Source organism: Streptomyces sp. NPDC045022 (assembly GCF_056432605.1).
In genome coordinates this window covers 72,291-128,714 of sequence record NZ_JBWKIR010000022.1, presented here as the reverse complement: position 1 = coordinate 128,714, position 56,424 = coordinate 72,291, and the positions used below count along the sequence as shown (strand labels likewise).

Genomic DNA, 56,424 nt, shown 5'->3' with positions numbered 1-56,424 from the left:
CCAGAAGGACCTCGGCATCGAGGTGCCCGACGAGGCGATCACCGACTACGAGCGTGTCCTCGACACCGTCGACCTGGCCTCGATCGCCGAGCGCGAGAAGGTCACCCGGCACGATGTGAAGGCGCGGATCGAGGAGTTCAACGACCTCGCCGGGCACGAGCACGTGCACAAGGGCATGACCTCCCGTGACCTCACCGAGAACGTCGAGCAGCTGCAGATCCGGCTCTCGCTGGAGCTGATGCGCGACCGCACGGTGGCCGTGCTGGCGCGCCTCGGCAAGCTGGCCGGTGAGTACGCCGAGCTGGTCATGGCCGGCCGCTCCCACAATGTCGCCGCCCAGGCCACCACCCTCGGCAAGCGCTTCGCGACCGCCGCCGACGAGCTGCTCGTCGCGTACGGCCGAGTCGAGGAGCTGCTGCACCGCTACCCGCTGCGTGGCATCAAGGGCCCGGTCGGCACCGCGCAGGACATGCTGGACCTGCTCGGCGGTGACGCGGCGAACCTCGCCGAGCTGGAGAACCGGATCGCGCGGCACCTGGGCTTCTCGCAGGCGTTCACCTCGGTCGGCCAGGTCTACCCGCGCTCGCTGGACTACGAGGTCGTCACCGCGCTGGTGCAGCTGGCGGCGGCGCCGTCCTCGCTGGCCAAGACGATCCGGCTGATGGCCGGGCACGAGCTGGTCACCGAGGGCTTCAAGCCGGGTCAGGTCGGCTCCTCGGCGATGCCGCACAAGATGAACACCCGCTCCTGCGAGCGGGTCAACGGCCTCATGGTCATCCTGCGCGGCTATGCCTCGATGACCGGTGAGCTGGCGGGCGACCAGTGGAACGAGGGCGACGTGTCCTGCTCGGTGGTGCGCCGGGTCGCGCTGCCGGACGCGTTCTTCGCACTGGACGGTCTGCTGGAGACGTTCCTGACGGTCCTCGACGAGTTCGGCGCCTTCCCGGCCGTCGTCGCCCGTGAGCTGGACCGGTACCTGCCGTTCCTGGCCACCACCAAGGTGCTGATGGGCGCGGTGCGGGCCGGGGTCGGCCGCGAGGTCGCGCACGAGGCGATCAAGGAGAACGCCGTGGCCACCGCGCTCGCCATGCGCGAGCAGGGCGCCGAGCGCAACGATCTGCTCGACAAGCTCGCCGCCGACGAGCGGTTGCCGCTCGACCGCGAGCAGCTGGCGGCGCTGATGGCCGACAAGCTGTCCTTCACCGGTGCGGCGGCGGACCAGGTCGGTGTGGTCGTCGGCCGGATCGAGGAGATCGTCAAGCGGCATCCGGAGGCCGCCGGATACACCCCCGGGGCGATCCTCTGACCCGCTGTCCCCGCTTCACGAAGGCGGAGCTGGAGGCCGCCCGCGACCGTCTCGTCCCGGACGTGGTCGCGGGCGGCCTCCATGTGCTGTTCTGTGGCATCAACCCGGGACTGATGACGGCGGCGACGGGCCACCACTTCGCCCGCCCGGGCAACCGGTTCTGGCCGGTGCTGCACCTGTCCGGGTTCACGCCGAGGCTGCTGAAGCCGGCCGAGCAGCGGGAACTGCTCGCGTACGGGCTGGGCATCACGAACGTGGTGGCGCGGGCGACCGCGCGTGCGGACGAGCTGACCGCCGAGGAGTACGTCGAGGGCGGGCGGCTGCTGACCGCCAAGGTGACGCGGCTCGGGCCGAGGTGGCTGGCCGTGGTCGGCGTGACCGCGTACCGGGCCGCGTTCGGTGACCGCACCGCCGGGGTCGGGCCGCAGGAGCGGACCATCGGGGACACCCGGGTGTGGGTGCTGCCCAATCCCAGCGGCCTGAACGCGCACTGGACGGCGGCGACGATGGCGGAGGAGTTCGCCCGCCTGCGCACGGCGGCGGAAGCCTGAACGCCTGGCTGCGGGGGCTGAGCGCCCGGCTGCTCACGGTGGCGGGCGCAGTCCCGGTCCGGCCGGTCGAGGCACGCCCCGGCCGGTCGAGTGCCCGCTCCGGCCGGTCAGGGAGGGTCCGTTTCCGTGATAACCGCCAGCAGCTGGAACGGCAGTTCATCGCCCCACCGGGACACCCCGAGGGCGATCCAGCGGTCCGCCTCCGGCACCCGCCACAGGTGGACGTCCGGCACATGACCGCTCAGCCCGGCCCACGGCTCCGCCCCGTCCTCGCCCACGATCGTCCGCTCCAGGACGCTGTACAGGCTGAAGTTCTGCGGTGGCCCCCAGCGCTCGGTGAGCCGCTCCGCCAGCGCGTCCCGGTCGGCCTCGTACTGCGCCTCGGCCTCCTCCCGCTCGGTGCCGTCGTCGTCCGAGAAGTCGGCGCTGCTCTGTAACTCGGCTATCAGGTACCCCGGGCCGCCCGTGCCGACGTCCGTCCTGCCGCGCTCGGCCGGGAAGTCCCGGGCGCACAGCCGGTCGATCACAGCAAGGTGGTTCGCGATGTCCATGCGATCCAGTAAAGCGGGACCCACTGACAATTGGCGGCCCGTCAGGCGTCCCTGCGGTCGAGGGTCCATGCGCCCGCGAGCAGGGCCGCCGCCGTCCACAGCGCGGTGACCGCGAGCCCGCTCCACGGGCCGAGGGGGCCGTCCCAGGTGCTGTGCAGGGCCACTTGGCCGGCCCGGTCGGGCAGGAAGTCGGCCACTCCACCGGACAGGTCGCCCACGACGAAGGACACGATCAGCAGGAACGGGATCAAGAGGGAGAGGGTCACCACCCCACTGCGCAGCACGGCCGCGAGTCCGGCGGCGAACAGGGCCATCAGCGTCAGATGCAGCCCGCAGCCGACGGCACCGCGCAGCCCCTCTTCCCAAGTCGGCCGGGAGTCCGCGAGGAGGGTCCTGCCGACCAGCAGCGTCAGCACGCCGGTGAGCAGGCCGACCGCCAGCACGGACAGGGCGATCGCCGCCGCCTTCGCGGCGAACCAGCGCCGCCGGTCGGGCACCGCCGCCAGCGTCAGCCCCAGTGCACCGGCCCTGAACTCGGACGCGACGGCCGCCGTTCCGAAGGCGATCGCGGCGACCTGCCCGAAGCCGATACCGAAGAACACCGAGAACAGCGGGTCGGAATCGCCCCCGTCGGCCTCGGCCGGCGCGAGCGCGGCGAACGCGGCGGTGACGACCAGCATCGCCGCCAGACCGCCGAGCAGCGAGCGCAGGGTCCGGATCTTGATCCACTCGGAGTGGAGCAGGGGTGCGAAAGGCATGGTCAGGCCTCCTGGTGCTGCGCGGTGAACTCGGCCTCGGCCGCGGTCAGGTCGAGGTAGGCCTGCTCCAAGGTGGCCTGCTCGGCGGCCAGTTCCAGAGCGGGGATGCCCGCCTCGGCCATCAGACGGCCGAGGTCCTCCACGCGCGCGTGCCGCACGGTCCACGTCCCGTCCTCCCCGCGGGAGGCTTCGTGGCCGTGCCGGGCCAGGAGGTCGCCGAGGGCGCCGGGTTCGGTGGTGCGGATCCTGACGTGGGGCCGTACACGCGCGTGGATGAAGTCCTGGACCGGTGTGTCGGCGAGCAGGCGCCCGCGGCCGAGGACGACCAGGTGGTCGGCGAAGACGGCGGTCTCGTTCATCAGGTGGCTGGAGACCAGGACGGTACGGCCCTGCGCGGCGAGTCGGCGCAGCAGGGTCCGGACCCAGACGATGCCTTCGGGGTCGAGGCCGTTGGCGGGCTCGTCGAGCAGGATCACCTCGGGGTCGCCGAGCAGGGCGGCGGCGATGCCGAGTCGCTGGCGCATGCCGAGGGAGTAGGTCTTCACCCGGCGCCGTGCCACCGCGGCGAGTCCGGTCTCCTCCAGGACCGTGTCGATCCGGCGGGCGGGGATGCGGTTGCTCGCCGCCAGGGCGCGCAGATGGTCGTGCGCGGTGCGCGAGCCGTGTGCGGCCCCCGCGTCCAGCAGGGCGCCCACCCGGCGCAGGGGTTCGCGGAGTTCGGCGTAGGCGCGGCCGCCGATCACGGCGGTGCCGGAGGTCGGCCGGCCGAGGCCGAGGACGAGCCGCATGGTGGTGGACTTGCCGGCGCCGTTGGGGCCGAGGAAGCCGGTGACACGGCCGGGGCGGACGCTGAAGGTGAGGCGGTCCACGGCCCGCCGTCCGCCGTACTCCTTGGTGAGGTCGCGTACGTCGATGCTGGTCATGACCACCAGCGTGGCCGGGCGGGCGCGTCGGCACCTCCCCCGCCGGTGGGGATCGTCTCCCCCGTGCGGGGGAGGCCCGTTGTCGGTGCCGGCTGCGACGATGGCCGCATGAACCACTTCCTGCGCCCGCTGCTGCGCGGGACGACGTACACACGCCTGCTGCATCTGTGGGTGCCCATGCTGATCGTCAGCGTGTGGCTCTTCATCGACAAGTCGACTCCTTGGGTGCCGGCACTCCTCATCGTCCCGTTCGGTCTCGTGCCCGCCGTGCGGATGGGCGAGGGCGTGCAGGCACGGCTGCTGCTGACGCCGGGCCCGGCGGAGCCGGGCATCTCCGTGACTCCTTCGGCGAGTTGGCGGGACCGGCTGCGCACGATGCTGTGGCTGGAGCTGCGGATGGCGCTCGGCTGGCTGACCGCGATGGCCACGGTGTGGCCGCTGATGGTCGCCTACGAGCTGGGGAGGTGCGGCTGGGGACAGGCGCCCTCCGGTGTTCCGCTGCTGGACCGGCTGCCGCCGAACCGGGCGTACGCCCTGCTGGTCCCCCTGCCGCTGCTCGCCCTGTACGGGTCCGTCGTCGGACTCGGCCTGCTCGTCACGGCCTGCGCGCGCGGCCTTCTCGGGCCGTCGGCCGCCGAGCGGCTGGCCGCCCTGGCGGAACGCACCGACCAGTTGCTCGAACGCACCCGAATCGCACGGGAGTTGCACGACTCCATCGGGCACGCCCTGACGGTGGCGGTGGTGCAGGCGGGTGCGGCGCGGGCGGCGGGCGATACGGCGTTCACCGACCGGGCGCTGGATGCCATCGAGGAGACCGGACGCGCCGCTCTGGCGGACCTGGAACGGGTGCTCGGGGTGCTGCGCGAGTCGGAACGGCCGGTGAGCGCCCGGCCCACGCTGGCCGACGCCGACCGGCTCCTGGAGTCGGCCCGCGCCTCCGGTGCCGAGGTCGACGCCGAGGTGGCCGGCCCCGTGGCGGCGGTGCCCGGGCCGGTCTCGCACGAGGGATATCGCATCCTCCAGGAGGCGCTCACCAATGTGCTGCGGCACGCGGGTGCCGTGCCCGTGCGGGTCCGGGTGGCCGTCGCCGGCGGCACGCTCGCCCTGGAGGTCCGTAATCCACTGCCGGCTGCCCCGCCCGGGTCCGGGCGGGGCAGCGGGCTGCGCGGCATACGGGAGCGCGCCGCTCTGCTCGGAGGCAGCGCCCGTACCGGGCCGGACGAGGGTGACTGGCAGGTGCGCGCGGAACTGCCGCTCGGCTGATCTACGCTGACCGGATGCCGGTCACCGTTCTCCTCGTCGACGACGAACCCCTGGTCCGCGCGGGACTGCGCGCCGTGCTGGAGGCGCAGCCCGACATCGCGGTGGTGGGCGAGGCGGCCGACGGGGCGGCGGTCATCCCGCTGGTCCGCCAACTGCGCCCGGACGTGGTCGCGATGGACGTCCGCATGCCGCTGATGGACGGGATCGAGGCCACCCGTGCGGTGCTGCGCACCGTCGACGCGCCGCCCAGGATCCTCGTGGTGACCACCTTCGAGGACGACGAGTTCGTGTACGAGGCGCTGCGCGCGGGTGCCGACGGTTTCCTGCTGAAGCGGGCCCGGCCGGCCGAGATCGTGCACGCGGTGCGTCTGGTGGCGGAGGGCGAGTCGTTGCTGTTCCCCGCCTCCGTGCGACGACTCGCCGCCCGGTACGGCGACGGCGGCCGCCCGGCCCGTGCAGTGCTGGAGCGGGCCCGGCTGACGGAACGGGAGGCGGAGGTGCTGCGGCTCATGGCGCGGGGGCTGTCGAACGCGGAGATCGCCGAGCGGCTGGTGGTGGGAACCGAGACGGTGAAGTCGCATGTGAGCGGCGTACTGGCCAAGCTCGGCGCGCGCGACCGCACGCAGGCGGTGATCGCGGCGTACGAGTCGGGATTCGTGGCGCCACGCTGACGAAGAGCGCTCGGCGACCCGGCTGTCGCGGCGCTGTTCGACGGCGGCCTGCGCGTTCGGGTCTTCGGGGCTTTGGGATGACGGTGCTCTACGGCACTGCCGGTGCTCTACGGAGCCCGCGCGTCCGGGTCTGCCGCACTGCCGACGCTCCACGACCGACCACGCGTCCGGGTCTGCCGCACTGCCGGTGCTCCATGGCCGCCCGCGCGTTCGGCTCTGCCGCACTGCCGGTGCTCCATGGCCGCCCGCGCGTTCGGCTCTGCCGCGCTGCCGGTGTTCCACGGCGGCCCACGCGCCTGGGTCTGCCGCACTGCCGGTGCGTCCCGGAACTGCCGGTGCTCCACGGCCCCGCCCGTCCGACTCTGCCGCACTGCCGGTGTTCCACGGCGGCCGGCCCACGCGTCGGGCTCGTCGTGCCGCGCCGGGTTCAGGGTGGTCCGCTGGGCCTGGCGAAGCCCGGCACTCGCCGGGGTGGGCCGGGCCGAGTACGATCCGGCCAACACGCCCGGCGAGCTGGAAGGACGGACGGTGGGGCAGCTGACCGGTGGCGATCCCTCGCTGCTGCGAAGGATCAATTCCGCGGTGGTGCTGCACGCGCTGCGTGCCACGGAGTGCGCGACGCTCACCGAGGTCACCCGGGTCACCGGACTGTCCCGGCCGACCGTCGAGGGCGTCGTCGAAGGGCTCATCGAGGCCGGGCTGGTCGTGGAGACGGCGGCCGACGACAGCACCGCGCGCCGTCAGGGGCGGCCCGCCCGCCGGTTCCGGTTCCGCGCGGAGGCGGGGCATCTGCTGGGCCTGGAGATCGGGCCGCACCGGGTCGCCGCGCTCCTGTCCGACCTGGACGGGCGGGTACTGGGCGCGCAGGCCAAGGAGGTGGACGAGACCGCCCCGGCGGACGAGCGGCTCGACCGGCTGCGCGGCGCGGTCGCCGAGCTCCTGCGCCGGGCCGGGATCGCGCGCAGCTCACTGCGGGCGGTGGGCGTGGGCACGCCGGGCATCGTCGAGGCCGACGGCACCGTACGGCTGAGCACGGCCCTGCCACAGTGGACGGGCCTCAAGCTCGGTGACCGGCTCAGCCGATCCTTCAAGTGTCCGGTGCTGGTGGAGAACGACGCCAACGCGGCAGCCGTAGCCGAGCACTGGAAGGGGGCGGCGACCGAGACCGACGACGTGGTGTTCGTGCTGGCCGGGCTGAGTCCCGGGGCGGGCGCGCTGATCGGTGGGCGGCTGCACCGCGGTTACGGCGGGGCGGCCGGGGAGATCGGGGCGCTGCATCTGCTGGGCCGGGAGGCGACGCCGGAGACGCTGCTGTCCACCACTGACCAGCCGCTGCATCCGCTGGACGAGCAGGCGGTCGCCGAGGTGTTCGCGCTGGCCCGCGGGGGCGACCAGCGGGCGCGGGCGGCCGTGGCGCGGTTCATCCAGCGGCTCGTGCACGACGTGGCCGCGCTGGTGCTTGCCCTCGATCCGGAACTGGTCGTGATCGGTGGCTGGGCGGCCGGTCTCGACGGCGTCCTGGAACCGCTGCGCCGGGAACTGGCCCGCTACTGCCTGCGGCCACCCCAGGTGACGCTGTCCCTGCTGGGCGAGGCGGCCGTGTCCACGGGCGCGCTGCGGCTCGCCCTGGACCACGTCGAGGAGCAGCTGTTCGCGGTCGACGGCACGGTGACGGCACGGCGCTGACCCGGTCGGGTAGCGATGACACGCGGCTACGGACATCGGTGTGCCGGCCGGCTCCGGACCTCGCCGACAGCCGGCTCAGGTCATCGGTGATTCCCACCTCTGATGCGTCCGGCTCCCGTCCCCGGTGCGTCCGGCTCCACTCTTGGTGCGGGTCGCTCCCGGCCCCGGCGCGTCTGATTCCCCGTCTGGCTCCCCTCTTCGGACATCGATGCGACCGGCGCTGGTCACGTGTGACTCGCGGCCCAGTCACCTGTGACGCCCCGCTCCACGGTGCTGTGGCGCCGGGCCGGTGGGCGTCGGGCGAGGCCGCGACAGCGGCCCGCGCCCGGCGCTCGCCGCCCGCGCCAGCGGCCCGTCACCGGTGAAACGCCGCGCGCCCCGGTGGAGTTCCGGGGCGCGGTCGGTGCGATGCGGGGCGCTCCGGCGGGCGGGTTCAGGGCGTCCGCCGGAGGCCGGCCGACGGCTGGGCGAACACCGCGCGGCGTGCGGCAAGCAGGCTCAAGGCGCCCGCTCCCTGCCGATCAGCCGCTGCGCGAGCGCCGAGCCGCGTGCGGCGGACGCGGTCAGGACGCCCGCTGCACGTTCGCCAGGGCGCTCACCTACCGCCAGGCGGAGGTTCGCGCGGGGCTCAGGACGCCTGCCGCTCGGGGTCGTGGTCTATCTCCACGCCGGCCGAGTCGCCGAAGGTCAGCCGGCAGGTGTCCGCGCGGTACGTCGCCACGGACAGGGCCGCGGTACGGCCCTGGGCGAAGAAGCGGGTGGTGACGACGAGGACGGGCGAGCCGGGGAGCCGGTCGAGTTCCTTGGCGTCGTCCGCGCGCGCGGAGCCCAGCTCGACGGCGCGGTCCTGACCCTCCAGCTCGAGGTGCTGCAACTCGCGCAGCACCGCACGCGCGCGTGCGGTGCCGGACGGGGCGTCGATGGCGGTGAGGTCGGGCACCGAGGCCGCGGGGATGTAGAGCAGTTCGGTGGCGACACGCTGGCCGTGGGACGTGCGGGAGCGGCTGACCGTGTGGACGGGCTCGTCCGAGCCGGTCTCCAGCGCCGCGGCGACGGCCGTCGGCGGGACCGCCAGGGCACTGTCGACGGGCTGCCAGTCGTCTGAGGGGGCCCCCGGCCAGGTGTGCTGCTCGGTGCCGACGGCCACGCCCACGCGCGGGGGCGCGACGGTGGTGCCGACGCCGCGTCGGCGCTGCAGCCGACCCTCCAGCTCCAGCTGTTCGAGGGCTTGGCGGAGCGTGGCACGGGCCACGCCGAAGCGGGCGGCGAGTTCGCGCTCGTTGGGCAGGATCTCACCGACCGAGAACTCGGAGTCGAGTGCCTCACTGAGCACGGTCTTGAGATGCCAGTACTTCGGTTCCGGCACCGATTCCAGCTGCGTGGTCCCCACCCTGTCCTCCGCAAGAGCCGTGGTCCGGCGGTTTTTAGCGCCCTTGTTTATTAAAGGTTGTTGCACTTATCTGCGACCATAGGGCCGCCGACACCCTTGGTCAAGACCAATCCTCGTCGCCTTGGGCGACGCACGGACGGCGCGCCGCTGAGCGTTCACGAGGCGTTCGTACGGGACGGTGCGTGTGACATCGCGGCAAAGCCCCCGTCGTACGACGGGGGCTCACGGCGCGCGGCTCAGCGGTCGACGAGGTGCCGCAGCTTGTCGGGGTTGCGGACGATGTACACGGTGGCGACGCGGCCGGCGACGACGTCCACCTGGAACAGACTGTCGGGCTTGTCGCCGGACAGCGCCAGCACGGCGGGCCCGCCGTTGACTTCCAGGAAGCGGAAGGACAGCGCCCCGGCGGTGCGGGCGACCCCGACGAGGAAACGGGCGACCTTGTCGGCGAGGTGCAGCGTCCGCACCGGTGCCTTGGCCTTGCCGCCGCTGTCGCCGACCAGGCGGACGTCCGGGGCGAGCAGGGACATCAGCCCCTCCAGATCGCCGTCGCCCGCGGCGGCGAGGAATCGTTCGGTCAGGTCCCGCCGCTGGGCCGGGTCGACCTCGTAGCGCGGTCGCCGCTCGGCCACGTGCCGGCGAGCCCGCCCGGCGAGTTGCCGTACCGCCGCCTCGCCGCGGTCGAGGAGGGTGGCGATCTCGGCGTACGGGTAGCCGAAGGCCTCCCGGAGCACGAAGACGGCCCGCTCCAGAGGCGACAGGGACTCCAGGACGACGAGAACGGCGAGGGAGACCGTGTCGGCGAGCACGACGCGGTCGGCGGTGTCGGGGGCGGTGTCGCCGAACTCGGTGAGGTACGGCTCGGGCAGCCAGGGCCCTGGATACGCCTCGCCGCGCGCCTGCACCTGGCGCAGCCGGTCGATGGCCAGGCGGGTGGTGATGCGCACCAGGTAGGCGCGGGGTTCGCGGACCTCCGCGCGGTCCGCGCCGGACCAGCGCAGCCAGGCGTCCTGGACCACGTCCTCGGCGTCGGCGACCCGGCCCAGCATGCGGTAGGCAACCCCCGTGAGCAGGGGCCGGTGTTCTTCGAAGACATCGGTCGTGAGGTCGGCGTTCACCTCCCCATCCCATCCGACACGCCCAGTGGGTGTCCACCCGGAATGGGCGTGTCCGAGGCCGCTCCGGACCACAATGACCGCGGACCGCCGGTGGCCGGCGGCCGGCGACCTGGAGGGTCCGATGCGGTACGCGGTGCTGGGCACGGGCGAGGTGGGCCGCACGCTGGGCGGCAGGCTGGTGGAGCTGGGGCACGAGGTGACGCTCGGATCTCGCTCCAAGGACAACCCGCTGGCGCGGGAGTGGGCCACGGTCGCGGCGGGCCGGGCCCACGCGGGGACGTTCGCGGAGGCCGCCGCGGCGGCCGAGGTGGTCATCAACGCGGTGGGCGGCCGGGTGGCGCTCGACGCCCTGGGGGCCGCGGGCGCGGAGCACCTCGACGGCAAGATCGTGGTGGACGTCTCCAATCCCCTGGCGTTCGAGGACGGGGAGCCGCGCCTGGATCCGGTGGAGTCGGACAGCGTGGGCGAGCAGATCCAGCGGGCCTTTCCGCACGCGCGCGTGGTGAAGACGCTGAACACCGTCAACTGCCAGGTGATGGTGGAGCCGGGGCGGGTGCCGGGTGAGCACAACGTCTTCGTATGCGGTGAGGATGCCGGTGCCAAGGAGCAGGTGACGGCGCTGCTGGCGGAGTTCGGGTGGCCGGCGGAGCGCGTGCTGGATCTGGGCGGTATCCGGTCGGCACGCGCGGTGGAGATGTATCTGCCGCTGTGGCTCACCCTGTTCGGCGGGTTCGGGAACGCCGACTTCAACATCGAGGTGCGCCGGGCGCGTTGAGGGCCGGTACGCCGGTGTGGTGCAAGCACCCTGGGGCTACCCGTCGGTAGCAATTGCTGACAAGCTGTCTACGGCGTCCGTCAGCACCCAGACGAGGAGCACCCCATGTCCGCCACCGTCTCCTTCAAGGTCCCCACCCCGCACGGCCCGAAGGACGTGACCGTGTCCTACGAGCGCGTGGGACACGGCGAACCGCTGGTCCTCCTGCACGGCATCGGCCATCACCGGCAGGCCTGGGACCCGGTCGTGGACATCCTCGCCACCGAGCGCGAGGTGATCGCCGTCGACCTCCCGGGCTTCGGCGCCTCCCCCGCCCTGCCCGGCGACCTCCCCTACGACCTGCCCACGACCAACTCGGTGCTCGGCTCGCTGTTCGAGACACTGGACCTGGACCGCCCGCACATAGCGGGCAACTCGCTGGGTGGCCTGCTCGCCCTGGAACTGGGCCGCGAGAAGCGCGTACGGTCCGTCACGGCCCTGTCCCCGGCCGGTTTCTGGACGGAGGCCGAGCGCCGGTACGCCTTCGCGGTGCTGCTCGCGATGCGCGGCATCGCCCAGCGTCTCCCGCTGCCGCTGGTGGAACGGCTGAGCCGCACCGCGGCCGGCCGTACCGCGCTGACGAGCACCATCTACGGACGCCCGGCCCGCCGGGCGCCGGAAGCCGTGGTCGCCGAGACGCTCGCCCTCGTCGGAGCCACCGGCTTCGACGCGACCCTGCGGGCGGGCGCCGCCGTCCGGTTCACCGACGACCTGCCGGGCCTGCCGGTCACCGTGGCCTGGGGCACCCGCGACCGGCTCCTCCTCCGCCGGCAGGGCATCCGCGCCAAGCAGCTGATCCCGCACGCCCGGCTGGTGCGGCTGCCCGGTTGCGGCCACTGCCCGATGAACGACGACCCGGCGCTGGTCGCGCGGGTGATCCTGGACGGCAGCCGCTGAGCGGTCGGTGGGCAAACGGCAGGCGCGCGCCTGCCGGCCGACGTCGCGGAAAGGTCGGCGAACAGGCGGGCACACCACGCACCCGCTGCCCGGTTTCGTGAAGGGGATGGTGAACAGGCCAGTCTCACGCACCGGTTGCCCGGCCCGGCAAAGAGGACGGCGGACGAGCCGGCATCACGCACCCCGCTGTCCGACCCCACGAAGAGGACGGCGCGCACGGTGGCCGGTGTCCGGGGGGAACGGCCCTCCGCCTGTGTCGACGCTGTCGCACGCGCGCGTACCGGCGGTTTCGCGGAGCGGCCGGTCCCGGAGGCCCCCGGGCGTCCGGCCGACGGGCCATCGGCCACAGCGCCCGCCCCCGACCGGAACCCCCGGCCCCCAACGGCCCGTTGTTCACTTCGGGTTTCCGTGCGCGCCGCAGCGCCCCAGTAGGTGTGGCTCTGCACACTGGCCGGATCCCGTCCCTGGAGGCGCAGCCATGTCACACCGTCCGTTCCCCGGCCGCCGCAGCGTTCTGCGCGGCTCCCTCGCCGCGTCGGCGGCCCTCACCCTGCCCGTGGGCCTCGGCGCGGCCCCGGCGTTCGCCCGCTCCGGGCGCCCCCAGGCGGGCTGGGGCGTGCAGACGGGCGACGTGAGCGCCGATTCCGGTCTGGTGTGGGTGCGGTCGGACCGGCCGGCCCGGATGATCGCGGAGACCTCGGCCACCGAGTCGTTCCGGAACCCGCGCAGATGGCACGGCCCGCTGCTGGGCGCAGACACGGACTTCACCGGCACCACCCGGCTGCACGGACTGCCGTCGGGCGAGCAGATCCACTACCGCGTGCTGCTCGCCGACCCGGACGACCCGCGCCGCACCGGCGAGCCGGTGACAGGGACCTTCCGTACCGTCTCCCGGCACCGGCGCGACGGCATGCGGTTCCTGTGGTCGGGCGACCTGGCCGGCCAGGGCTGGGGCATCAACCCCGACCGCGGCGGCTACCGCATCTACGACGCGATGGCCAAGCTCGACCCCGACTTCTTCCTGTGCAGCGGCGACAACATCTACGCCGACGGCCCCATCACCGCCACGCAGGCCCTGCCCGACGGCAGCACCTGGCGGAACATCACCACCGAGGAGAAGTCGAAGGTCGCCGAGACCTTGGCCGAGTACCGGGGCAACTTCCGCTACAACCTGCTCGACGCGAACCTGCGCCGGTTCAACGCCCAGGTGCCCTCCGTCATCCAGTGGGACGACCACGAGGTGCGCAACAACTGGTACCCCGGCGAGGTGATCGCCGCCACCGACACCCGGTACACCGAGAAGAGCATCGACGTCCTCGCCGCCCGCGCCCGGCGGGCGTTCAGCGAGTACTTCCCTGTTTCCTCGCTGCGGCCTGGCGCGCGGGAGGGGCGCGTCTACCGGGTGCTGCGCCAGGGCCCGCTGCTGGACGTGTTCGTGCTGGACATGCGGACCTACCGCAACGCCAACTCCACCGATGGCCAGGCCGTCGACCCGCAGGGCATCCTGGGCCGTGAGCAGCTGGAGTGGCTCAAGCGGGAGCTGGCCCGCTCCCGTGCGGTGTGGAAGGTGATCGCCGCCGACATGCCGATCGGGCTGGTGGTGCCCGACGCGACCGAGAACCGGCCGAACTTCGAGGCGGTGGCCCAGGGCGACCCGGGCGTGCCGCTCGGCCGCGAGCTGCAGATCGCCGAGCTGCTGCGGTTCATCAAGCACCGGCGGATCACCGGCACCCTGTGGCTCACGGCGGACGTGCACCACACCTCCGCCCAGCACTACCAGCCGTCGCGGGCCGCGTTCACCGACTTCGAACCGTTCTGGGAGTTCGTCTCCGGGCCGCTCAACGCCGGTGCGTTCCCGGCGAGCGCGCTGGACGACACCTTCGGCCCGGAGCGGGTGTTCGTGAAGGCGCCGACCGCGTCGAACGTCTCGCCCGCGGGCGGGTACCAGTTCTTCGGCGAGGTCGACATCGACGGCGGCAGCGGCGAGCTCACGGTACGGCTGCGGGAGCAGGACGGCACCGTGCTGTTCACGCAGACGCTCCAGCCGGGCCGGGTCGGCCAGTAGGCACCGGCGGGGCCGCCGGGTCCCGTACCCTTCACTTCGTGCCGCGCACCGGCGTCATCCCCCGGAGCGCGGCACCGCAACTCCCCCAGCGCATCGGCGTTTTCGCAGCTCAGGCCGATTGTCAGTGGTCGCCTCTACGGTTTTTCCATGACACGATCACTGCAGGCCGTGGCCTGTCGCCGACCCTCCGCGCCGAAGTCCGTCGCGGACGGGCGCCGACTCGGGCTGGAAACGTCGGCTTTTCAGACCTCGCCTCAGGTGACGGCCGCGAAGCTGCTCGCGGTGTACGACGAGGTGGTGCCGCCCGCCCCCGAGCCGGTGCGGCTCCCGCCGGCGCCGGAGACGGCGGTGGAACCGGCCGAGGAGGCCGGGGCGCTGCCGGCGTCCGCCCGTGACGGCGTCGCGGCGTTCGAGCGGACGCTGGACGGTCTGGTGCGCCATGCCTACCGGGCCCCGGACGCGCTGCGCGAGGCGCTCGCACCGGTCGTCGCGCATCGCTGGCGGGCGACCGGGGACGACTCCCACTGGCCGCGTCTCGATGCCCGCTTCGCAGCACCCGTTACGGCACGCCCGACGCCCGCGAGAGCCTCGACCTGCTCCTCGTGACCCTGCACGACAAGGTGCGCACGGCCATACCTGTGCGTGGCGTACGGGCTCGGCGCATGGCACGCGGAGGCCCGGCTCCTCCGCCGTGGACGCCCTGCCGACGCTCGCCGCGCGAGGCCGGCCCGATACGGCCGGGTCGGGCGCGCACCCGGGCCAGGCGGTGCGGCGTGGTGCGGTGAAAGCGCAGCGGCCGGCCGACTCGGCGCGGACGGCGGCCCCCATCACGCAGGTCCCGAAGTAGAAAATGCAGCAAATGGGGCGGAGCATGCTTTACCCATAGGTCACAAACAGTTCGCGATCACGCAACACCCTTCCTTCACAGTGGTTGCATGACTCCAGAGATGTCTGATGTGACCCGGACGAAGCACGGACGGCCCGTGCACCACTGGCGGCGGGATGTCGTCGAACTCGCCGCGCTCTTCACGGCCGTGGCCGTGGCGGACGCGGTGGCCAACATGATCGGCCACGGGCCCGACGGCCCGGCGCTGCTGGTGATCTCGGCGATCGTGCTGGCGGCGACGGCGGGCTTCCACGTCTGGTGGGCAAGGCGCCATGGACACGCACCGCCGGTCAGCGATACCGGTGCCCGGCCGACCGCCGAGACGCGGTCGGCCGGGCCCGCCGGGCAGCCCGTCACCGAGCAGCCCGGCGCCACCACGGAGGACATGACCGGCACCGGCGCGCTGTGGCGGATGCGGACGACGGTGAAGGACAAGCCGGGTTCACTGGCCGCGCTGTGCACGGCGCTGGGTGAGCGGCGCGTCGACATCCTCAGCCTGCAGACGCACCCGCTGGCGGACGGCACGGTGGACGAGTTCCTGCTGCGGGCGCCGGGTGCGCTGCCGGCGGCCGAGATCACCCGGGTGGTCTCGCTGGCCGGGGGCACGTCCACCTGGATCGAGCGGGCCGACGCCCACGACCTGGTCGACGCCCCCACCCGGGTGCTCGGCCTGGCGGCCCGTACCGCGCTGGACGCCGCCGAACTCCCGCTGGCGCTACGCCAGTTGCTGGGCCGGTGCACGATCCGTTCGCTGCCCGCGACGCCGGTCGGCGGGGGCCGCGGTCCCGAGCCCGTGCCGGTCGAGGGCGTGCTGGAGGACACGGTCATGCGGCTGCGGGCGCCGGAGGGCGGCGTGCTCACCGTGGAGCGGCCGTATCTGCCGTTCACTCCGACCGAGTTCGCGCGGGCCCGGGCCCTGGTGGAGCTGGACAGCCGGCTCGGACCGCGGATTCCGCGCGGCGAGGACGTGCTGACGCTGCCCGAGGGCAACGACATCACCGTGCGCCGGGTCGACACCGGAGATGTGGCGGCGGCGAAGGCGATGCACGAGCGGTGCTCGGCGCGCACCCTCGGCATGCGCTACCACGGCCCGGTCGGTGACGCGGACCGCTATCTGAACCACCTGCTCAGTCCTCGCTTCGGGCGGACGCTGGCCGCGCAGACCACCTCGGGCCGGATCGTCGGCCTCGGGCATCTGCTGTGGGACGGTGACGAGACGGAGGTGGCGCTGCTGATCGAGGACGACTGGCAGCGGCGCGGCGTCGGCGCCGAACTGCTCGGCCGGCTGGTGGCGATGGCGGTGGAGGCCGGCTGCGCGAGCGTGTACGCCGTGACGCAGGCCTCCAACACGGGCATGGTCGCCGCGATGCGCGGGCTCGGGCTGCCCCTGGACTACCAGATCGAGGAGGGCACCCTGGTCATCACGGCCCGGCTGGACGCCTTGCCGGTCGCGTCCCACCCGCCGTACGGCACCACGCGGGAACGGCTCGGCGACCCGGCCCGGCGCGACTGACCCGACGACATCCGCAACGGCCCAGCATCTCTGCCGGGCCGTCCGCATGCGTGGTCGGCTGGGTCGCTCCGGTCGGCGGGGGTGGATGGTCGGCGGCAGGGCTGGTTGGGCTGCCGGGCTGTTTGCGACGGCCGGGCTGGTCGGACGCCGGGTTGGCAGGGGCGGCGGGGCTGGTGGGACAGCCGGGTTGGATGGGGGAGGCCAGGCCGTTTGCGACGGCCGGTCCGGTCGGACGCCGGGTCGGCGGGGGCCGCGGGGCTGGTGGGACAGCCGGGTTGGATGGGGGAGGCCGGGCTGTTTGCGACGGCCGGGCGTGGGTCGGCCCTGTTGGATGGGCGCGGCCAGGCTGTTTGCGACGGCCGGGCGGTGGGTCGGCCGGGCCTGGACGCGGGAGCCGTGCTCACCGACCCAGCCGACCGGAACCAGCCGAGCCGACCCCGAACGAACCCAGTCCACCGGAACCAACCCAGCCGCCCCGATCAGCCCAGCGGGCCATCTCGCATCAGCCGATGAGCGAATCCGCCATAACCACGCTCAGCCACGGCGGCGGTGTCCGGTGATGCCGACCCCCCGCAAGCCATCGCCGGCCACGCCCGGTGGCCGGTCCGTCAGCGCACCGCCTCGCGCAGCGGCACCGGCTCCCGGGTCCGCTCCCCCAGGGCCTGTTCCAGATCGGCCCACAGGTCGTCCACGTCCTCCAGGCCCACGGACAACCGCAGCAACCGGTCGCTCACCCCCGCCCCCCGCCGGTCGTCGGCGTCGACGATGCGGTGGCTGATCGACGCGGGATGCTGGATGAGGGTGTCGACGCTGCCCAGGCTCACCGCCGGGGTGATGAGCCGGACCCGGGAGATGACCTCGTGCGGGTCGCCGTGCACCTCGAAGGCGATCATCGCGCCGCCGAGCCGCGGATAGTGGACCCGGGCCACGCGCGGGTCGGCGCCGAGCCGACGGACCAGTTCGGCGGCGTTCGCGGAGGCGGCCCGGACCCGTACCGGCAGAGTGGACAGCCCGCGCAGCAGCAGATAGCCCGCCAGCGGATGCAGTACCCCGCCGGTGGCGAACCGTATCTGCCGCAGCCGGCCGGCGAACTCCTCGTCGCACGCGACGACTCCGGCGAGCACGTCGCCATGGCCGCCGAGGTACTTGGTGGCGCTGTGCAGCACCAGCCGGGCGCCCTGCTCGGCCGGGCGTTGCAGGACGGGCGTGGCGAAGGTGTTGTCGGCGAGCAGCGGGACGGAGCCGCAGGCGTGGGCGATGGCCCGCAGGTCGAGTTCGGCCAGGGTCGGGTTGGCCGGGGACTCGACCATCACCAGGCCGGTGTCCGCCCGGAGCGCGTCGGTGATGCCGGCCGGGTCGGTCCAGGTGACCTCCGTACCGAGCAGCCCGGCGGTCAGCAGATGATCACTGCAGCCGTACAGGGGGCGTACGGCGACCACGTGCCGCAGACCCATGGCGGACCGGGCGAGCAGGACCGCGCTGAGGGCGGCCATGCCGCTGGCGAAGGCGACCGCGGACTCCGTGCCCTCCAGGCGGGCCAGCGCGGTCTCGAAACGGGCGACGGTCGGGTTGCCGAGGCGGCCGTAGACGGGCGGTCCGACCGGGTCGGCGCCGTCGGTGGCGAAGGCGTCGATGCGGGCGGCCTCGGCGCGGCTGTCGTAGGAGGGGTAGGTGGTGGACAGGTCGATCGGCGGGGCGTGCAGGCCCTGGCGGGCGAGATCGTCGCGGCCGGCATGCACGGCCTCGGTGGCCAGGGCTCTCGATGCGGTGCGTACGTCGTCGTAGGCACGGGTGCTCGCGGTGTCCATGGGCGGAAGGGTGAACATCGAACGGTTCACGGGAGTCGAACACCGTGCTACGTTCGGCCAATGGCCGAATCTGTCGTACTGGATCCGGTGGACCTGCATCTGCTGCGGCTGCTGCAGAACGACGCCCGGACCACCTACCGTGATCTCGCCGCCCAGGTGGGCGTGGCACCCTCGACCTGTCTGGACCGGGTGACCCGGCTGCGCCGCTCGGGCGTGATCCTCGGGCACCGGCTGCGGCTCGATCCGGCCAGACTCGGGCGTGGCCTCCAGGCCCTGCTGTCGGTGCAGGTACGGCCGCACCGACGCGAGCTGGTGGGACCGTTCGTCGAGCGGATCCGAGAGCTGCCGGAGGCACGGACGGTGTTCCATCTGACCGGCCCGGACGACTACCTGGTGCATGTGGCCGTCGCGGACATGGCCGATCTGCAGCGGCTGGTGCTCGACGAGTTCACGGCGCGGCGTGAGGTGGCCCGGGTGGAGACCCGGTTGATCTTCCAGCAGTGGGAGTGCGGACCGCTGCTGCCTCCCGGCCACGCCGAGAGCTGAATACCCGCACTGGTGGGTGACGCGATGATCCTCCTCGTACGAGGATGGGCCGCATGTCTGAGACCCAGAGCCCGCTGCCCCGTCAGGTCGCCGACGCGTATGTGGACGACCTCATCGCCCTCGACCCGGTCACCGGTACCTACCTCGGTGTGAAGGAGAGTTCGAGCAGGCTGCCCGACTACTCGCCGGCGGGCCAGGAGGCTCTCGCGGAGCTGGCCCGGGCCACGCTCGCGAAGCTGGACGAGGCGGAGCGGCGGCCCGGTGCGGACAGCGATCAGGAGCGGCGCTGCGGGCGGCTGCTGCGGGAGCGGCTGACCGCCGAACTCGCCGTCCAAGAGGCGGACGAGCACCTGCGCGCGGTCGGCAACATGCACACGCCGGGACACTCGGTGCGGGACATCTTCACGGTCACTCCGTCCCAGACGGACGAGGACTGGGTGGCGATCGCCGAGCGGCTGCGCGCGGTCCCGGGCGCGCTCGCGGGCTACCGCGAGTCCCTCGGACTCGGCCTGGAGCGGAAGCTGTTCGCGGCGCCCCGGCCGACCGCTACCTTCATCGGGCAGCTCACCGAGTGGGTGGACACCGACGGCTCGGGCCGCGGCTGGTTCGAGGACTTCGCCGCCGCCGGGCCGCAGGCGCTGCGCACGGAGCTGGACGAGGCGGCCCGGGCGGCGACCGGCGCCCTGGTGGAGCTGCGGGACTGGTTGCGGGACGTGTACGCGCCGGCCGCCGAGGGCGCCCCGAACACGGTGGGGCGCGAGCGGTACGCGCGCTGGTCCCGTTACTTCAACGGCACGGACCTCGACCTGGACGAGGCGTACGCGTACGGCTGGTCGGAGTTCCACCGGATCCTCGGCGAGATGAAGCAGGAGGCGGAGAAGGTCCTGCCCGGCGCCGAGACGCCGTGGGTGGCCCTCGCGCACCTCGATGAGCACGGCCGGCACATCGAGGGCGTGGAAGAGGTCCGCGCGTGGTTGCAGGGGCTGATGGACAAGGCCATCGAGGACCTGGACGGCACACACTTCGAACTCGCCGAGCGGGTGCGGAGGGTGGAGTCCCGCATCGCCCCGCCCGGTGGCGCGGCGGCGCCCTACTACACGGGTCCGTCGGAGGACTTCTCCCGGCCGGGCCGCACGTGGCTGCCGACGATGGGGCAGACCCGGTTCCCGGTCTACGACCTGGTGTCGACCTGGTACCACGAGGGCGTGCCCGGGCATCACCTGCAGCTCGCGCAGTGGGCGCACGTGGCCGAGAACCTCTCCCGCTACCAGGCGACGGTCGGCGGGGTCAGCGCCAACGCGGAGGGCTGGGCCCTGTACGCGGAGCGGCTGATGGACGAGCTGGGCTACCTGGCGGACCCGGAGGAGCGGCTCGGTTACCTGGACGCGCAGATGATGCGGGCGGCCCGGGTGATCGTGGACATCGGCATGCACCTGGAGCTGGAGATTCCGGCGGACTCGCCGTTCCACCCCGGTGAGCGGTGGACGCCGGAGCTGGCGCAGGAGTTCTTCGGCGCGCACAGCAGTAGGCCGGCGGACTTCGTGGAGAGCGAGCTGACCCGGTATCTGACGATTCCGGGCCAGGCGATCGGCTACAAGCTCGGTGAGCGGGCCTGGCTGCTGGGCCGGGAGAAGGCGCGGGAGCGGCACGGCGACGCCTTCGACCTGAAGGCCTGGCACATGGCGGCGCTGTCGCAGGGCTCGCTGGGCCTGGACGACCTGGTGGACGAGCTGTCCCGGCTCTGACCATCGCGGGCGCGGCCTCCGAAGCTGCCCCCGAGCCGATGCGCCGGCTCAACGCCGGAAACCGCCTTCGGAGTTGATGACCTCCCCGGTGATCCAGCCCGCCTCGTCGGTGGCCAGCCATGCGATGAGGCGGGCCGGGTCGTCGGGAACACCCCAGCGTCCGGCCGGGAACGGCGCGGCGACGGCCACGCGGGCCTCGCCGGTGGCGTAACCGGTGTCCACGGGGCCCGGGTTGACGGTGTTCACGGTGATCGACTGCTCGGCGAGCGTGGTGGACAACGAGCGGGTGAGAGAGGCGAGGGCGCCCTTCTGCAGGGCATAGGCGATCTCGCCCGGCATGCCACCCGCGATGTCCTGCCCGGAGGTCATCAGCACCACCCGCCCGCCGGGAACGCCTTGCGGCAGCCCGGCGCGCGAGCGGGCGTACGCCTGGACCAGCAGCAGCACGGAGCGGGTGTCCACGACCCAGTGGGCGTCGAGCATCGCGGCGTCGGCACCGATGCGGGACCACGTGCCCCCGGCACCGGGGCGAGACCGCACGCCCCAGGCACGGAGGCGGGACGCGAGGGCGCGGCGCGGGTGCCGGGGCCACCTGGGGAGCACGGGAACCACGCGCCGCGAGCGGGACCGGAACGCCCGCCCGCCCCGCTCGGCCGTACGGCCGCCTCCCGGTGGCGCGCGTCGCGGGAAGATCGCTAGCTGGAGCCGGGGACGATGTGGAGGAGGCGGGCCGGGCATGCAGCAGAAGGGGTCGGGGCAGCAGGCGCTGGAGACGCCGCGGGCCGCCGGGCTGGCCGGCGTGGTCTTCGCGCTGTTGCTGGCGGCGGCGATCGTCCTGGTGCGCCTCGGGATGCCCGAGGGGGCCGACGCGGTCACCGCTCAGGCGTTCACGGACTCCGGGCGGCGCGACGCGGTGCGGACGGCCCTCGCGCTCGTGCCGTTCGCCGGCATCTTCTTCCTGTGGTTCGTCGGCGCGGTACGCGCACACGTCGGGGACGCCGAGGACAAGTTCCTCGCCACCGTCTTCCTCGGCAGCGGGCTGGTCTTCACCGCCATGATGTTCGGCGCAGCGGCGGCGGCGAGTGCCGTGCTCACGGTCGGGCACTCCACCGGCGCGGTGCCCGGCCTCCCCACCTGGGACTTCGGCCGCCATTTCGCGTACACGCTGCTGACGGGGTACGCCATGCGGATGGCGGCGGTCTTCGTGTGCTCCATGTCGGTGATCGGCCACCGTCTCGGCGTCCTGCCGCGCTGGCTCTCCCTCCTGGGCTTTCTCACCGCATTGGCGCTGCTGTTCCTCTCGTCGAACGTCCCCTGGGCGGAGCTGGTCTTCCCCGCCTGGTCGCTGGTGCTCAGCGTCCACATTCTCGCTGCGAGCCGCCGCGCGGAACCCCGTACGGCCGCATCCGCGTGATCTGGCCGGGCGGTACCGCCGCTCACCCGAACGGCTCGCCCCGCGCGCGGGGTCCCCGGCCCGGCTCCCATGCTGGCCTACGGGACATGACCGCCGTCCGGAGTCGACCGCACGCCACGGGGGTTGCGCACCGGACCTGGCCACCGGAAGGGCGGAGCGTCGATGCGGCTCGTCGTCGATCTCAACAAGTGTCAGGGATACGCGCAGTGCGCGTTCCTCGCACCCGACATCTTCACCATGCACGGCGAGGAGTCGCTGGTGTACAACCCGCGCGCGGAGGAGGATCAGCGAGAGCGGGTGGCGCGCGCGGTCGCCGCGTGCCCGGTGCAGGCGATCACGGCCGACGGTCTGGACGATGCGGACAGGCCGTCGGCCGGATCCACGCGGGGGGCGTCCGATGGTCGCTGACTACGTGGACTGGCTCAGGCGCGAGGGCCGGATCGTCATCGTCGGCGCCTCGCTGGCCGGTCTGCGGGCCGCCGAGACGCTGCGCGCCGAGGGCTTCACCGGTTCGCTCACCATGATCGGTGACGAGCCGTACGAGCCGTACGACCGGCCGCCGCTGTCGAAGGCGGTGCTGCTGGGCAAGGCGTCCCCGCTCCACACCGAGCTGCCGCACCGCCGGGAGATCGACGCCAAGTGGCGGCTGGGTGTCGCGGCGACCGGTCTGGACCTGGGGGCCAAGCGGGTGCGGCTGGCCGACGGCGACGAGGTGGAGTACGACCGGTTGCTCATCGCGACCGGTGTCCGCGCCCGGCCGTGGCCGAAGGAGGAGGAAGCCCGGCTGGACGGCGTCTGCCTGCTGCGCACCCGTGACGACGCGGCCGGGCTCTACCAGCGGCTGAAGGCGGGGCCGCGCAGGGTGTTCGTCATCGGCGCCGGGTTCGCCGGTTCGGAGGTCGCCTCGGCCTGCCGGGAGATGGGTGTCGCCGTCACCGTGGCGGAGCGCGCCGGTGCCCCGCTGGCGGGTGCGCTCGGCGGCGTGGTCGGCGCGGTCGGCGCCGACCTGCAGATCGACAACGGCGTGGATCTGCGCACCCGGGTCACGGTGACCTCGCTGGAGGGCGACTCGGCGGGCAGGGTGCGGGCCGTCCATCTGTCCGACGAGAGCACCGTCGAGGCGGACGTCGTGGTCGTCTCGCTGGGTTCGATGCGCAACACCGAGTGGCTGACCGGGTCGGGGCTCGGCGCCGGGCCCCGGGGTATCGCCTGCGACGCGGGCTGCCGGGCCTTCGACTTCCGGGGCATCGTCACCGACGACGTCTTCGTCGCGGGTGACGTCGCGCGGTCCCCGCACGCGCTGTTCGGCTACCAGTTCCTCTCGCTCGAGCACTGGGGCAACGCCGTGGCGCAGGCGGAGACCGCCGCGCACAACATGATCGCCCCGGGCGCCGACCGGCGGCCGCACCTGTGGATGCCCGCTTTCTGGTCCTCGCAGTTCGGGGTGAACATCAAGTCGGTCGGTGTGCCGCCCATGGGCGAGCAGCTCATGATCACGCAGGGCTCGGTGGCCGAGAGCCGGTTCGTCGGCGTCTACGGCTACAAGGGCCGGATGGTGGCCGCCGTGAGCTTCGACAACACCCGGTGGCTGGAGTTCTACCAGCGGGAGATCGAGCGGGGCGCGCCGTTCCCGGTGGAGTTTCCGACGGTGGACCGGCGTCCCGAGGGGCGCCGGCCGGTGGATGCCGACTTCCCGGACCCGTCCCTGCCGACCCACGGCCCCACGGTGACCCTCAGCGGTTACTCGCCGGCCGACCAGCAGTTGGTCTTCCACCCCGCCCGCCACTGACCGCCGCCCGGCCCCGACGCTCCAAGGACCCGCCATGCCGCAAGCCTCGCTTCTGCGCCAGATCACCGACTTCGCGAACCGTGCCAACCCGTACCCGGTGTACGAGGAACTCCGCAGGACGCCGGTGCTCCACGAGGAGGAGGACGGCCCGTACCTCATCAGCTCGTACTACGACATCGAGGCCCTGCTCCACGACCCGCGGATCAGCTCCGACGCCACCAACCTGGCCGCGGCCGGAGACGACGAGCTGTCCCAGGCGGAGAACACGGGGCTGCCGCCGTCCTTCCTGCGGCTCGACCCGCCGGAGCACGACCGGCTGCGGCGCATCGCCAACAGCGCCTTCGGGCCGCCGCACCAGCCGCGCCGGATCGAGAACATGCGGGGGGAACTGGGCGACATCGTCACCGAGCTGATCGACGGTTTCGGGGACGCCCGGCAGATCGACCTGGTCGACCAGTTCGCCTACCCGTTCCCGGTGACGGTGATCTGCCGGCTGCTCGGCGTGCCCCGGGAGGACGAACCGCGTTTCCGGGCCTGGGTCGACCCGCTGGTCGCGAGCCTCGACCCCAACACCCGCCAGAGCGCGGACGCCGACCTCCAGCGGACGGCGCAGGAGGCACGCATGCAGCTCGGCATGTACCTGGCCGGCCTGGTCCAGCAGCGCGCCAAGGAACCGCAGGACGACGTGCTGTCCGACCTGGTCGACAGCCGGGGCCCGAACGGCTCCATGACGACGATGGAAGTGCTGAGCACCGCGGTGCTGCTGCTGATCGCCGGTCACGAGACGACGGTCAACCTGATCACCAACGGCATGCTGACCCTGTTGCGCCATCCGGAGATCCTGCGGCGGCTGCGGGAGGACCCGGGCCTGTCGGTCAAGATCGTGGAGGAGCTGCTGCGGTACGAGCCACCGGTGCAGCTCGTGCCGCAGCGGACCTGCATCGCCGACATCGAGGTGCGCGGGGTCACCATCCCCAAGGGTTCCCGCATCTGGCTCGTCCTGGCGGCCGGCAACCGTGATCCCGAGCGGTTCAAGGACCCCGAGCGCTTCGATCCGGACCGCCAGGACATTCAGCACCTGGGCTTCGGCAGCGGTATCCACAGCTGTTTCGGCGCTCCGCTGGCCCGGCTGGAGACCCAGATCGCGCTGTCCGAACTGGCCCGGCGGCTGGACGGTCCCCGCCTGGTCGAGGACCCGCCGCCGTACCGGCCGAACGCGGTGCTGCGCGGCCCGCGCCACCTGAACATCACCTTCGACGCGGTGCGTTGAGGGTTTGACGGGGGCCACGGACCGCGTCGGTGCGCGAGCCGCCTGAGCCGTACCGGGCCGATCGGGGTCTCGGGTCGTGACGCGGCCCGGGCGGCGCGCAACGCGTAGGGACCGGTCCCGAGCGGGACGCGGGGTCTTCGGCGAGGGCGACCTCGCCGCCCGGCCCGGCGGAGTCGAAGAGGACGACCGGGCCGGGGACGGTCCAGCGGATCTCCGCCTCCCGTTCGGCCTCCGCGGGTGCGGCCGGAGCGGCGGTGCGCAGTGCGTCGTCGGAGTCCGCGGCGCACCAGCGCACGAAGGTGCCGTGCTCGGGTGGGCAGGACCTGGTGGCCGGTGCGGCGCCGAGTACGAGGGCCGCGCCGTCGCCGACCGGAAGCAGTCCGGCATAGCCGGTGACCCCGCCCGCCCGGTCGCGGTCCGTGTCGAGTTCCTCGGCGTCGGTGCCCGCCCAGGACGGCAGCGCCACCTCCGGCACGTCTGTCGGCGGGCCGTCGCCCGGCTCCGCCCGCTCCGGCACCGCCGGGGTCCGCGTGTCGGGCCAGGGGCGGAGAACCCGCCGAGGTGGGTGTCAGCAGCCGCACTCGCCTTCCACGGGTGCCGTCAGCGGATCGGCGTCCCGGCGTGCCGGGCCCTGCCACGTCTCGTAGGCGAAGCCCTCACGGGCCCAGTACTCGAAGCCGCCGAGCATCTCCTTGACCCGGTAGCCGAGTTCGGCGAGGGCGAGGGCGGCGCGGGTGGCGCCGTTGCAGCCGGGCCCCCAGCAGTACGTCACCACGGGCACGGACCGGTCGAGGAGTTGTCCGGCCTGTTCGGGTACGAGCGCGGTCGGCAGGTGGATCGCGCCGGGGATGTGGCCCTGGTCCCAGGACTCGGTGGAGCGGGTGTCGACGACGACGAAGCCGGGGTCACCGCCGGCCGCGAGGGCGGTGGCCACGTCGGAGACGTCGGCGTGGAAGGCGAGACTCGCCCGGAAGTAGGCGGCGGCCTCGGCGGGGGCGGCGGGGGTTACGCGCAGGACGGAGTTCTCGGACGTCGTAGTGATCATGACTGAGAATCTATGGCCCGCAACCCGCTCGCTGAAGCGGGGATCCACGGGGTTCCCCTTGCCCCGCCGGGGATCTCCCTGCTATCCATCCGGGATGACCGTGTATTCCCCGGACGCCACCGACTGGCGCATCCTCGAGGTCCTCCAGCGCGTGGGACGGGCCAGCTACGCCGAGTTGGCCCGCGAAGTCTCCATGTCACCGAGCGCCGTCACCGAACGGGTCCGCCGGCTGGAGGAGGCGGGCGTGATCCAGGGGTACGCGGCGGTCGTCGACCCCGAGCGGCTGGGCCTGCCGATCCTGGCGTTCGTGCGGCTCAGGTACCCGAACGGCAACTACAAGCCCTTCCACGACCTGGTCGCCGCGACCCCGGAGATCCTGGAGGCGCACCATGTCACGGGCGACGACTGCTTCGTCATCAAGGTCGCCGCGCGTTCCATGTCGCATCTGGAAGAGGTCTCGGGGAAGATCGGCACGCTGGGTTCGGTGACCACCAGCGTCGTCTACTCGTCGCCGCTGCCTCGTCGGCCTCTGGGCCGCTAGGCGGTTTCCGGCACCTGTGTGGCTGTCGGGTGGGCCGGCGGCAGGGCGCCGGCCCACCGGGTGATCGCTAAGAACCGGCCGGCTTCATGAACCTGAAGCGGGCCGTGTTCCCCTCAGTGGTCCATCGCTGGAAGCCGGCCTTCTCCAGTACGCGAACGGAAGCCGGGTTCGACAACTCCACGGTGGCGACCACGGTATCGACACCGGGCGCGGTGAGTGCGAACGCGGCGAGCGCCCCGGTGGCCTCGGGGGCGTAGCCCCGGCCGCGGCGGGAGGCCACGATGCCGTATCCGATCTCGAGGATTCCCTCACCGGGGGGCCAGAACAGGCCGATCGACCCCACCACGAGGCCGCTGTCACGCTCGACGACCAGACGGTGGCCGTGTTCGCCGAGCCAGGCGGGGTGCTGGTCGAAGAGGCCCGCGATGACGCGGTCGCCTTCGGCGGGGAAGTCGTCGGCCCAGTGGGCCGACCTGGTGCCGTCGCGGACCGCGGTGGCCTCGGCCGTGGTCCACGGCCGCAGGACGAGGCGGTCGGTGTTCAGCTCGCGGGTTCGCGAGGTGGCGAAACGCATGTGTGACTCCTGGTCGTCGGAACGACCCGGACCGCGCTCTGCAGACGCGCGGGCCGGACAAGGGCATGCTGAAGAGGGCCGTCGGCGGCCATATTCATCAACCTCCCCTGTTCGGTGATCACGCGCGTCCGCGCGGCATGACGGTAGCGACCCGACTCCCCCCGGGACAAAGGGTTTTCGGCGGGACGGCCGGCTGCCGGACACCCGTCGGCGCCCAGGGGGTGTCTCGTCGTTCAGGCCGGAGCGGAGATCAGCGCCCGGGAGTGTGGCCGTATCAGTCCCTGGTCCTCGTAGTAGCGCAACAGCCGCTGGCTCACCCCGGTCCTTCGCGCCGCCTCGCTGATTCTCAGGGGGTTCCGCTTCCGTGCTTGACCTTCACACCGGTGTGAGACCTTAGCCTGGCCCCGAGTCGCTGACGGGTGATGAGGAGGCAGTGATGCCGGGAGTCGTGGTGATCGGAGCGGGTCCGGGAATCGGGCAGGCGGTCGCCCGCCGGTTCGCGCGCGAGGGACTGCCCGTGGGGGTCATCGCCCGCACCGGGGCCACGGCGGCGGCCGCGGCCGAGGCGGTCGGACAGGTCGGCCCGCGCGCCGTGGCCCGGACCGCCGACAGCACCGACGAGACGGTTCTGCGAGCCGCCCTCGACGCGGTCGCCGAAGAGCTGGGGCCGCCCGACGTCGTGGTGTACAACGCGGCGCTCATCCGGCCGGACGCCCCTGGCGAGTTGTCCGCGCGGGCCCAACTGGACGCCTATGCGGTCAACGTGGTGGGGGCGCTCACCGCCGCGGCCCACGTCGTACCGGCGATGGCCGATCGCGGGCGCGGCACCTTCATCATCACCGGCGGCATGCCCGAGCCCAAGCCGGAGTACGTCAGCCTCTCCCTCGGCAAGGCGGGTGTACGCACGCTGGTCACGCTCCTGGACCAGCGGTACGGCCCCGCGGGCGTGCACGTGGCCACCGTGACCGTGGCCGGCCCGGTCGCCCCGGGAACGGCGTTCGATCCTCGAGACATCGCCGAGCACTACTGGCGCCTGCACACCCAGCCCCGTCATGCCTGGCAACGGGAGGTCGTCCACGGCGGCAACGCCCCGGGACAGCACACCTAGGGCCTCTCGTTTGGATCATGCCGGGCTCGCGGGGCCTGGCACCGCACCCTGATCCGGCATGATCCAATCGAAAGACCCTAGCCCACTCCGCGCTGCCGCAGCGTCGACCCCGATCTGTCCTTCACGACCTCCAGTTGGGCGTGGACGCGGCGGCGCAGATCGGCGACGTGGCTGACGATGCCGACGCTGCGGTCCCGCTCGCGCAGCGAGTCGAGGACGTCCAGGACCTCGTCCAGCGTCTGGTCGTCGAGGCTGCCGAATCCCTCGTCGATGAAGAGGGTGTCCAGGCGGACGCCTCCCGCCTCGTCGGTGACGACGTCGGCGAGGCCGAGGGCGAGGGCGAGGGAGGCGAAGAAGGTCTCGCCGCCGGACAGGGTCGCGGTGTCCCGTTCCCGGCCCGTCCAGGCGTCGACCACGTGCAGCCCGAGCCCGCTGCGGCCGCGTCCGGTGCGGTCGGCGGAGTGGACGAGGGTGTACCGGCCGGAAGACATGCGCTGCAGGCGCACGGTCGCGGCGGCGGCCACCTGCTCCAGGCGGGCCGCGAGCACGTACGACTCCAGGCGCATCTTGCGTTCGTTGTCGGCGGAGGTGCCGGCGGTGAGGGCGGCGAGCCGGGCGACCCGGTCGTACTCGTCGCGCAGCGGTGCGAGGCGGCGTACGGCCTCGGCGGCCCGCGCGGAGAGGCGGTCCAGCTCTGTGCGGCAGCGGGCGGCGGCGTCGCGCGCGGAGGCGGCCTCCCGCAGCCGGCGTTCCGCCGCGACCGCCGCCCGTTCGGCCAGGGCCGGATCGGCGGGCGGCTGCTGGGCGGCCGCGGCGGCGTCGGCCTCCGCCAGCACGGCGCGTACGGCGGCCTCGTCGGCCTGCCAGGCGTCCAGGTGGTGTTGCAGCTCGCGGTGGGCGGCGGCGTCCAGGAGGGCGGCGGCCGCGGCCTGGGGGGTGTCGAAGCCGGCCCGGTAGGCGGCGTCGGCGAGGCGGGCGTCGGCGTCCTTCAGACGCTGGGCGGTGTCCTCGGCGGCGCGCACGGCGTCGGCGGCCCGGGTGAGCATCGTGGCCTGCCGCTCCAGCTGCGCGGCGCGCGCGGCCACACTGTCGGCCGTGCCGCGCGCCTGCGCCAGCTCTCTTTCCAGCAGCGCCTGTTCACGTTCCAGGCTGTCCCGCCGGGTGAGCCGGGAGGCGGCGCGTACGGCGGCCTGCTGACGGTCGGCGAGGCGCTGCTCACGCTCGTGCTCGGCGCGCCGCAGCTCCTCGTGGGCGGTGTGCAGGGCGGAGGCGTCGCGGCGGGCGCGGGCGTACTGCTGCTCGAGTTCGTCGGCCTCGGTGGCGAGCCGGGCGGTGGGCGTGTCACCGGCCTCGGCGGTGGCGGCGGCCAGGGCCTCGCGGACGGCGCCGAGGCGCCGCTCGTCCTCGGTGTGCTGTTCCTCGGCGCGCTGGTAGGCGGCGAGGGCGCGGTCCTCGGTCTCGCGGTCGACGTGCCCGGCGACCTTGCGGGCCGGTGCGGGGTGTTCGGTGGCTCCGCAGACGGCGCAGGGTTCGCCGTCGGTGAGGTGAGCGGCCAATTCGGCGGCGATGCCATTCAGGCGCTGTTCCTTGAGGTCGAGCCAGTGGGCGCGTGCGTCGAGGGTGCGCTGCTCGGAGGCGAGTGCCCGGCGCTGGGCCTCGCGCAGGTCCGCGGCCAGCTCGTCCCGGGCGCGGGCGGCGGTGAGGCGCGCCCGCATCGGTTCCCGCTGGACGGCGAGCTGTTCGGCGCGGGTGGCGGCCTCCTGTGCGGAGTCGATGCGGGTCTGCAGCGCCGCGCGCGTCGTGTCCCAGTCGGCGAGCCAGGCGTCGGCCTCGTGCAGGACGTCCTCGTCGGCGCGCTCCTGCCGGTCGAGCCCGGTCCGCTCCTGGACGAGTTCGGCGAGCCGCCGCTCGGCGCGCCGGGCGGCGTCCAGACCGCCCAGTTCCTCGGCGGCCCGGCGGGCGGCGGAGGCGAGTCCGCCCGCACCGGCGTCGGCGTGGGAGTCGGGCAGCATCGCCCGCGCGCGTGACTCCGCCTGGGCGGCCCTGCGGTGCTCCTCCTCGGCGGCCTCGCGCAGCTCCAGCGCGGGCTCGACCGCCTCCGCCTTGCGGGCCCGCTCCATGCGTTGCTGCGCCTCGCGGTGGGCGCCGGCCCGCTCCTGGAGGCGCTCGGCGCGCTGCCGTGCCCCGGCGAACCTGCTCTGCAGCCGGGCGACCTCACGTACGTCCTCCAGGGCCCGCTGCGCTGCGGCGTGGGCGGATTCGGCGGCGTCGAGGCGGCAGTGGGCGACGGTGAGGCGTTCACGGGCGGTGCTGCGGGCGACCGCGGCGGCGCCGAGGACGGCCTCGGCCAGACCTGGGTCACCGGGGGCCAGCTCGGGCAGCTCCATGGCATCGCCGGCCTCCTGCTGCATGCGGTGGGCGTCGGCGAGCAGGGCCGTGTCGCCTTCCCGCACGCGTGCCTCGGCGGCGCGGCGGCGTTCGGCGAGGCGCTTCTCGACCTCGGCGAACCGCTGGGTGTCGAAGAGGCGGCCGAGCAGGCGGCCGCGGGCCTCGGCGTCGGCGCGCAGGAAACGGGCGAAGTCGCCCTGCGGCAGCAGGACGACCTGGCAGAACTGTTCACGGCTCATGCCCAGCAGCTGGGTGATCTCCTCGCCGATCTCCTGGTGGGAGCGGCTGCGGTCCTTCCAGACGCCGTCCGCGCCGGCGTACTCGCGCAGCCAGGTCTGGGCCTTGTCGAGGGTGGTGCCCTTGCCGCGCAGCTTGGGTCGCTCCCACGGCGGCTGCCGGGTGATCTCCAGCCGGCGTCCGGCCACGGTCAGTTCGAGGCGGACCTCGGTGCGGGTGCGCGTCTCGGCGTGGTCGCTGCGCAGGTTCATGCCCTGGCCGCTCTGCCGGGCGCCGGGGACGGCGCCGTAGAGGGCGTAGCAGACGGCGTCCAGGACGGAGGTCTTGCCCGCGCCGGTCGGACCGTGCAGCAGGAAGAGCCCGGCGGTGGACAGCGCGTCGAAGTCGACGCTCTGGGAGCCGCCGAAGGGCCCGAAGGCGGTGATGTCCAGCCGGTGCAGCCTCACCGGGCCACCTCCCGTACGGCGTCGTCGGCGCGCACCGCGTCGAAGGCGTCCCGCAGCACGGCCGCCTCCCGCTCGTCCGGTCCGGCGCCGCGCACATGGGCGACGAAGTCCTGGGCGATCTGCTGGTCGCTGCGGCCCGCGAGCCGGCGGGCGTACGTCCCCTCGGGGTCGTCCGGGGCCCGTTCCGGGGCGAAGACCAGGCTGAGCGTGTGCGGGAAGCGCTCGGCGAGCCGGGCCATCGGGTCGGCCGGCCGGACCGGGTCGGTGAGGGTGGCCTCGACCCAGGCGTCCTCGTGCCGGGCCAGCTCCGGGTCGGCGAGGAGGTCGTCCAGCGTGCCGCGGATACGGGCGAGCGGGCGCGGCACCGGGCAGTCGACGCGCTCGCCGGTGACCGAGCCGTCCGCGGCCAGGTCGATCAGCCACATGCTCTTGCGGTGGCCGGCCTCGGAGAAGGAGTAGGCGAGCGGGGAGCCGGAGTAGCGCACGCGCTCGGTGATCGTCTGGCAGCCGTGCAGATGCCCGAGCGCCGCGTAGTCCACGCCGTCGAAGACCCCGGCCGGGACGGCGGCAACCCCGCCGACGGTGATGTCCCGCTCGCTGTCGCTGGCCTGACCGCCGGTGACGAAGGCGTGGGCGAGGACGACGGAACGGGTGCCCGGCGCGCGCGTGGCGAGGTCGGCGCGGACGCGGTCCATGGCAGCACCGAGCACTGTCTCGTGGCCGGCCCTGTCCACGGCGAACTCGTCCTTCACCAGCGCGGGTTCGAGGTAGGGCAGCCCGTAGAGGGCGACGTCGCCGTGGGCGTCCGTCAGGACCACCGGGGTGCCGACGGCGGCAGGTTCGGTGCGCAGGTGGATGCCCGCGCGGTCGATGAGTCCGGCGGCGACGCCGAGACGGCGGGCCGAGTCGTGGTTGCCGGAGATCATCACCGTGGGCACGCCGAGGTCGGCGAGGCGGTGCAGGGCGTCGTCGAACAGCTCGACCGCGGCGAGCGGCGGCACCGCACGGTCGTACACGTCCCCGGCCACGACCACCGCGTCCACCCCGCACTCACGGACGGTGGTGACGAGGTGACCGATGAACTCGGCCTGGGCCGCGAGCATGTTCACCCGGTGGAAGGCCCGGCCGAGATGCCAGTCGGACGTGTGCAGGAGTCGCATGATCCCCGAGACTATCGGCCGGGTCTGACATCACGGACGGTCACTCCCGTATCAGCCCGTCATCACCCGCCCCACAGGCGCCCGTTATGCCCGATTAAGCCGGAACGTCACGCATCTCCGTAGGCTTCTCCGCCCAGTTCGAACCCCGCCGTGCCCGCCGTCACATCGGCCAGCCAGCCGCGGAAGGCGTCCACGTCGGCGTCCGGCAGGCCGATCTCGAGGGTGACCGCCTCGCCGTAGCGGACGTCCCGCACCTCGCGTCCGGTGGCGCGCAGATCGTTCTGGACCTTGCCCGCCCGCTGGTGGTCGACGGTCACCGTGGCCAGCCGGAAGCGGCGCCGGGTGATCGTGCCGAGCGCGTCCAGGGCCTCGCCGACGGCTCCGCCGTAGGCGCGGATGAGGCCGCCGGCGCCGAGCTTGGTCCCGCCGTAGTAGCGGGTGACGACGGCGACCGTGTACCGCATGTCGCGGCGCAGGAGCATCTGCAGCATGGGGACGCCGGCGGTGCCGCCCGGTTCACCGTCGTCGCTGGCCTTCTGTACGGAGGCGTCGGCGCCGACGACGTACGCCCAGCAGTTGTGGGTGGCGTCGGCGTGCTCCTTGCGGACGGAGGCGACGAAGTCCTGAGCCTCCTGTTCGGTGGCGGCCGGGGCGAGGGCGCACAGGAAGCGGGAGCGGTTGATCTCGGTCTCGTGCACGCCCGCGTGGGCGACTGTGCGGTACTCGTCCTGCATCCGGTCAGCCTATGCCGCGGGTGTACGCCGGGTGAGCCGGGCTACTCGCTCTTCTTGCCGTGCTCCTTCCTGCCGCGCGGCACGGTGAGCGAGGTGAGCAGGGCGGTGCCCGGGGCGAGGGCGGGCCAGCCCGTGCCGCGCCAGGCCAGTACGGCGATCGCGGACGTGGGGAACTTCACCCGCACCCGGTCCAGCGTGTCGTCCAGACCGCTCCCGGCCAGCTCCAGCACCAGATCCTCGAGCCCCGGGTTGTGCCCGACCAGCAGCAGCGTCTCCACCTCGCGCGGCACCTCCGCGACGACCTGCAGCAGGTCCGGCACACCGGCCGCGTACAGCCGCCGGTCGTAGCGGACCGGGGGCGGGGTGCCCCACTGAGCGGAGGCCAGCTCCCAGGTGCGGCGGGCGCGTACGGCGGTGGAGCACAGGGCGAGGTCGGGCAGCCCGCCGGCCTCGGCGAGGGCGCGACCGGCGGCCGGGGCGTCCCTGAGGCCGCGCGGCGCGAGCGGCCTGCGGTGGTCCTCGACACCCTCGGGCCATGCGGACTTGGCGTGCCGCAGCACCACGAGGCGACGCAGCGGACCGGCGCCCGCCCGCTCGATCACGCGAAGGTCCCGAGGTCGCGGGGCAGGTCGAGGGCGAGCAGCCGGTCGGCGTAGACGAAGGTCTCGAAGCGGGCGCCGTCCGGCAGGTCGGGGGCGTTCTCCACGTCCCGCAGCACCGCCAGGACTCCGGGCAGGTCGAGATCGTCCTCCCAGGCGGCCCGCAGCCGCGCCCGCACCTGCTCGGGCACCGGCCGCGAGGGCTGCCGCGCCCACCCGGCCACGGCCCGGCGCCAGTGGGCGAGCCCGTGCGCCGTCCGGTCCAGCAGTGCGGTGTCCAGCCGGGCGGGTTCGGTGCGGGGGACGGAGAGAAGTGCGAGGCGCAGGGCCGTGGGGTCGGCGAGGAGGGTGGGGAGCGAGGGGTCCGTACCGGCCCCCGTCACCGGCGCCACCGCCACCACCGGTCCCTGGCCGGGCACCGTGCCCGCCCCCGCCTCCCGCACGTGGATCGCCTGTGCCTCGCCGAGCCCGGACGCGAGGTCGCGGCCGTCCTCGAAGGGGCGGATGGCCAGGGTGGTCGCGGCGGTGCGCAGTTCGGCCTGCCGGTGGGGCGCGGTGAGGATCGTCCAGACCGGGGTGCCGCCCAGTTCCAGGGCGCGGACGAGCAGGTCGGCGGTGAGCAGCACCCGCAGCGCCGTCGGATCGAGGCCGGAGGCGTGGACCTCGATGCGGGTCAGGCCGCGGCGGGCGGGTACGGCGGCGACGGGCTCACCGGTTCGGGCGTCGAGAATGCGCAGCACGGGGCGAGCGTAGGCGGCCGGGCGACTGTACGCGGGCATCTTGCGCCGATTCCCGGCGCCGTGGCGGGGTACGGGGGCGGGAATCAGCGTCCCGGGGGTGCTGTTGCCCGCACGGACGACCATCCGACATCCCCCGCAGCCCGAGGAGACGGCCGTGTACGGCGACGAAGCGACGATCCGCAGGATTCTGACCGAGCTGGGTGACACCTGGGCCGTGGTCGGCCTGTCCGCCAACCGCGGCCGGGCCGCGTACGGGGTGGCGCAGGTGCTGCAGCGCTTCGGCAAGCGGATCGTACCGGTGCACCCGAAGGCCGAGACGGTGCACGGCGAGCCGGGTTACGCCTCCCTCGCGGACATCCCCTTCGACGTGGACGTGGTGGACGTCTTCGTCAACAGCGAACTGGCGGGCGCGGTGGCCGACGAGGCCGCGGCGAAGGGTGCGCGGGCCGTCTGGTTCCAGCTGGGTGTCGTCGACGAGGCCGCCTACGAGCGGAGCCGGGCGGCGGGGCTGGAGATGGTCATGGACCGGTGCCCGGCGATCGAAATTCCCCGCCTACGCTAGCCTGTCTCACCTTCTTCTCACAATTCGGCGCTGAATATTGACATTCGGAGTTGATGTCTGACCTGTGTGAAGGCCGCCCCCAAGACAGGCAAGATCCTGGGTCAAGATTTGGGAAACACTCTTTTGTAAACGTGGAAAGCTTTCCTAGCCTGTGGCGTCCTTGCTCGTTAATTCTGCGTTCATGAACTGAGAGGCCACTTGACATGGCGAAAGTCGACGCCCTGCCACAGGCCAAGACGGAGTCCGGCGGTCTACGCCGAGATGTCGGACTGATCGGTCTGATGTGGGCCTCCGTGGGCTCCATCATCGGCTCCGGCTGGCTGTACGGCGCGGAGAAGGCGGTCGTCGTGGCCGGCCCCGCGGCGATCATCTCGTGGGTGATCGGCGCGGTCGCGATCGTGCTGCTGGCGCTCGTGCACGCCGAACTCGGCGGCATGTTCCCGGTGGCGGGCGGCACCGCCCGCTACCCGCACTACGCGTTCGGCGGCCTGGCCGGCATGTCCTTCGGCTGGTTCGCCTGGCTGCAGGCGGCCACCGTGGCCCCCATCGAGGTGGAGGCCATGATCGGCTACGCCGGTCACTGGCAGTGGGCCCAGGGTCTGCAACACGCCGACGGAACCCTGACGCCCGGCGGTTTCGCCACCGCCGTCTTCCTGATGGCGGTCTTCGTCGGCGTCAACTTCTTCGGCGTCCGGGCCCTGGCGCACACCAACAGCGCCGCCACCTGGTGGAAGATCGCCGTCCCGCTCGGGGCGATCTTCATCATCGCGGCGACCAACTTCCACGCGAGCAACTTCACCTCGGAGGGCTTCGCACCGTTCGGCGCCAAGGGCATCCTGGGGGCCATCAGCTCCAGCGGCATCATCTTCGCGCTGCTCGGCTTCGAGCAGGCGATCCAGCTGGCGGGCGAGAGCCGCAACCCGAAGCGTGACCTGCCGCGGGCCACCCTCGGCTCGGTGGCGATCGGCGCCGTGATCTACATCCTGCTGCAGGTCGTCTTCATCGCCGCGCTGCCGCACACCTCGTTCGCGCACGGCTGGGCCAAGCTGGACTTCCCCGGCATCAGCGGCCCGTGGGCGGGCCTGGCGACCGTGGTGGGCCTGGGCTGGCTGGGCTGGGTGCTCTACGTCGACGCGATCATCTCCCCCGCCGGCACCGGCCTGATCTACACCACCGCCACCTCGCGCGTCTCCTTCGGCCTGGCCAAGAACGGCTACGCGCCCAAGGCGTTCGCCAAGACGGACAAGCGCGGCGTGCCGTGGTTCGGCCTCATCATGTCGTTCATCACCGGTGTGATCTGCTTCCTGCCGTTCCCGAGCTGGCAGGAACTGGTCGGCTTCATCACCTCGGCGAGCGTGCTGATGTACGCCGGCGCGCCGCTGGCCTACGGCGTCTTCGCCGACCGCCTGCCGCACCACGAGCGCCCCTACCGGCTGCCCGGCGGCAAGATCATCTCGCCGCTCTCGTTCGTGGTCGCCAACCTGATCATCTACTGGGCCGGCTGGGACACCCTGTGGCGGCTGGGCTTCGCGATCCTGCTCGGCTATGTGCTGCTGGGCTCCTACGCCTGGTACGCCACCAGCAAGCGGCTGCCCGACGCGCCCCGGCTGGACTTCAGGGCCGCGCAGTGGCTGCCCGGTTACCTGCTCGGCCTGGGCCTGATCTCCTGGCTGAGCGGCTTCGGCGGCCGGGGCATCATCCCGCTGTGGTGGGACATCCTGGTCGTGGCGGCCTTCTCCCTGGTCATCTACTACTGGGCCAAGGCGACCGCCTCCCAGCCCGAGGCGATCGAGCGCAGCATCGAGGAGGTCGTGGTCACGGACGCGCCCGCGCACTGACCCCCTCCCGCGTCACCTGCGGTGTCCCGTCGGCTCGCCTGACGGGACACCGTCATAATGTGCGCGTGACGTCTCCTTCCCCCCACTCCGACTCCCCTGCCGCACGCCGCTTCCCGGTCGTCGTCGTGGGCGCCGGACCGGCCGGCCTGACCGTCGGCAACATCCTGCGGGCCGCCGGTGTGGACTGCCTGGTCCTGGAGAGCGAGAGCAGAGAGTTCATCGAACAGCGGCCGCGCGCCGGGGTCATCGAGGAATGGGCCGTACGCGGCCTCGAACGGCGAGGCCTGGCCGGCCGTCTGCTGGAGCGTGCGGAGCGGCACTCCGAGTGCGAGTTCCGCTTCGACCGCCGGGCATACCGCTTCTCCTACACGGAGTTGACGGGCCATCAGCACTGGGTCTACCCGCAGCCACTGCTCGTGACCGATCTCGTGCGCGAGTACGCCGACGTACGCGGGGGCGAGATCCGCTTCGGCGTGCGGGACGTACGCCTGCACGACCTGGACTCGGACCGGCCCTCGGTCTCGTACACCGACCCGGACAGCGGTGAACGGCTGCTGGTGCGCTGTGACTTCGTCGCCGGCTGCGACGGGGCCCGGGGGGCGAGCCGGGCCGCGCTGCCGGGGCGGGCCCGGATGTCCCGGCACGACTACGGCATCAGCTGGCTGGCGCTGCTCGCCGAGGCACCGGCGTCCTCCGACTGCGTGCTGTTCGGCATGCATCCGGGCGGGTTCGCCGGGCACATGCCCCGCAGCCCCGAGGTGACCCGCTACTACCTCCAGTGCCCGCCCGGTGACGACCCGGACAACTGGTCGCACGAGCGCGTCTGGGACGAGCTCCAGCAGCGCCTGCGCGCGGCGGACCGCCCACCGCTGACGGAAGGGAGGCTGCTCGAGAAGCGCGTGCTGGACATGCACAACTACGTCGTCGAACCGATGGTGTCCGGCCGTCTCTTCCTGGCCGGCGACGCCGCACACCTCACCGCGCCGATCGCCGCGAAGGGCATGAACCTGGCCCTGAACGACGCGTTCCTGCTCGGCGACGGCCTGGTCGCGTATCTGACCAAGGACGACCCCACGGGCCTGGACGGCTACTCGGAGGCGTGCCTGCGGCGCGTATGGGACTACCAGGAGTTCTCGGAGTGGCTCTCCGAGATCTACCACGGCACCGCCTCCGGCGACTCCTACCGGGCCGGGACAACGCTGGCGCGGCTCCGCCGGCTGTTCACCTCGCCGGCCGCGGCGGGGGCCTTCGCCGAGCACTATCTCGGAACGGCCACCGCGTTCTGAATCCACGCCGGCCCTGACCAGCACCTTGGTCCGCGGCCTGGTCAGCGCCCCGATCCGGTGACCCGCGTTCCCTCTCCGGCCCGCTCGGCGAGGCGGTGGTCCGCCGTCTTCAGCGCCTCCTCGACCAGGCGGCGCAGGTGTCCGTGCCGGAGTGAGTAGATCACCCGGCGGCCCTCCTTACGGGTGTCCACCAGGCCGGCGAGCCGCAGCCGGGCCAGGTGCTGGCTGACGGCCGGCCGTGCGGCGCCGCATGCCGCGGTGAGCGTGGTGACGTCGGCCTCCGCCGCCGTCAGGGTGTGCAGCAGGGCGAGGCGGGTGCGGTCACCCAGCAGGGCGAGGAGTTCGGCGGCGAGCGCGAACTGCTCCTCGCCCGGGCTGCGCGGGTGCGCATGGTGCGCAGGTGATAGGTGCGTGCGTGCGCTCATACGCACATACTGGCTCGGTGGACGCCGTGCGTCCACCTCCCGCACACCGGAAGGGGTTCGACGTGAGCGACCGGCACCCTCAGCAGCACGGGACGGGCGGACATCCGCACGGCGACGAAGGACACCGGCACGGGCACGGTGACGGCGAACACGGGCACGGGCACGGACACGGCGAGCACGGGCACGGTGACGGCGAGCACGGGCACGGGCACGGCGGGCACCGGCACCCGCGCGATCCCCGGGTGCCGGGGCACCAGGAGCACACGCACGCCCCCTCCTCCGGCCTGCGCCACCGTCTCGCCCACCTCCTCACCACCCCCCACTCCCACGAGACCGCCGACAAGCTGGACCCGGCGCTGGAGTCGTCGGCGCGCGGGATGCGGGCGCTGTGGGTGTCGCTGGCGGCGCTCGGGGGCACCGCGCTCGTGCAGGTGGTCGTGGTGGCCGTGTCCGGGTCGGTGGCGCTGCTCGGGGACACGGTGCACAACGCGACCGACGCGCTGACCGCCGTACCCCTCGGCATCGCCTTCGTGCTGGGGCGGAGGGCGGCGACCCGCCGGTTCACCTACGGCTACGGACGTGCCGAGGATCTCGCGGGGCTCGTCGTCGTGCTGACCATCGCCGCCTCGGCGGCCTTCGCCGCGTGGGCAGGCGTCGGGCGGCTGCTCGACCCGAGTCCGGTCCGGCACGTGCCGGCGGTCGCGGTGGCCGCGGTGGTGGGCTTCGCGGGGAACGAGTGGGTGGCCCGGTACCGGATCCGGGTGGGCCGGGAGATCGGCTCGGCCGCGCTGGTCGCCGACGGGCTGCACGCCCGTACCGACGGATTCGCCTCGCTGGCCGTGCTGTTGGGCGCCGCGGGGTCGGCCCTCGGCCGGCCGGCGGCGGACCCGGTCGTGGGGTTGGTGATCACGGCCGCGATCATGCTGGTGCTGCGGGACGCGGGGCGGGAGGTGTTCCGGCGGGTGCTGGACGCCGTCGACCCGGCGCTGGTGGACCGGGCCGAGCGGGCGGCACGGGACGTGCCGGGTGTGCGGGAGGTCGGCGAGCTGCGACTGCGCTGGATCGGGCACCGGCTGCGGGCCGAACTCGCGGTGGTGGTGGACGGCGAGGCGACGGTACGGCAGGCGCACGCGATCGCCGTCGAGGCCGAACACGCCCTGCTGCACGCCGTACCGGGGCTGACGGCCGCCCTGGTGCACGCCGACCCCGCACCTGCCCCGGGCGAGACGGACCCGCACCTGGCTCTGGCCCACCACTTGACGGCCTGAACGGCCTGACGGCAGACGCCGGACGGCGGCAACCGACAGGCGACAGGCGGCAGGTCAGGCCACCCCGAGTCCCTCCAGTACCAGCGCGCCCGGCAGCTCCGCGAGGGCCTTGCCCGGTACCAGTAGCTTGCCGCGTCGGCGGCCGCTGCCGACCAGGACGTAGGGCAGGTCGACCACGGCCGAGTCCACCAGCACCGGCCAGCCGGTGGGCAGTCCGAGCGGGGTGATGCCGCCGTACTCCATGCCGGTCTCCCCGGTCGCCGTCTCCATCGAGGCGAACGAGGCCTTGCGAGCACCGAGTTGGCGGCGGACGACGCCGTTGACGTCGACCCGGGTGGTGGAGAGCACCACGCATGCGGCAAGGGTGGTCTCACCGCCCCGCTTGCCCACGACGACCACGCAGTTCGCCGACTGCTCCAGCAGAGCACGGCCGTAGTGCTCGACGAAGACGGCGGTGTCGGCCCAGCGCGGGTCGGTGTCGACGTAGACGATCCGGTCGGCGGGGACGCCGCCCCGCCAGCCGCGTACGGCGTCGGCGACCGGGGCGGTCAGCTCGTCCAGGCAGTCCGGGGCGGGAGCGGCGGTGTCGAAGTCTCCGATGGGTGCGCGCATGGCCGCACGCTAACAGTCCGCTCCGGCGCCGTTCAGCGCACGGGGGGTACGGAGACGGCCATCAGCATCTCCATCGGTTCGTCGCCCTTGTTGCCGTACGTGTGCGGCGTGCCGGCCTCGAACGTGGCGCTCGCGCCGGCCGGGACGCGGTGCTCGACGCCGTCCACGGTGAGCGTCAGTTCACCCGCGGTGACGTGGACCAGCTCGACCGTGCCCACCGGGTGCGGGTCGGAGGGGCTGTGCTCGCCCGGCATCAGCCGCCAGTCCCACATCTCCAGCGGGCCGGGGGCCTCCGTGCCGGCGAGGAGCCGGTTGTAGCTGCCGGCCTCGGTGTGCCACAGCCGTACGGCCTGTTCGGCGGGGACGATCCGGACCTCGGGGCCCCGCTCGTAGTCGAGGAGCGTGGTGACGCTGACGCCGAGCGCGTCACCGATCTTGACGACCGTTCCGATACTCGGGTTGGTGCGCGCCTGCTCGATCTGGATGAGCATCCCGCGGCTGACGCCGGCCCGGGCGGCGAGCACGTCGAGGGTGAAGCCCCGCACCGAGCGCCAGTGCTTCACGTTGCGCGCGAGGGACTGGGTCAGGAGTTCGAGGTCCGACACATTCCGTCCAATATCCGAGATGGTTCATTATCGTGAATGACGCAGTGCAGCTGAGTGAACTACGGTGAGGCGCACCCGCTCGTTCAAGGAACTGTACTGCGAGGCATCGTGACAGCAATCTTCGCCCTGACCACCAGTCTCCTGTGGGGGCTGGCCGACTTCGGCGGCGGGCTGCTGACACGACGTACCCCCGCGCTGACGGTCGTGGTCGTCTCGCAGGCGATCGCGGCGACCGTACTGGGTGCGATCGTCCTCACCACGGGAGGGTGGAGCGAGGCCGGGCCCCGGCTGTGGTTCGCGTTCGCGGCGGGCCTGGTCGGACCCGTGGCGCTGTTCTCCTTCTACAAGGCCCTCGCGCTCGGCCCGATGGGGGTCGTCTCGCCGCTCGCCACCCTCAGCGTCGCCGTACCGGTCGGCGTGGGCCTGGTCCTCGGCGAGCGCCCGGGCCTGCTTCAGGTCGGGGGCATCGCCGTCGCCGTCACCGGCGTCGTCCTCGCGGGTGGTCCGCAGCTGCGGGGCGCGGCCGTGCAGCGGCAGACGATCCTGCTCACACTGGTCGCGACGCTGGGCTTCGGCACGGTGTTCGCGCTGATCACGGAGGCCTCGACGAATGTCACCGGCCTGTTCCTCGCGCTGTTCGTGCAGCGGCTGACCAACGTCGCCGTGGGTGGCGCCACGCTCGCCGCCTCGGTGCGGCGCGGCGGTGCCGCCCTGCCGGACGCCGGCTTCCCCTGGGCCTCGCTGCCCGCCCTGGCCTTCGTCGGACTCGCCGACGTGGCGGCCAACGGCACGTACGCGATCGCCGCCCAGCACGGTCCGGTCACCGTGGCGGCCGTCCTCGCCTCGCTGTACCCGGTGGTGACGGCGCTGGCCGCGCGGGGCTTTCTCAGCGAGCGGTTGCGCGCGGTGCAGGCGGCGGGAGCGGGACTGGCTCTGCTGGGCACGCTGCTGCTGGCGACCGGCTGAGCCGGGTCCCGGTCCTCGGCCGGGACGCGTCAGCTCTCGGGTTCCAGTTCGGCGAGCCGCGCCACCCCGTCGTCGTCCAGTTCCGCCAGCGCCCGCAGCTGGCCCGGCGTCGTCCCTGCCGGGATCGGCACCGGGGCCGGGGTCCTGAGCGGCGGCTGCCAGCCGTCGTCGGGGGTCCAGCGGCGTACCACGCGGGCCGGCGCCCCGGCCACCACGGCGTGGTCGGGCACCGTGCCGCGTACGACCGCTCCGGCCGCCACGACCACGTTCCGGCCGATGCGCGCGCCCGGCAGGATCACCGCGCCGGTGCCGATCCAGCAGCCCGGGCCGATCTCGACCGGCTCCATCCGCGGCCACTGCCTGCCGATCGGCTCGTTCGGGTCGTCGTAGGAGTGGTTGGTGGAGGTGACGTAGACGTAGGGGCCGAAGTAGCAGTCGCTGCCGATGGTGACCGTCGTGTCGGCGATGACGTGGCTGCCGCGGCCGAGGACCACTCCGTCGCCGATGCGCAGGATCGGATCCGGGCCGAGATCGAGGTCCGGCATCAGGCCGGCGGTGAGGGTGACCTGCTCGCCGATGATGCAGTGGGAGCCGACATGGATCCAGGGTTCGCCGAAGACCGTGCCGAGCGGGAAGGCCAGCCTGGTACCTGTTCCCATCGCGCCGAAACGGAAGGCCGCCGGGTGCTCGGCCGTGATCGAGCCCGCGCGCTGGGCCCAGCCCCACGCCGCGTGAACGGCACGCTGGGCGAGGCGGCGACGCCACGATGAGAACGTGTTCTTGCGCTTCGGCACGCGCCTTACGGTACTCAGCGGGGGACGCCGTCCGGAGTCCGGTCCGCTGTGATCTTCGCCCTACGGGGTGGCGTACGGTGCGGGGGTAAGCCGGACATGAGGAGAACGGTGATGACGCACAAGGCGCTGATCGTGGGCATAGGCGGCAAGGAACCCCAGATCGACCCGGAGGCCTTCGTGGCGCCTACGGCCTCTGTGATCGGGAACGTCACCCTGCGTGCCGGGGCCAGCGTCTGGTACGGGGCGGTCGTGCGCGGTGATGTCGAGCGGATCACCGTCGGGGCGAGCGCGAACGTGCAGGACAACGTCACCCTGCACGCGGATCCCGGGTTTCCGGTCACGGTCGGGGAGCGGGTGTCCATCGGGCACAACGCGGTGGTGCACGGGGCGACCGTCGAGGACGACTGCCTGATCGGGATGGGGGCGACCGTGCTCAACGGGGCGGTGATCGGCGCCGGGTCCCTGGTCGCCGCTCAGGCCTTGGTGCCGCAGGGAATGGTGGTGCCCCCGGGGTCGCTGGTGGCCGGGGTGCCGGCCAAGGTGCGGAGGGAACTCACGGAGGAGGAGCGGCAGGGAGTCACCCTCAACGGCACGATGTACGCGGAGTTGGCCAAGGCGCATCGCGGGGTGCACGAGTAGGTGACGATGGCGGGTGCGGGCGCGTGGAACTGCCGCGCCCACCCGGCGGAGCCTCCGGCCGGCACAGCCCCGCGCCCCTTCAGCGCGCTTCAGTCCCCCGCGCCGACGGGCTCGGCTTCTGGTTCGTGCTGCTGCTGGGCCTTCTTCGCCTTGCGCTTCAGGATGAGCATCGACGCGAGGCCGATCACGAGGGCCACCGCCAGGCCCAGGTACGAGAACCTCTTCAGCCAGTCCTCGGCGACGATGCCGACGTAGTAGATGACGGCCGTCGTGCCGCCCGCCCAGCAGATGCCGCCGAGGACGTTGGCGATCAGGAACTTCCAGTACGGCATGTGCAGGACGCCGGCGAGCGGGCCCGCGAAGATACGCAGGAGGGCGACGAAGCGGCCGAAGAAGACGGCCCACATGCCCCACTTCTCGAAGGACCGCTCGGCGGTGGCCACGTGGCCCACGCTGAAGTGTCTCGGGAACTTCCTGCCGAGCCAGGCCAGCAGCGGGCGGCCGCCCTTGCGGCCGATCGCGTAGCCGATGGAGTCGCCGATCACGGCACCGGCGGTGGCGCACAGGCCGAGCACGACCGGATTGACACCCGAGTGCTGTGAGGACATCAGCGCCGCCGAGATCAGGATGATCTCCCCCGGCAGCGGGATGCCCAGGCTCTCCAGGCCGATCACCAGGGCCACCAGGGCGTAGACGGCGGCCGCGGGCACCGAGTCGAGCCATTCCTGGACGTGCACCGCCGGTTCCTCCCCTGTCGCGTTCCTTCGCTTCCGGGGCCTCGCATGCGAAGTGCACCCCACGGGAAGGCTACCTGGTCGGCGGTGAACGGCGGCCTGCGCGCACCGGCCCGGCGGCACCGTCCCGCCCACGCTCCTTCGGTTTTCGGACATCCCGGTGTCACGCGGGAGGGGGAAGGCTCCCCGCGGTTCGCCCGGCCCGCCTCCCAGGTCCCCGCCGCGGGCCTCCTGCGGAAGGACGACGTCCCCGTGTCCTCACTGTCCCCGGTCCCCCCGCTACCCCCGCTCACCCCGCCCGCTCCCCTGTCCTCCGGCTCGCCGTCCGGGCAGGAGACCCCTCCCGAGCCCGCGGGCCCCGGTCCCGGTCCTGGCGCCCCAGCCCGAGCGTCCCTCCTCGCGGCGCGGTCCGTACGGCTGGCCCTGTGCCTGGCTCCGGTGCTGCTCGCCGGTGGCTGGGCCGTCACCAACCGGCCCGTACTGCACGAGGGGGTCCGGCGGCTGGTCGCCGCCGACCCGCGGTGGTTGCTGGCCGGTGTCGGGTGCACCTGTCTGAGCTGGGTGGCGGCCTCGTGCGTCCGGCAGGGCGCCCTGCCCGACCGGCTGCCGCCGGGGCTGCTGCTGGCCTCGCAGTTCGCCGCCGGCGCCGCCAACCACGCGCTGCCCGGCGGGCTCGGCGCCCATGCCGTCACCCTGCGCTTTCTACGGGCCCGGGGAGTGCCGCTGGACCGGGCCACCGCGTCGATCGGCCTGTACTCGCTCGCGAGGTCCTCCGCGAAGACACTGGTCCTGCTCGTGTTCCTGGCGGCCTCCCCGACCTGGCGGCGCCTCGGTGCGCTGATCCCGGACGGGCGACTGCTGGTGCCGGCCGCCGCCGTGGCGGGCGGGGTCCTCGCGATCGCGGGAGCGTTGCTGACCGTCGTACGGCCGTTGCGGCGGCCGGTGACCGGGCTGCTGCGCTCGGCTCTCGCCGACGCGCGTGTGGTGCACTCGCGGCCCTGCCGGGTGTTCGCGCTCTGGGGCGGAGCGGTCGCGATGCCGCTGGTGCAGGCGGGCACCCTCGCCTGTGTCGGGGCCTCGCTCGGGCTGGGGCTGCCGTGGGAGCAGGTGACGCTCGCCTACCTCGCGGCGGGCACGGCGGTCGGGGTGGTACCGGCGCCGGGCGGGCTCGCGGTCGACGCGGCGCTGGTGTGGACGCTGGTCACGTTCGGCTCGACGCCGTCGGTGGCCACGGCGACCGTGATCGGCTACCGCGTGCTGACCGACTGGCTGCCCCTGCTGCCCGGAGCCCTGGTGCTGTCGGCACTGATCCGCGCCAAGGCCCTGTGAGCGCGCCGATATGACCACAGCTCCCGCCCCGCCCACCACCAAGGCCACCGGCCACACACGGCCGGCCACCAACGCCACCACTCAGTCCCGGCCCGCCAGTAGAGCCACCGGACACGGACTGCCGACCGCCGAAGTCGCGGCTCATTCGCGGCGGACCACCAGGCGGTAGGCGTTGGAGAGGCCCAGGCGGTGGGAGAGGGGGCGCAGGGCGAAGCGGTCCAGGAGGGTCGCCGTGAGCAGGGCGGGCACGCCCGCGAGGAGGAGCGCGGTGCGCAGGCCGCGCCGCAGCGCGCCGGGCGGCTCGGGCAGCCAGGGCGAGTCCTCGCGCGGGGCGGTGTGGTCGAGGGCCAGCCAGACGGCGGCGAGCAGATCGACCGGGTCGTGCGGTTCCGCGTGCTGCTCGGCGACCACCGTGAAGCCCAGTTCGGTCAGCCGCCGCCGCAGATTGCCGACCGGCATGAGGTGCAGGTGCTGCGGCTGGAGCCAGGGCAGCCACCAGCGGCCGAGGAGGCGGGCGTAGCGGCTGTCCGGGTCCGGGACCTCGATGAGGAGATGACCGCCGGGGCGTAGGGTCTCGTGGGCGGCGCGGAGTTCACGCTCGGGGTCGGTGCTGTGCTCCAGATAGTGGAACATGCTCACCACGTCGTAGCGGGCGGCCAGTTCGGGGGCGAGGGCGGGGAAGGCGCCGCGGTGGGCGTGGTCCACGCGGCCTTCGCGGGCGGCGAGTTCGACGCCGTCGGTGAAGTCCAGGCCGTCGAACGCCGTGCCGGGCAGGACGGTGCGGGCGGCCTCGCAGAAGTGGCCGTGGCCGGTGCCGACGTCCAGCCACGTCTTCGGGGCGGGATCGTGCGGCAGCAGGGCCTCGGCGCGGTTCCGGTACATCGTGGTACGGCCGCCGAAGGTGCCGCTCATCCGCTGCTCACCGAGGCCGTCGTAGAAGTCGCGGTAGTAGAACTCCAGCCCCTCCTCGTTCAGTTGGGGGTTCTGGAAGACGTGGCCGCAGTCGGCGCAGCGGTCCAGGGCGAAGCGGCCGGGCTTGTGCTGGAGCAGGTCGGTGGTGCTCAGGCGGGCGGTGAGCCGGCCGGAGGAGCACCAGGGGCAGGTGGTGCGCCGGGGGCCGAGGAAACGGTCCGTGCCGGTGGCCAGGTCGGTCCGGTAGGCGGGGCGCAGGGCGGCGATGCGGGCTCTCTTGTTGTCGTCGTGGTCACCGTGGTCGCTGTGGTCGCTGTGGTCGCTGTGGTCACCGTGGTCGCTCATGGGCCCTCCGCTGCGAGTCGTTCGAGGTGGGCCGCCGCGGCCTGTGCGCCACCCGCCGCGCGGAACGCGGTGCGGACCCGGGCGGCGGCGGCCCGCGGGGCGAAGTCGTGCAGGACGGTGTCGAGGGCCTCGCCCAGCCGGGCCGCGGTCACGCGGCCGAACCTGACCCGGACCCCGGCACCACAGTCCACGACCTGTTCCGCGACCACCGGCTGGTCGTCCCGGATGGGTGCGACGACGAGCGGGACGCCGTGCCACAGGGCCTCGCACACGGTGTTGTGTCCCGCGTGACAGACGACGGCGTCCATCCGTGCCAGGAGCGGGAGTTGAGGCACCGACGACAGGATCAGAACGTCCTTGTCACCGGTCGTGACGGGGAGCGTGCCGCCCGGGTCGGCGAGCACGGCCTGCACCCGGTCGGCGCGGTCCCGCAGCGCGGCGAGGCACTCGGTGAGGAAACGGCCGCCCGCGTCGGCGTTGGCCGTGCCCAGGGTCACCAGGACCTTGGCCCGGCCGTGGTCCAGCCATGCCCAGGGGAAGCCGGTCGTGGCCGGGCGGCCGGCGAGCGAGGGGCCGACGTAGTGGATGTGCGGCGCCAACGGTGCCCGCGCTCCGACGAGTTCCGGTGTGCTGAACACCAGCAGGAGGTGCGGCGAGAAGCGCGGGTCGGCGTTGCCGGTCGGGTCACCGACGCGGCCGCGCAGCTCGGCCAGGCGCAGGCGCAGCCACTCGGCGACCTTGGGCAGGCCGTCGTAGGCGCCGGTGAACTCCGCCGAGGTGGTCGCGGAGGTGGCCCACGGCAGCCCGAGGTGTTCGGCCACCAGCGCGCCGGCGAAGGCCTGTTGGTCGGCGACCACCACGTCCGGGCGGTACTCCGCGACGGCCGCGCGGACACCGGGCGCCATCGCGTCGGCGAGCGGAAGCAGATACCACTCCCAGAGGAACTTCAGCGCCTCCGCGCCCCGCAGGTTCGGGGGCCGTACGGCGCCGGCGGCGCCCGGCACCGGGCCGGCGCACCCGTACACCTCGGCGTCCGCGCCCGCGAGCCGCCGCACCAGCGCCGGATCGGCGCACGCCCAGGCCACTCGGTGCCCGTGCGCGGTGAGCCGGGCGGCGACGCCGACGGCGGGGTTGATGTGCCCGGTCAGCGACGGGACGACGAAGAGGAAGGCGCTCACCGGACACCCGCCCCCGCCCGGATCAGGTCCAGGATGTGACCGCCGACACTGCCGGGCGCCTCGACCAGCACCGAGTGCTCGTGCCCGGGCAGCACGACCGCCCGGAAGTCGGTCAGCAGCCCCTGCTTCAGCGGCACCAGGTCCACCAGGTCCGAGTCGCCGCCGTACACACCGAGGACCGGGCAGCGTACGGCACTGATCTCGGCCTCGGTCAGCACCCGGCTGGCGGGGATGTCCCGGCCGAGGGTGGTGTCGCGGGCGAGCCGGGCCGCGCCCTTGGCGAGGCGGGCGGTGTTGTGCCCGCGGTGGGCGGTGATCCAGGCGATCGCGTCGGGCTCGTTGTGCGCGAGTTCCGTCGTCACCCGGCGCAGGATGCGGCCCAGTTTGGCCGCCCAGGCAGCGGTCGCGGGCTCGGACTCGATCAGCGTCAGGCTGGCCGTACGGCCGGGGTGGCGGGCCGCGTAGCCGAAGGCGACGGTACCGCCGTAGGAGTTGCCGACGAGGTGCAGGGGCCGGGCGACCCCCAGGCGGTCGAGGAGTGCTGTGAGGTCGTCGATGTTGTGGTCCAGGGTGTAGCCGTGCGGCGGGCGCTCGCTGCGGCCGTGCCCGCGCAGGTCGTACATGACGACGTCGAGTCCCGCAGCCGCGAAGGCGGGGGCGACGGTGAAGTAGTAGCTGGCCAGGCTGTCGGTGAGCAGCCCGTGCACCAGGACCACCGTGGCGAGCGGGGCGCGGCCGCCGGCGGGACCCATGCGCTGGACGTGCAACCGGATGCCGCCGGCGTCGACCATGGCCATGGCTCAGCCCGCCTGCGTGGACTTCAGGCTCCACACCACGTACTCCACGAGCCGGCCGACGGTCAGCTCGATGATCTCGTCGAACTCCATGCCGGCCAGGAACTCGGCGAGGTTGACCCGTTGCCCGTAGCGCTCCTCCAGCAGGCCCGCCAGGGTGACGAGGTCGATGCTCTCCAGTTCCAGGTCGCGGTTGAAGGTGGTGGACATGCCGATCACCACGTCGTCGTCGCCGTACTCCGCCAGCACCGTGCGGAGCATGCCGGTGACATCGGCGAGCACGGTGTCGGCGGAGGGTCGCGCCGGGGCCGGCGGGATGGGGTTCATCGGGGGTACTCCTCGGCTGCTGGGTGGTGTTGTCCGTCGTCGGCTCCGGGCCCGGTCGTCCAGGCCACCACGTAGGCGCGCTCCGGCAGGGCGGGCGGATTGGCCACCGGGGCGCAGTGCACGGTGTAAGCGCGTTCCAGGCGGCCGGAGACCAGTAGCCGGGTGCCGTCCGGGGCGGCCTCCAGCACGGCGAAGTCCCGTGGGCGACCGCCGAATCCGACGCCTTCGGCCTTGGCGACCGCCTCCTTGGCGGCCCAGAAGCGTGTGAACCACAGGGTCTCCGGGTCGGCGCCGTCCCCCGACCGGGCGCGCAGGAGCCGCAGTTCGGCGGGGCCGAGCGCGGTGGCCAGGGTCGCCGGGTCGTGTGCGGTGACCTCCTCGACGTCGATGCCGGGGCCGGGCCGCGGGGTGCGCGGCCGTACGATCGCGACGCCCGCCTCGGCCCGGTGGGCGAGCGAGACGTCCAGCGCCGGCAGGGCGCGGCCGTGCACGCCGGTGACGTACGGGCGGCCCAGTTCGTCGTTGCGGACCCGGATCTCGGCCGGGAAGACGGGCCCTTCGCCGTGCTGCCAGAGCCACTGCCGTACGGCGTCCTTGACCGCGATCCGGCCGAGCAGCCACTGCCGGCGGCCGCGCGGTGGGCGGTCGGCGTACTCGGCACGCTCGGCGCCGCCCAGCGAATTGCGCATGATCAGCTCCCGGGAGGCGAGGTCCGGCCACCGCTCGTGGACCAGCGTCCAGCCGCCCGGCCGGGAAACGGAGAGGGTGTGGCGCTCGGGGAAGCGTTCGACGGGGCGGGTCGTCGGGTCGTTGTCGAAGCGGCGGTCCTGCCAGCCGCTCAGCACGGCCCACACCCGGCCGCCGACGGTCAGCTCCGCGTCCGCCTCCAGGACGGTGTCCGTGAGCGAGGTGATCCGCACCAGGCAGCGGACCTCGGTGCCGGGGGCCGGGTGCGGCCCGTGGAAGCGCATCTGGCGTATCTGCACGGGGAAGACGACGGTCCGCTCGGTGCGGGACGCCATGATCCAGTAACCGAGCAGCTGGCCCACGTTGTCCAACAGGGCGCCGGGGGCAGTGGGTGCGGTGAGCACGCCGCGGATGTGCCGCTCGCCGATCGCGCTCAGCTCGGTCAGGCCCTGGAAGCCCGGGCCGTGGAACATCCAGCGGTCGCGGTAGAGCTGGGCCGCGGTGTGCTCGGGGGCGCGTTCGGCGGCGTCCGGGACGGGGCTGGGCGGGGGCGGTGCCGGGTGGCACGGGGCGAGTTCGACCACGGCGCGGGCCGTTGGGCCGAAGGTGACGGTGACGTGGTTCGGTCGGTCGGGGGTCGGGGTGACGGTGACGCGGTTCGGTCGGTCGGGGGTCGGGGTGACGGTGACCGGTACGTCGACGGGGGGTGTGGCGGTGAGCCACCGGTCGAACCGGGCCCCGTGCACCGCGACCGCCCGCCGGCCGGGGGCCGCCTCCTCCGCCGCGTCCATCATGTGCCGGACGATCGTGGTGGCGGGCACCACCGGCCAACGGTCCTCCAGATCCGGCCAGCCGGGACGCTGCGGGAAGAAGCAGTGGTCCAGGAGGTGGGGCATGGTCTGCGGGGAGACCCGCACGGTGGTGACGACCGTCGAAGGGCGGGTGGGCGGGGGAAGCTGCGGGTTGGGGTCGACGGTCGAGGGGGCGGTGAGCGGGGGGACATGCGGGTTCGCGCCGGCCGTCGAAGGACCAGTGGACGCGGGGGCGTGCGGGTTCGGTTCAACGGTCGAGGGGGCGGTGGGCGCGGGGGCGTGTGGGTTCACGCCGGCCGTCGAAGGACCGGTGAGCGCGGCGGCGTGCGGAATCGCGCCGGCCGTCGAAGAACCCGTGAGCGCGGCGGCATGTGGATTCGCGCCGGCCGTCGAAGAATCCGTGAGCGCGGCGGCGTGCGGATTCGCGGTGAGTGTCGGTGGGGCCGTGGGTGCGGATCGGTGGTGGGCCGCCTTGATCAGGTCTGCTGCCGTGTCCGCGGTGTCCCGGAGCAGGGCCGCCAGTTCGGCGGCGGCCGGGAAGCGCGCGGCGAGGCCGTCCAGGGGGCTCTGAGCGTCCTGGCTGCGCGTGGCCGGCCGCAGTTGCGCACGCAGGGCGTCGAGGACCGGCCCGTCCAGTGACACCAGCGCGCCGCCGAGGTCGAGCCGGACCGGCGGGCGCTCGATGCCGGTCCGGGCTGCCGTCGCGCGCGCCGATACGGCCGGTGTCGGGGCCGGTGTCAGGGCCGGGGCCACGGCCGCCCCCGCCGTCCAGAGGGCCGTGGCCACGCGCCGTAGTTGGGCCATGCCGCCGTGGTGGGGCGAGTTGGCGGCGACGGCCAGGTGGTCGCGGTCGCCGAGGGTGTCACCGATCAAGGAGGTCAGCCGTCCCGGGCCGGTCTGGACGAAGACGCGGTGACCGTCGGCGTACAGGGCCTCGGTGAGCTGGCGGAAGCGGACGGGTTCCAGCAGATGCCGTACGAACAGCTCGCGCACCGCCGACTCCGTCTGCGGGAAGGGCGCCGCGGTGGTGCCGGACCAGACCGGCACGGTCGGCGGATGGATCCGGAAGCGGTCGGCGGCCTCCTTGATGGGGGCGAGGTACGGCTCGAGCATCGGCGTATGGAAACCGGACCGGAAGGGCAGCACCTGGCAGAGCACGCCTCGGGCACGGAAGGCCCGTACGAACTCCGCGACCGCCGCGTCCGGCCCGCAGACCATGGACTGGCGGGGCGCGTTGTCGTGGGAGAGGACGATCCCGGAGTCCGCCCAGCTCTCGGTGAGCGCGACGCGGACGTGCGCGGCGGAGGTGCCGACGGAGGCGAAGACGAGTCCGGGGACGGCCACCGCGTCCGGGTCGAACTCGGCCATGAAGGCGTTCACTTGGGCGGCCGAGTACAGTCCGGCGGCCACCATCGCCGTCCACTCACCGACGCTGTGCCCGGCGACCGCGTCCGGTACGACACCGATACGGCGCAGCGCCCGGTCGAGCAGCCGGCCGACGCCGACGACGCCGAAACCGTGGCGTCCGACGTCACCGACCTGCACGTCCGTGCCAGGGACCGGGGGCAGGCCGAAGTGGGCGGCGATGTCGTCGGTGCGGGGCGTGAAGTCGCCCTCCAGACCGGGGAAGACGAACGCCAGCCTGCCGTCGGCGCGGCCCAGTAGGGGGCCGGGCCGGAACCACACGTCGTTGCGGCCCTGCCAGGGCCGGCCCTTGGCGACCGCGCGGCGCGCCAGCGCGAGCCGCGTGGCGGTCGGATCCACGACACCGAGCCGGACGGGACCGGCGTCCTGGGGAGGCCGGCCGGGATCCAGACCGCCGGCCAGTACGACGGTGTCCTCGGCGTCGAGGAGCGCGACGAGGTCGTCCCGGCCGGCGGCGGAGAGCAGGAGAACACGCTCGGGCTCACCGACACGCACGACGGAGGCGGACGTCGAGGGGAGCGCGGATGCGGTCGCCGACGAGGGCGCGGACGTTGACGACGGCGCGGGCACGGACAGCGGCGGCGGCGCGGGTGCAGGCGCCGGTGCGGTCACGGAGGCTGGCGCGGATGGTGCCACGGATGGGGTCACGGAAGCGAGCGCCGGTGCGGTCACGGAAGCGGACGCGGATGGCGCAACGGAGGGGGTCACGGACACAGGCGCCGAACCCGAGTGGCATGCGTTCTCCGGCACAGGCTGACCGTTGACCCCGCCCAACCCGGCGGAAGCCGACGCCGAACGACCACTCGAGGCATCCTCCGGCGCCCCCCGGCCGTTGGCCCCGCCCAACCCGGCGTGCGGAGGTGCGGAGCGCGCCCGTGGGAACTCCTCCAGCACCACGTGGGCGTTGATGCCGCCGAAGCCGAAGGCGTTCACGGCGGCCCGCCGGACGGGTTGCCGCGCGTCGGTCCGCCAGGGCCGGGCCCGCTCCAGGGTGCGGAAGCGGGTGCCGGCGAGTGCGGGGTGCGGATCGTCGCAGTGGAGGGTCGGCAGGAGGGTGCCGTGGTGCAGCGCGAGGGCGGCCTTGACCAGGCCCGCCACCCCGGCGGCCGGCATGGTGTGCCCGATCATCGACTTCACCGAGCCGAGGACGGCGCGGTCACCGCCGTCTGCCGTCACCGGCCCGAACACCTCGGCAAGCGTCGCGAGTTCGGCGGCGTCGCCGGCGGGCGTGGCGGTGCCGTGGGCCTCCAGCAGGCCGATCGAGTCCGGTGCGGCGGGGTCGAGTCCGGCGGCTTGCCAGGCCAGGCGCACGGCCCGGGCCTGCCCGCCCGGGTCGGGGGCGGCGAGCCCGGCCGTACGGCCGTCGCCGGCCACGCCCGTGCCGCGGATCACCGCGTAGACCCGGTCGCCGTCGCGTTCGGCGTCGGCGAGGCGCTTGAGTACGACGACGCCGGTGCCCTCGCCGATGAGGATGCCGTCGGCATCGCGGTGGAAGGGGCGGATGCGCTCGCTCGGGGACAGGGCGCGCAGTTGGGAGAAGACGCTCCAGAGGGTGATGTCGTGACAGTGGTGCACTCCCCCGGCCAGCATCACGTCACAGCGCCCGGTGGCCAGTTCGGTGACCGCCTGGTCGACGGCGACCAGGGAGGAGGCGCAGGCCGCGTCCAGGGTGTAGGCGGGGCCGCGCAGGTCGAGCCGGTTGGCGATGCGGGAGGCGGCGAGGTTGGGGACCAGGCCGATCGCGGAGTCGGGGCTGTCCGGGCCGAGTCGCTCGGTGAACGCCGCTCGTACCCCCTCCAGTTGCTCGGTGGACAGCTCGGGGAGCAACTCGCCCAGGGTCCGGACCAGTTGTCCTGCCGTCCGCACCCGCTGGTCGAGCCGGGCCAGGCCGGGAGTGAGATAGCCGCCGCGGCCCAGGGCCACGCCGACCCGGTGCCGTTCGGGCAGCCGTCCCTCGCCGCCCGCGTCGGCGAGCGCGGCGGCGGCCACGTCGAGGGCGATCAGCTGGTCGGGTTCGGTACCGGAGACCGAGGCGGGCATGATGCCGTAGCGGGTGACCTCCACCTCGGCCAGGCCGTCCACGAAACCACCGCGCCGGCAGTACACCTGGCCGGGGACGGCGGGGCCGGCGGCCGAGCCGGGGTGGTAGTAGTCGGCGTCCCAGCGGTCCGCGGGGACGTCGCGGATCGCGTCGACGCCGTCCCGCAGGTTGCGCCAGTAGGCGTCGAGACCGGGAGCGCCGGGCAGCAGCACCGCCATACCGACGATGGCGGTGGGCGTTTGGCGGTACGTCATGTCACCAGCCCGACGCGGTGTAGACGACCGCACGGGCCGACGGATCGCCCCAGGCCAGTTCGCGCAGCAGGGCCGCGGTGCCCTCGTCGGGGTCGATCAGCCTCACCCCGCGGCGGGCGTACTCGCGGCCGAGTTCGGCGCCGACCATGCCGGTGTGGGCGCCGGACGGCGCCCAGGGACCCCAGTGGACGGTGAGCGCGCGGTGGCCCGTGCGGGCGGCCCAGTCGGCGCCGAGCGCTTCCATGGCGTCGTTGGCGGCGGCGTAGTCGGCCTGTCCGCGGTTGCCGAGGACGGCGGCGATGCTGCCGAACAGGACGGTGAACGCGGGCGCGGCGGGCAGGTCGTCCAGGGCGGCGAACAGCGCGGCGGCCCCGGCCGTCTTCGTGCCGTACACCCGCTGGAAGGATTCGGGGGTCTTCTCGGCGATCAGCCGGTCCTCGATCACCCCGGCGGCGAAGACGACCCCGTCGAGGCGGCCGTGTTCGGCGTGGATCTCCTTGACCGCGCGCAGGACGGCGTCCCGCTCGCGGAAGTCCACCGAGCGGTAACGGGCCGCACTGCCGAGCGAGGTGAGTTCGGCAAGGGTCGCGGTGATCTCGCGCTGGGCGAGGATCAGTTCGGCGGTCCGGTTGATCTCGCCGGGCCGCGGCGCACCGGGTCCGGCGGCAAGCACCGCCCGTAGGTCGGCGAGGGTGCGGGCGGCGGCGGTCCGCGGGGCCTCGGGGCCGGTGGGTGCGGGTGTCCGGCCGAGCAGTTCGACGCGGCACCGGGAGGCACCGGCGAGCGTGGCCGCGAACCTCGCGGTGATGCCTCGGGCGCCACCGGCCAGCAGCACCACGGAGTCCCGGTCGAGACCGAGCGCGACGGCCTCGGCGGCGCCCTCCCCGGCGGGTCCGGCACCGGTGCTGCCCAGCAGGCCGAGCGGTGCGGGCACCAGTTCGAGAGCCTGTCGGACCCCGGCCGCCGGGCGGAGGACGACGGGGACCGGTTCGGGGGCGAGCAACTCGGCGAGCACGGCGTCGGCGACCCCCGCAGGGGAGGTGTCGCCCACGGCGACCACCCGGGCGAGGAGGTCGGGATACTCCCGGACGATGGTGCGGAACAGGCCGTCCAGACCTGCCGAGCGCAGCCGCCCGGCCCGGTCGGCGGTCCGGACGGCCAGCAGCCGGCGCGGTTCGCACGCCAGCGCCGCCCTGAGCACCGGGAAGGCGACCGGCAGCACCGGGAGGTCGGGGCCGGCCAGCGCGCCCAGGTACAGCACACCGTCGACCGTGCCGTCGGTGGCGGCCAGGTGGTGGCTCCGGCCGAGGAGCACGACGTCGGCACCGTGCCCGGCGAGCCGCGCGGCGACCTCCGCCGCCACACGCCCCGCGTCCGTGCCATCGTCGAGCCCGGTATCGAGCCCGGGGTCGCCCCCGCGGCCACCCTCGTCCTTGCCCTCGCCCTCGCCGTCGCCGTCGCCCCCACCGGCGAGGACGACGAACCGCCGGCCGGACAGGCTGGAGGCCGGATCGGCGACCGGACACACGGCGGGGTCCGGCTGCGGAAGCGGGACGGGCCGCAGCTCGCAGCGCTGGGGAGCCGCGGTGTTCACCGCCTCTGCCGGCTCCCCGGTCTGCTCCCGGTCCGGCCCGCCACCGCCGCCGCTGTTCGCCCCGGTCCGCGCCGTGAGCCAGCTCGTCACCGCCGCCGCGGTACGCGCCTTGGCGAGTTCCTCCAGCTCGGCGTCGTCCAGCGTCTCCGCCCCGCCCGCGATGCCCAGGCGCTTGGCGAGTTCGCCGGCTATCTCGGCCCGCTTGATCGAGTCGATGCTCAGGTCCGCCTCCAGATCGAGGTCGGGCTCGATCATGTCGGCGGGATATCCGGTGCGTTCGCTGATGACCTCGAGGACGACCCGTGCCACGTCGGCCACCGGCCCTTCACCGTCAGGTTCGGGCAACAACTGTGCCGCGAGAGGCAGTTGGGCGGGCTCCGCCGGCTGCTGAGGCGGTACGGGCGGTGCGACGGGTGCCGGTGCCGTGGCACCGAAGTACGTGAGCAGCACATCACGCTGGG

At 73.5% G+C, this 56,424-nt stretch carries 51 protein-coding genes and 1 pseudogene (2 of these 52 running past the window's edge); 25 read left to right on the top strand and 27 right to left on the bottom strand.

Features of this window, described 5'->3' with window-relative positions; translation table 11 throughout:
* Together purB and mug are read left to right on the top strand one after the other, a co-directional pair.
* A protein-coding gene (gene purB, locus AC07C1_RS30985) for an adenylosuccinate lyase (RefSeq protein ID WP_478944337.1) crosses the window boundary here: on the top strand, window positions 1-1,306 show its 3' portion. The gene continues 137 nt to the left of window position 1, outside the view; only the last 1,306 of its 1,443 coding nucleotides appear in the window; its start codon lies off the left edge, out of view; its stop codon occupies window positions 1,304-1,306.
* 62 nt (window positions 1,307-1,368) lie between these two features.
* Window positions 1,369-1,857: a G/U mismatch-specific DNA glycosylase gene (mug, locus tag AC07C1_RS30980; RefSeq protein WP_478944335.1), complete on the top strand. Its 489-nt coding sequence runs from the start codon at window positions 1,369-1,371 to the stop codon at window positions 1,855-1,857.
* Window positions 1,858-1,964: 107 nt separating this feature from the next.
* Here mug and AC07C1_RS30975 read toward each other — a convergent pair whose 3' ends face one another.
* The 3 genes from AC07C1_RS30975 to AC07C1_RS30965 are packed head-to-tail and all read right to left on the bottom strand — an operon-like array spanning window position 1,965 to window position 4,089.
* Window positions 1,965-2,408 carry a hypothetical protein gene (locus tag AC07C1_RS30975; RefSeq protein WP_478944333.1) on the bottom strand — a complete coding sequence of 148 codons (444 nt, stop codon included), beginning with the start codon at window positions 2,406-2,408 and terminating at the stop codon, window positions 1,965-1,967.
* Between the two features lie 41 nt (window positions 2,409-2,449).
* Window positions 2,450-3,166, bottom strand: coding sequence for an ABC transporter permease (locus tag AC07C1_RS30970; protein WP_478944332.1), 717 nt, complete (start codon window positions 3,164-3,166; stop codon window positions 2,450-2,452).
* A gap of 2 nt (window positions 3,167-3,168) precedes the next feature.
* Entirely contained in the window at window positions 3,169-4,089 is a 921-nt protein-coding gene (locus AC07C1_RS30965) for an ATP-binding cassette domain-containing protein (RefSeq protein WP_478944330.1), read from the bottom strand.
* A 108-nt stretch (window positions 4,090-4,197) separates the two neighbouring features.
* Here AC07C1_RS30965 and AC07C1_RS30960 point away from each other — a divergent pair, with 108 nt between their 5' ends.
* From AC07C1_RS30960 to AC07C1_RS30950, 3 genes are all read left to right on the top strand, one after another.
* On the top strand, window positions 4,198-5,352 hold the full coding sequence (locus tag AC07C1_RS30960) for a sensor histidine kinase (protein WP_478944328.1): 1,155 nt from the start codon (window positions 4,198-4,200) through the stop codon (window positions 5,350-5,352).
* Window positions 5,353-5,366: 14 nt separating this feature from the next.
* Window positions 5,367-6,023: a response regulator gene (locus AC07C1_RS30955; protein WP_478944326.1), complete on the top strand. Its 657-nt coding sequence runs from the start codon at window positions 5,367-5,369 to the stop codon at window positions 6,021-6,023.
* 528 nt (window positions 6,024-6,551) lie between these two features.
* Entirely contained in the window at window positions 6,552-7,709 is a 1,158-nt protein-coding gene (locus AC07C1_RS30950; RefSeq protein ID WP_478944324.1) for an ROK family protein, read from the top strand.
* 628 nt (window positions 7,710-8,337) lie between these two features.
* Here AC07C1_RS30950 and AC07C1_RS30945 read toward each other — a convergent pair.
* On the bottom strand, window positions 8,338-9,099 hold the full coding sequence (locus AC07C1_RS30945; protein WP_478944322.1) for a GntR family transcriptional regulator: 762 nt from the start codon (window positions 9,097-9,099) through the stop codon (window positions 8,338-8,340).
* A 236-nt stretch (window positions 9,100-9,335) separates the two neighbouring features.
* Window positions 9,336-10,217 (bottom strand): RNA polymerase sigma factor SigJ, encoded by an 882-nt coding sequence (sigJ, locus tag AC07C1_RS30940; RefSeq protein ID WP_478944321.1) that lies wholly within the window; start codon window positions 10,215-10,217, stop codon window positions 9,336-9,338.
* Between the two features lie 121 nt (window positions 10,218-10,338).
* Here sigJ and AC07C1_RS30935 point away from each other — a divergent pair, with 121 nt between their 5' ends.
* The 5 genes from AC07C1_RS30935 (at window position 10,339) to AC07C1_RS30915 (ending at window position 16,392) form a co-directional block, all read left to right on the top strand.
* Window positions 10,339-10,992: an NADPH-dependent F420 reductase gene (locus AC07C1_RS30935; protein WP_478944366.1), complete on the top strand. Its 654-nt coding sequence runs from the start codon at window positions 10,339-10,341 to the stop codon at window positions 10,990-10,992.
* 105 nt (window positions 10,993-11,097) lie between these two features.
* On the top strand, window positions 11,098-11,928 hold the full coding sequence (locus AC07C1_RS30930; protein ID WP_478944319.1) for an alpha/beta fold hydrolase: 831 nt from the start codon (window positions 11,098-11,100) through the stop codon (window positions 11,926-11,928).
* Window positions 11,929-12,406: 478 nt separating this feature from the next.
* Window positions 12,407-13,993, top strand: a complete 1,587-nt coding sequence (locus tag AC07C1_RS30925; protein WP_478944317.1) for an alkaline phosphatase D family protein — start codon at window positions 12,407-12,409, stop codon at window positions 13,991-13,993.
* A 147-nt stretch (window positions 13,994-14,140) separates the two neighbouring features.
* Window positions 14,141-14,599, top strand: a complete 459-nt coding sequence (locus AC07C1_RS30920) for a hypothetical protein (protein ID WP_478944315.1) — start codon at window positions 14,141-14,143, stop codon at window positions 14,597-14,599.
* Between the two features lie 329 nt (window positions 14,600-14,928).
* The gene (locus AC07C1_RS30915; protein WP_478944313.1) at window positions 14,929-16,392 is read left to right on the top strand and encodes a GNAT family N-acetyltransferase; all 1,464 of its coding nucleotides are present in this window, start codon (window positions 14,929-14,931) and stop codon (window positions 16,390-16,392) included.
* Between the two features lie 608 nt (window positions 16,393-17,000).
* On the opposite strand, the gene AC07C1_RS30910 is transcribed toward AC07C1_RS30915, so the two are convergent.
* Complete coding sequence (locus AC07C1_RS30910) at window positions 17,001-18,200, bottom strand: trans-sulfuration enzyme family protein (RefSeq protein WP_478944312.1); 1,200 nt, start codon at window positions 18,198-18,200, stop codon at window positions 17,001-17,003.
* A gap of 60 nt (window positions 18,201-18,260) precedes the next feature.
* Between AC07C1_RS30910 and AC07C1_RS30905 the strand changes: the two genes are divergently transcribed.
* Window positions 18,261-18,746, top strand: a complete 486-nt coding sequence (locus AC07C1_RS30905) for an Lrp/AsnC family transcriptional regulator (protein ID WP_478944310.1) — start codon at window positions 18,261-18,263, stop codon at window positions 18,744-18,746.
* A gap of 53 nt (window positions 18,747-18,799) precedes the next feature.
* Window positions 18,800-20,491 carry a DUF885 domain-containing protein gene (locus AC07C1_RS30900; RefSeq protein ID WP_478944308.1) on the top strand — a complete coding sequence of 564 codons (1,692 nt, stop codon included), beginning with the start codon at window positions 18,800-18,802 and terminating at the stop codon, window positions 20,489-20,491.
* Between the two features lie 48 nt (window positions 20,492-20,539).
* On the opposite strand, the pseudogene AC07C1_RS30895 reads toward AC07C1_RS30900, so the two are convergent.
* A pseudogene (locus AC07C1_RS30895) lies at window positions 20,540-20,983 on the bottom strand (SDR family oxidoreductase); the annotation flags it as partial.
* A gap of 244 nt (window positions 20,984-21,227) precedes the next feature.
* Here AC07C1_RS30895 and AC07C1_RS30890 point away from each other — a divergent pair.
* The 4 genes from AC07C1_RS30890 (at window position 21,228) to AC07C1_RS30875 (ending at window position 24,964) form a co-directional block, all read left to right on the top strand.
* A complete protein-coding gene (locus tag AC07C1_RS30890) occupies window positions 21,228-21,905 on the top strand; it encodes a hypothetical protein (RefSeq protein ID WP_478944306.1) in 678 nt (225 codons plus the stop codon).
* 162 nt (window positions 21,906-22,067) lie between these two features.
* A complete protein-coding gene (locus AC07C1_RS30885) occupies window positions 22,068-22,313 on the top strand; it encodes a ferredoxin (RefSeq protein WP_478944304.1) in 246 nt (81 codons plus the stop codon).
* Window positions 22,303-23,694, top strand: a complete 1,392-nt coding sequence (locus tag AC07C1_RS30880) for an NAD(P)/FAD-dependent oxidoreductase (RefSeq protein ID WP_478944302.1) — start codon at window positions 22,303-22,305, stop codon at window positions 23,692-23,694. Before AC07C1_RS30885 ends, AC07C1_RS30880 begins: the two co-directional genes overlap by 11 nt.
* A 34-nt stretch (window positions 23,695-23,728) precedes the next feature.
* Window positions 23,729-24,964 carry a cytochrome P450 gene (locus AC07C1_RS30875; protein ID WP_478944300.1) on the top strand — a complete coding sequence of 412 codons (1,236 nt, stop codon included), beginning with the start codon at window positions 23,729-23,731 and terminating at the stop codon, window positions 24,962-24,964.
* Here AC07C1_RS30875 and AC07C1_RS30870 read toward each other — a convergent pair.
* Together AC07C1_RS30870 and AC07C1_RS30865 are read right to left on the bottom strand one after the other, a co-directional pair.
* The gene (locus tag AC07C1_RS30870) at window positions 24,942-25,481 is read right to left on the bottom strand and encodes an Imm21 family immunity protein (RefSeq protein WP_478944298.1); all 540 of its coding nucleotides are present in this window, start codon (window positions 25,479-25,481) and stop codon (window positions 24,942-24,944) included. The two genes, AC07C1_RS30875 and AC07C1_RS30870, sit on opposite strands and share 23 nt — an antisense overlap.
* Window positions 25,482-25,532: 51 nt before the next feature.
* The gene (locus AC07C1_RS30865) at window positions 25,533-26,009 is read right to left on the bottom strand and encodes a rhodanese-like domain-containing protein (RefSeq protein WP_478944296.1); all 477 of its coding nucleotides are present in this window, start codon (window positions 26,007-26,009) and stop codon (window positions 25,533-25,535) included.
* 94 nt (window positions 26,010-26,103) lie between these two features.
* Between AC07C1_RS30865 and AC07C1_RS30860 the strand changes: the two genes are divergently transcribed.
* The gene (locus tag AC07C1_RS30860; protein WP_478944294.1) at window positions 26,104-26,550 is read left to right on the top strand and encodes an Lrp/AsnC family transcriptional regulator; all 447 of its coding nucleotides are present in this window, start codon (window positions 26,104-26,106) and stop codon (window positions 26,548-26,550) included.
* Between the two features lie 67 nt (window positions 26,551-26,617).
* Here the strand turns inward: AC07C1_RS30860 and AC07C1_RS30855 are convergent, their stop codons facing one another.
* The gene (locus AC07C1_RS30855; protein ID WP_478944292.1) at window positions 26,618-27,124 is read right to left on the bottom strand and encodes a GNAT family N-acetyltransferase; all 507 of its coding nucleotides are present in this window, start codon (window positions 27,122-27,124) and stop codon (window positions 26,618-26,620) included.
* A gap of 233 nt (window positions 27,125-27,357) precedes the next feature.
* A complete protein-coding gene (locus AC07C1_RS30850; protein WP_478944364.1) occupies window positions 27,358-27,468 on the bottom strand; it encodes a MerR family DNA-binding transcriptional regulator in 111 nt (36 codons plus the stop codon).
* A 92-nt stretch (window positions 27,469-27,560) separates the two neighbouring features.
* Here AC07C1_RS30850 and AC07C1_RS30845 point away from each other — a divergent pair, with 92 nt between their 5' ends.
* A complete protein-coding gene (locus AC07C1_RS30845; protein ID WP_478944290.1) occupies window positions 27,561-28,232 on the top strand; it encodes an SDR family NAD(P)-dependent oxidoreductase in 672 nt (223 codons plus the stop codon).
* A 77-nt stretch (window positions 28,233-28,309) separates the two neighbouring features.
* Here the strand turns inward: AC07C1_RS30845 and AC07C1_RS30840 are convergent, their stop codons facing one another.
* The 5 genes from AC07C1_RS30840 to AC07C1_RS30820 all read right to left on the bottom strand — a co-directional run bounded on the left by AC07C1_RS30840 (window position 28,310) and on the right by AC07C1_RS30820 (window position 34,536).
* Window positions 28,310-31,303 carry an AAA family ATPase gene (locus tag AC07C1_RS30840; RefSeq protein ID WP_478944288.1) on the bottom strand — a complete coding sequence of 998 codons (2,994 nt, stop codon included), beginning with the start codon at window positions 31,301-31,303 and terminating at the stop codon, window positions 28,310-28,312.
* Window positions 31,300-32,463: an exonuclease SbcCD subunit D gene (locus AC07C1_RS30835; protein WP_478944286.1), complete on the bottom strand. Its 1,164-nt coding sequence runs from the start codon at window positions 32,461-32,463 to the stop codon at window positions 31,300-31,302. Before AC07C1_RS30835 ends, AC07C1_RS30840 begins: the two co-directional genes overlap by 4 nt.
* Window positions 32,464-32,570: 107 nt before the next feature.
* Complete coding sequence (locus AC07C1_RS30830; RefSeq protein WP_478944285.1) at window positions 32,571-33,197, bottom strand: YigZ family protein; 627 nt, start codon at window positions 33,195-33,197, stop codon at window positions 32,571-32,573.
* A 41-nt stretch (window positions 33,198-33,238) separates the two neighbouring features.
* Window positions 33,239-33,799, bottom strand: coding sequence for a SixA phosphatase family protein (locus AC07C1_RS30825; RefSeq protein ID WP_478944283.1), 561 nt, complete (start codon window positions 33,797-33,799; stop codon window positions 33,239-33,241).
* On the bottom strand, window positions 33,796-34,536 hold the full coding sequence (locus AC07C1_RS30820; protein ID WP_478944281.1) for a hypothetical protein: 741 nt from the start codon (window positions 34,534-34,536) through the stop codon (window positions 33,796-33,798). The genes AC07C1_RS30825 and AC07C1_RS30820 overlap by 4 nt, the downstream gene beginning before the upstream one ends.
* A gap of 154 nt (window positions 34,537-34,690) precedes the next feature.
* Here AC07C1_RS30820 and AC07C1_RS30815 point away from each other — a divergent pair, with 154 nt between their 5' ends.
* From AC07C1_RS30815 to AC07C1_RS30805, 3 genes are all read left to right on the top strand, one after another.
* The gene (locus AC07C1_RS30815) at window positions 34,691-35,098 is read left to right on the top strand and encodes a CoA-binding protein (protein ID WP_478944280.1); all 408 of its coding nucleotides are present in this window, start codon (window positions 34,691-34,693) and stop codon (window positions 35,096-35,098) included.
* Window positions 35,099-35,301: 203 nt separating this feature from the next.
* Window positions 35,302-36,936 (top strand): APC family permease, encoded by a 1,635-nt coding sequence (locus AC07C1_RS30810; RefSeq protein ID WP_478944278.1) that lies wholly within the window; start codon window positions 35,302-35,304, stop codon window positions 36,934-36,936.
* A gap of 65 nt (window positions 36,937-37,001) precedes the next feature.
* A complete protein-coding gene (locus tag AC07C1_RS30805) occupies window positions 37,002-38,222 on the top strand; it encodes a 4-hydroxybenzoate 3-monooxygenase (protein WP_478944276.1) in 1,221 nt (406 codons plus the stop codon).
* Window positions 38,223-38,263: 41 nt separating this feature from the next.
* On the opposite strand, the gene AC07C1_RS30800 is transcribed toward AC07C1_RS30805, so the two are convergent.
* Window positions 38,264-38,647, bottom strand: coding sequence for an ArsR/SmtB family transcription factor (locus AC07C1_RS30800; protein ID WP_478944274.1), 384 nt, complete (start codon window positions 38,645-38,647; stop codon window positions 38,264-38,266).
* 242 nt (window positions 38,648-38,889) lie between these two features.
* Here AC07C1_RS30800 and AC07C1_RS30795 point away from each other — a divergent pair, with 242 nt between their 5' ends.
* Complete coding sequence (locus tag AC07C1_RS30795) at window positions 38,890-39,915, top strand: cation diffusion facilitator family transporter (protein WP_478944363.1); 1,026 nt, start codon at window positions 38,890-38,892, stop codon at window positions 39,913-39,915.
* Between the two features lie 54 nt (window positions 39,916-39,969).
* Here the strand turns inward: AC07C1_RS30795 and AC07C1_RS30790 are convergent, their stop codons facing one another.
* Complete coding sequence (locus AC07C1_RS30790) at window positions 39,970-40,527, bottom strand: YbaK/EbsC family protein (protein WP_478944272.1); 558 nt, start codon at window positions 40,525-40,527, stop codon at window positions 39,970-39,972.
* A 32-nt stretch (window positions 40,528-40,559) separates the two neighbouring features.
* Window positions 40,560-41,132, bottom strand: coding sequence for a helix-turn-helix domain-containing protein (locus AC07C1_RS30785; protein WP_478944270.1), 573 nt, complete (start codon window positions 41,130-41,132; stop codon window positions 40,560-40,562).
* A gap of 108 nt (window positions 41,133-41,240) precedes the next feature.
* Here AC07C1_RS30785 and AC07C1_RS30780 point away from each other — a divergent pair, with 108 nt between their 5' ends.
* Window positions 41,241-42,098: an EamA family transporter gene (locus AC07C1_RS30780; RefSeq protein ID WP_478944268.1), complete on the top strand. Its 858-nt coding sequence runs from the start codon at window positions 41,241-41,243 to the stop codon at window positions 42,096-42,098.
* Window positions 42,099-42,127: 29 nt separating this feature from the next.
* Here AC07C1_RS30780 and AC07C1_RS30775 read toward each other — a convergent pair whose 3' ends face one another.
* Complete coding sequence (locus AC07C1_RS30775) at window positions 42,128-42,892, bottom strand: acyltransferase (protein ID WP_478944266.1); 765 nt, start codon at window positions 42,890-42,892, stop codon at window positions 42,128-42,130.
* 111 nt (window positions 42,893-43,003) lie between these two features.
* On the opposite strand from AC07C1_RS30775, the gene AC07C1_RS30770 reads away from it, so the two are divergent.
* Window positions 43,004-43,531, top strand: a complete 528-nt coding sequence (locus AC07C1_RS30770) for a gamma carbonic anhydrase family protein (RefSeq protein ID WP_478944264.1) — start codon at window positions 43,004-43,006, stop codon at window positions 43,529-43,531.
* Window positions 43,532-43,620: 89 nt separating this feature from the next.
* On the opposite strand, the gene AC07C1_RS30765 is transcribed toward AC07C1_RS30770, so the two are convergent.
* Window positions 43,621-44,268 carry a DedA family protein gene (locus AC07C1_RS30765; protein WP_478944262.1) on the bottom strand — a complete coding sequence of 216 codons (648 nt, stop codon included), beginning with the start codon at window positions 44,266-44,268 and terminating at the stop codon, window positions 43,621-43,623.
* A 258-nt stretch (window positions 44,269-44,526) separates the two neighbouring features.
* Here AC07C1_RS30765 and AC07C1_RS30760 point away from each other — a divergent pair, with 258 nt between their 5' ends.
* On the top strand, window positions 44,527-45,594 hold the full coding sequence (locus tag AC07C1_RS30760; protein ID WP_478944362.1) for a lysylphosphatidylglycerol synthase transmembrane domain-containing protein: 1,068 nt from the start codon (window positions 44,527-44,529) through the stop codon (window positions 45,592-45,594).
* A 141-nt stretch (window positions 45,595-45,735) separates the two neighbouring features.
* Here AC07C1_RS30760 and AC07C1_RS30755 read toward each other — a convergent pair whose 3' ends face one another.
* The 6 genes from AC07C1_RS30755 to AC07C1_RS30730 all read right to left on the bottom strand — a co-directional run.
* The gene (locus tag AC07C1_RS30755) at window positions 45,736-46,773 is read right to left on the bottom strand and encodes a class I SAM-dependent methyltransferase (protein ID WP_478944360.1); all 1,038 of its coding nucleotides are present in this window, start codon (window positions 46,771-46,773) and stop codon (window positions 45,736-45,738) included.
* A gap of 74 nt (window positions 46,774-46,847) precedes the next feature.
* Window positions 46,848-48,029 carry a glycosyltransferase gene (locus AC07C1_RS30750; RefSeq protein WP_478944260.1) on the bottom strand — a complete coding sequence of 394 codons (1,182 nt, stop codon included), beginning with the start codon at window positions 48,027-48,029 and terminating at the stop codon, window positions 46,848-46,850.
* Window positions 48,026-48,826, bottom strand: coding sequence for an alpha/beta fold hydrolase (locus tag AC07C1_RS30745; protein ID WP_478944258.1), 801 nt, complete (start codon window positions 48,824-48,826; stop codon window positions 48,026-48,028). Before AC07C1_RS30745 ends, AC07C1_RS30750 begins: the two co-directional genes overlap by 4 nt.
* A 3-nt stretch (window positions 48,827-48,829) precedes the next feature.
* Window positions 48,830-49,150 carry an acyl carrier protein gene (locus AC07C1_RS30740; RefSeq protein WP_478944256.1) on the bottom strand — a complete coding sequence of 107 codons (321 nt, stop codon included), beginning with the start codon at window positions 49,148-49,150 and terminating at the stop codon, window positions 48,830-48,832.
* The gene (locus tag AC07C1_RS30735; RefSeq protein ID WP_478944254.1) at window positions 49,147-54,369 is read right to left on the bottom strand and encodes a type I polyketide synthase; all 5,223 of its coding nucleotides are present in this window, start codon (window positions 54,367-54,369) and stop codon (window positions 49,147-49,149) included. The genes AC07C1_RS30740 and AC07C1_RS30735 overlap by 4 nt, the downstream gene beginning before the upstream one ends.
* Before the next feature lies 1 nt (window position 54,370).
* Window positions 54,371-56,424, bottom strand: the final stretch of a protein-coding gene (locus tag AC07C1_RS30730; RefSeq protein ID WP_478944252.1) for an SDR family oxidoreductase. The gene runs 5,365 nt beyond the window's last position; only the last 2,054 of its 7,419 coding nucleotides appear in the window; the start codon falls outside the window, past its right edge; its stop codon occupies window positions 54,371-54,373.

Coding starts and splice junctions, on each gene's coding strand:
- AC07C1_RS30975 (WP_478944333.1), bottom strand. CDS start 2,408: ATGGACATCGCGAACCACCTTGCTGTGATCGACCGGCTGTGCGCCCGG.
- AC07C1_RS30970 (WP_478944332.1), bottom strand. CDS start 3,166: ATGCCTTTCGCACCCCTGCTCCACTCCGAGTGGATCAAGATCCGGACC.
- AC07C1_RS30965 (WP_478944330.1), bottom strand. CDS start 4,089: ATGACCAGCATCGACGTACGCGACCTCACCAAGGAGTACGGCGGACGG.
- AC07C1_RS30960 (WP_478944328.1), top strand. CDS start 4,198: ATGAACCACTTCCTGCGCCCGCTGCTGCGCGGGACGACGTACACACGC.
- AC07C1_RS30955 (WP_478944326.1), top strand. CDS start 5,367: ATGCCGGTCACCGTTCTCCTCGTCGACGACGAACCCCTGGTCCGCGCG.
- AC07C1_RS30935 (WP_478944366.1), top strand. CDS start 10,339: ATGCGGTACGCGGTGCTGGGCACGGGCGAGGTGGGCCGCACGCTGGGC.
- AC07C1_RS30930 (WP_478944319.1), top strand. CDS start 11,098: ATGTCCGCCACCGTCTCCTTCAAGGTCCCCACCCCGCACGGCCCGAAG.
- AC07C1_RS30925 (WP_478944317.1), top strand. CDS start 12,407: ATGTCACACCGTCCGTTCCCCGGCCGCCGCAGCGTTCTGCGCGGCTCC.
- AC07C1_RS30920 (WP_478944315.1), top strand. CDS start 14,141: ATGACACGATCACTGCAGGCCGTGGCCTGTCGCCGACCCTCCGCGCCG.
- AC07C1_RS30915 (WP_478944313.1), top strand. CDS start 14,929: ATGACTCCAGAGATGTCTGATGTGACCCGGACGAAGCACGGACGGCCC.
- AC07C1_RS30910 (WP_478944312.1), bottom strand. CDS start 18,200: ATGGACACCGCGAGCACCCGTGCCTACGACGACGTACGCACCGCATCG.
- AC07C1_RS30905 (WP_478944310.1), top strand. CDS start 18,261: ATGGCCGAATCTGTCGTACTGGATCCGGTGGACCTGCATCTGCTGCGG.
- AC07C1_RS30900 (WP_478944308.1), top strand. CDS start 18,800: ATGTCTGAGACCCAGAGCCCGCTGCCCCGTCAGGTCGCCGACGCGTAT.
- AC07C1_RS30890 (WP_478944306.1), top strand. CDS start 21,228: ATGCAGCAGAAGGGGTCGGGGCAGCAGGCGCTGGAGACGCCGCGGGCC.
- AC07C1_RS30885 (WP_478944304.1), top strand. CDS start 22,068: ATGCGGCTCGTCGTCGATCTCAACAAGTGTCAGGGATACGCGCAGTGC.
- AC07C1_RS30880 (WP_478944302.1), top strand. CDS start 22,303: ATGGTCGCTGACTACGTGGACTGGCTCAGGCGCGAGGGCCGGATCGTC.
- AC07C1_RS30875 (WP_478944300.1), top strand. CDS start 23,729: ATGCCGCAAGCCTCGCTTCTGCGCCAGATCACCGACTTCGCGAACCGT.
- AC07C1_RS30865 (WP_478944296.1), bottom strand. CDS start 26,009: ATGATCACTACGACGTCCGAGAACTCCGTCCTGCGCGTAACCCCCGCC.
- AC07C1_RS30860 (WP_478944294.1), top strand. CDS start 26,104: ATGACCGTGTATTCCCCGGACGCCACCGACTGGCGCATCCTCGAGGTC.
- AC07C1_RS30855 (WP_478944292.1), bottom strand. CDS start 27,124: ATGCGTTTCGCCACCTCGCGAACCCGCGAGCTGAACACCGACCGCCTC.
- AC07C1_RS30845 (WP_478944290.1), top strand. CDS start 27,561: ATGCCGGGAGTCGTGGTGATCGGAGCGGGTCCGGGAATCGGGCAGGCG.
- AC07C1_RS30835 (WP_478944286.1), bottom strand. CDS start 32,463: ATGCGACTCCTGCACACGTCCGACTGGCATCTCGGCCGGGCCTTCCAC.
- AC07C1_RS30830 (WP_478944285.1), bottom strand. CDS start 33,197: ATGCAGGACGAGTACCGCACAGTCGCCCACGCGGGCGTGCACGAGACC.
- AC07C1_RS30810 (WP_478944278.1), top strand. CDS start 35,302: ATGGCGAAAGTCGACGCCCTGCCACAGGCCAAGACGGAGTCCGGCGGT.
- AC07C1_RS30800 (WP_478944274.1), bottom strand. CDS start 38,647: ATGAGCGCACGCACGCACCTATCACCTGCGCACCATGCGCACCCGCGC.
- AC07C1_RS30790 (WP_478944272.1), bottom strand. CDS start 40,527: ATGCGCGCACCCATCGGAGACTTCGACACCGCCGCTCCCGCCCCGGAC.
- AC07C1_RS30770 (WP_478944264.1), top strand. CDS start 43,004: ATGACGCACAAGGCGCTGATCGTGGGCATAGGCGGCAAGGAACCCCAG.
- AC07C1_RS30745 (WP_478944258.1), bottom strand. CDS start 48,826: ATGGCCATGGTCGACGCCGGCGGCATCCGGTTGCACGTCCAGCGCATG.
- AC07C1_RS30740 (WP_478944256.1), bottom strand. CDS start 49,150: ATGAACCCCATCCCGCCGGCCCCGGCGCGACCCTCCGCCGACACCGTG.
- AC07C1_RS30735 (WP_478944254.1), bottom strand. CDS start 54,369: ATGACGTACCGCCAAACGCCCACCGCCATCGTCGGTATGGCGGTGCTG.